This is a genomic window from Lysobacter antibioticus HS124 (genome assembly GCF_000336385.2).
Taxonomy (GTDB): Bacteria; Pseudomonadota; Gammaproteobacteria; order Xanthomonadales; family Xanthomonadaceae; genus Lysobacter; species Lysobacter firmicutimachus.
In genome coordinates this window covers 1-40,952 of sequence record NZ_HG424505.1, presented here as the reverse complement: position 1 = coordinate 40,952, position 40,952 = coordinate 1, and the positions used below count along the sequence as shown (strand labels likewise).

Below are 40,952 nucleotides of genomic sequence, written 5' to 3'. Positions count from 1 at the left end.
CCCGGCCGGCACGACCGGGCGGCGCCGGCCGCACGGCTGCGCCGCGCGGCGGCGACCGGCGCAGCGGCGAAGGGCGTGCCGCCTACGGTCGCGGCCCCGGCGCGGGCGCTGCGGGCGACCGCGCAGAACGGCCGCGTCGCAGCGCACCGGCGCGCGAGGCTGCGGCGCAGCGCGAGGGCGCGCGAACTTTCGCGCCGCGCTCCGGCCCTGGCCGGCCTGCCGGTCCGCGCCGCGACCGCGACGCGGCCTCCGGTTCCCCCACCGCCGGCTTCACGTCGGGGGCCTTCAAGTCGGCCGGCTCCAAATCGGCGGGCTTCAAATCGGCGGGCTTCAAATCAGTGGGCTCCAAATCGGCCGGCTCCCAATCCGCCGGCGCGCGGCCGAGCGGGCACAGGCCGGCCCAGGCCAAGCCCGCCGCGGCCGAGTTGCTGACCACCGCCGGCGGCAGCGGCGCGCAGACCCGCGCGATCGCCGCGCGCGTGCTCGATGCGGTGCTGCACCGCGGTCGCTCGCTCAAGGCCGAGCTGGCGGCGAGCCTGCCGGCGCTGCGCGACCCGCGCGACCGCGCCCTGGTCGAGGCGATCTGCTTCGCCGTGCTGCGCCAGCCCTTGCGTTACGAGCGCACCCTCGAGGCCTGGATGCCGCGGCCGCCATCGGCGCGCGACGGCGAACTGCGTGCGCTGCTCTATGTCGGCCTGGCCCAGCTCGATCCGCTGCGCCTGCCCGAGCACGCCGCCGTGGCGTCGACGGTCGAGGCCGCGCGCGCGCTCGGCCATCCGCATCAGGCCGGGCTGGTCAACGCGCTGTTGCGCCGCGCCCAGCGCGACGGCCTGCCGGCGCTGGACCCGACCCACTCGCATTGGCCCAGCTGGCTGCGCGGACGCCTGCGCCGCGACTGGCCGGAACATTACGCCGCGATCCTCGCCGCCAGCGCCTTGCCGCCGCCGATGTGGCTGCGGGTCAATGCCTTGCGCGAACCTGTGCAGGCATATCGCGCCCGGCTCGCCGAGGCCGGCATCGAGGCCCTGGCCGGCCCCGGCGCGGCGCTGCGCCTGGAGCAGGCGATGCCGGTCGCCGCGTTGCCCGGTTTCGACGAGGGCCTGGTTTCGGTCCAGGACCTGTCGGCGCAGCAGGTCGCCGACGCGTTGGCGCCCGCGCCCGGCGCGCGCGTGCTCGACGCCTGCGCCGCGCCCGGCGGCAAGAGCGCGCACCTGCTCGAACGCGACCCGCAACTGCGCTTGACCGCGCTCGACATCGACGCCGCGCGGCTGCGCCGGGTCGAGGACACTTTGCGCCGACTCGGCCTGTCCGAGCGCGCCGTGCTGCGCGCCGCCGATGCCGCCGAGCCGGCGGCCTGGTGGGACGGCCGGGCCTTCGACGCGATCGTGCTGGACGCGCCGTGCTCGGCCACCGGCATTGTGCGCCGCCAGCCCGACGTGGTCCTGCATCGGCGCGAAACCGATCTGGCCGCGTTGGTGGGGCTGCAGGCGCGCCTGCTGGATGCGCTGTGGACCACGCTGGCGCCCGGCGGCACCCTGCTGTACGCGACCTGCTCGATCCTGCAGGACGAGAACGAGCATCAGGTGCGAGCGTTCCTCGAGCGCACCGCCGATGCGCGGGTCGAGCCGCTGGACGCGCGCTACGGCCACGATCGCGAGGTCGGCCGCCAGCGCTTGCCCGGCGAGGACGGCGGCGACGGCTTCTTCTACGCCCGCCTGCGCCGCGCGCCGGCCGGCTGACGACACGATTCCGACGTTCCGGTAACGAATTCCTCAGCCGGGGACTGGATAATGCCGCCCGGTCGACGCCGGCTGCGGCAGGGCGTCGCGTCCCTCCGCCCCTCCACCCGGCCTGAACGGCCTCGTATCATTCCGCGCATGCTCAAGACTCTCCGCTCCCAGCAAGCCTGGCTGTTCTGGATCGTCGCCTGGCTTGTCCTCGGGGCCGGCCTGGGCCTGCGCGACCCCTGGCCCGCCGACGAGCCGCGTTTCGCGCTGGTCGCCAAGCAGATGGTCGAGAGCGGCCAGTGGCTGTTCCCGCACCGCGGCACCGAGCTGTATTCGGACAAGCCGCCGTTGTTCATGTGGACCGAGGCGGTCTCGTTCCTGATCACCCAGAACTGGCGCATCGCCTTCCTGCTGCCCTCGCTGTTGGCGGCGATGGGCACGCTGTGGTGCGTGGTCGATCTCGGCCGCCGGCTGTGGACGCGCCAGGTCGGCTATTACGCCGGCTGGGCTCTGTTGTTGACCCTGCATTTCGCCTACCAGGCCAAGAAAGCCCAGATCGACCCCTCGGTGGTGTTCTGGATCACCTTCGCCAACTACGGCTTGCTGCGCCATCTGCTGACCGGGCCGAACTGGCGCTGGTGGGCGCTGGGCTGGTTTGCCGCCGGCATCGGCACGATCACCAAGGGCGTGGGCGCGATCGCCTTGCTGATGCTGGCGCCGGTGGCGCTGGCGGCGCTGCTGCGGCCGCTGCACGCGCGCGGCGGCGGGCGGTGGCTGGCCTGGACCGCGATGCCGGTGCGCGCCGGCATCGGCGACCCGCGCTTCTGGCTCGGCCCGCTGGCCTTCGTGGCGGCGGTGTCGCTGTGGATCGTGCCGATGGTGACCGCCGCGCTGTCCAACGACGATCCCAGCTACCGCGCCTATCTCAACGACATCCTGTTCCGTCAGACCGCGGGCCGCTATTCCAACTCCTGGGACCACCACCAGCCGGTCTGGTACCACCTGGGGGTGATGCTGTCGATGTGGCTGCCGCCGATGCTGGCGTTGCCGTGGGCGCTGCCGGCCTGGCGCCGACGCCTGCGCCGGATCGACCCGCGCTACCTGCTGCCGCTGGCCTGGTGGGCGCTGGTGATCGTGTTCTTTTCGATTCCGCACGGTAAGCGCGACGTCTACATCCTGCCGGCGCTGCCGATGGCCTGTCTGATGTTCGCGCCGCTGCTGCCCGGCATCGTGCGCAAGCTGTGGCCGCGCCGCATCGCCCTGGGCTTCGCCGCGGTGCTGACCTTCGCCTTGCTCGGCGTCGGCCTGTCGATGTGGTTCGGCGATCCCAAGTTCGAAGCCAAGCTGATCGCCGACCGCGGCTTCACCGACGGCGGCCGCCAGCTGGAGGCGGCGATCCTGGCGATCGGCGCCTGGGGCCTGGCGTCGCTGCTGTGGTTCGGCCGGCGCCGGCCGATCCACGCCATGGCCTCGACCCTGTGCGGTCTGTGGGTGCTGTACGGCCTGCTGGTCACGCCGGTGCTCAACGACTCTTCTTCGGCGCGCGGGGTCATGACCCGCGTTGCCGAACGCATCGGTCCGGACGCCGAGCTCGGCCTGGTCGCGTGGAAGGAACAGAACCTGCTGCAGAGCCGCTCCCAGACCACCACCTTCGGCTTCGTCATGGGCTGGGCCAAGCAGCTCGAGCACGGCCTGGCCTGGCAGAAACAGGCGCCGGCGCGGCGCTGGCTGCTGGTGCAGGAGCCGGCGCTGCCGGACTGCGTCGACCGCAGCAAGATCGAACTCGGCGGCCGCGCCAACCGGCGCGTGTGGTGGCTGGTGCCCTACGCCGCGCGCGCGAACTGCCCGGCGGCGCCGACCCTGCGGCCGCACGAAGACGACCCGGACTGATCGGTGTCGTCCAGTCCGTCCGCCGTCTCTGCCTCGGCCCGCTCCGCCCCGGTCCGCTCCGCCGGCGAATCGCCGCGCCAGCGCTGGGCCCGGCATGCGCTGGAAGCCGGCCTGCTGTGCCTGCCGGCGCTGCTGGTCGCCACGCCCTGGGGGTTGTCGCCGTTCACCGCCTTCGCCTTGCTGGCGCTGGCGCTGGCGCCCGAACGCCTGGCCCGCGGCTGGCGCGAACTCGGCGGTTCGCTGCGGCTGCTGTGGTGGCTGGTGCTGGGCGTGGTCGCGGTCGCGGTGGTGTCCAAGTTCCAGTTCGACGTGCGCTGGCGCGAGATCGACAATCGCCTGCGCCTGCTGACCCTGCCGTTCTTCGCTCTGATGGTGTTCGCCTACCGGCCCTCGCGGCGTTGGTTGTGGCGCGGCGCCCTGCTCGGTCTGGCCGGCGGTTTCCTGATCGCGCTGATCCAGGTCCTGGGCGGCGCCGACCGCGCCGCCGGCTGGACCGCGAACGCGATCGTATTCGCCGATGCGCTGATCGGCGTGGTCGTGATCGCGGTGTACTGCCGTCCTTCCGGCGAGTTGCTGTGGACCACCGTCGCCTGCGCGCTCGGCGTCGGCGCGATCGCGCTCAGCGGCAGCCGCGGAGTCTGGCCGGGCCTGGCGCTGGTGCTGCTGGTGGGCCTGTTGGTCAGCGGCGGCCGCGCGCGCAAGCTCAGCTGGGCGATGCTGGCGGCGCTGGTGTTGGCGGCCGCTGCGGCGGTATGGGTCGCGCCCTTGGCCGAGCAGACCCGCATGCACGAGTTGCGCACCGACGTCGACCGGCTGCGCGAAGGCGATGCCGAGTCCTCGTTGGGCGCGCGCCTGACCTTGCTGCGACTGGCCGGCGAAACCTTCGCCGAGCATCCGCTCAGCGGCATCGGCGTGGGCCGCTTCGAGAACGTGGTGCTGGCGACCCCGCAATGCCAACCGCCGGCGCCGCGGATCGGTTTCTGCAAGCTCGGCCACGCCCACAGCGATCTGGCCGAGTGGGCGGCGACCATGGGCGCGCCCGGCCTGCTGGCGGTGTTGGCGGTCTATCTCGTTCCGCTGGCGTTGTTCGCGCGCCGCCTGCGCGAGCGCGCCACCGGCCGCGCGCGCAGCGCGGCCCTGGCCGGGGTGGTGCTGATCCTGGTCTATCTGGCCTGCGGCCTGACCCAGTCGATGTTCGCCCACCAGCTGATCGCCTCGTTCTACGCGATCGCGGTCGGCGTGCTGTACGGCTTCGCCCTGCGCGAAGCGGGCGAGGAAGACTGCGACGCGCTGCGCTGAAGCGCGCGGGCTTCGGCGGCGCCTACCGCATCGCGGGCTTCATTCCCGCAGCATGGGCTTTTGCAGGAGCGGCGCGAGCCGCGACCGCGTTATGCCGTCCTAGCGCCGTATCCTGCGCCGGCCTCAGTCGCGCCGCGGCGTAGTCACCGGCTGCCCGTTCTGCAGCAGCCACAGCATCACCGTCTTCTGGCGCACGTAGTTGGCGCGCACATAGGCGTAGACCAGGCCGTGCCAGCCGTCGAGGAAGCCGCCGCGCAGCAGGTAGCCGCGCCAGAAGCGCCAGGCCGGCGCCAGCACCAGCTTGGCCAGGGTCGCGCGCTTGCCGCGCGCATGGTCGTGCTCGGCCATCATCCGCGCATAGCGCTCGGTCTTGGCCAGTTGCTGCTCCAGCGAACGGTACGGGTAGTGGATCAGATCGCCGCGCAAGGTCGCGACGGCGCCGTCGACGCTGGCGGCCTCGTGCACCTCGCGTTTGCCGCGCCAACCGCCGCGGCGGCGGTCGAACAAGCGCAGCACCCGATCGGGGTAGGCGTTGCCGTGGCGCAGGAACCTGCCGAAGTAGTCCGACAGCCGGGCGAAGCGATAGCCGGCCGCATCGGCGAAGCCGCGCGCGCGCGCCGCCTCGATCGCCGCGCGCAGCTCCCCGCTCACCCGTTCGTCCGCATCCAGGCACAGCACCCAATCGTGCGCAGCCTGCTCGATCGCGAACTGCTTCTGGCTGCGGAAGCCGTCGAAGGCGCGCTGCAGCACGCGCGCGCCGGCCGCCTGGGCGATCGCCACGGTGGCGTCGCGCGAATGCGAATCGACCACCAGCACCTCGTCGCAGAACGACAACGAGGCGATGCAGTCGCCGATCCGGTCGGCCTCGTCGAAGGCGATGATGCAGGCCGACAGGCGCGGGCGGGCAGCGGCGGGCGAGGGCGTGTCGATGGCGGCGGTCCGGGGCGGTGATGGGGCACGGCGGTTTGGCGGCCAGGATACTCCGGCGGCCGGAAGCGGGGAGAGGAGCGAGCGCGGGCGCGCCGGAAGCGGGTCGTCGGCCCGGACTTTCGCGGGTGTTCGGTTCCTCTAAACTCGCTGCAGGCTTCCCAGCGCTGCATCCATGTCCGATTACCTGCTTTTCGCCACCGAACGCTACGCCCTGCCGATCCTGCAGCCGCTGGCGGAGGCGTTGCACGCGCAGGGCCATGTCGCCCACGCCTGGTTCGCCGACGGCGCGGCGGAATCGGCCTTGCCGGCGCCGGTGCGGCGGCTCGCGCCGGGGCGCGACGGCCTGCGCGCCGCGGTCGCGCTGAAGCCGCGCGCGGTGTTCAGCGCCGCCAACTGGGTGCCGCCGTTCATCGCCGGGGCCAAGGTGCAGTTGTTCCATGGCTTCAACGTCGAAAAGCGCGACGACGCGCGCGGCCATTTCCGCGTGCGCGGCCTGTTCGACCTGTACTGCACCCAGGGCCCGGCGACCACCGCCCCGTTCCGCGCCCTGGCCGAGCAGGCCGGGCACTTCGCCGTGGTCGAGACCGGCTGGCCCAAGCTCGACCCCTTGTTCCGCGACGACGACGGCAGCGCCGCGCAATTGCGAGCCCGCGCCGGCGGCCGGCCGGTGGTGCTGTTCGCCTCGACCTTCACCGAGCGCCTCAGCGCCGCGCCGCATCTGCTGGACGCGATCGCCGCGCAGGTCGCCGCCGGCGAGCGCTACTGGCTGCTGACCTTGCACCCCAAGTGCGCGCCGGAGCTGTTCCAGCGCTATCGCGCGCTGCAGGGGCCGAACGCGCATTTCGTCGAGACCGAGCAGCTGATCGCGGCCCAGCGCGCCGCCGACGTGCTGCTCGCCGACACCACCTCGGTGGTGTCGGAGTTCGTGGTCCAGCGCAAGCCGGTGGTGACTTTCCGCAATCGCGCGCCCAAGCCGCACATGCTGGATTTCGCCGACCCGGCGCAGCTGCCCGCGCAGCTGGCGCGCGCGTTCGCGCCGGATGCGGCCTTGCAGCAGGCGATCGACGCCTACGCCGAGCAGATCCATCCCTACCGCGACGGCCGCTCTTCGCAGCGCGTCATCGCGGCCACCGACGACCTGCTCGCCGGCCGTCTCGGCCGCTTGCGCAAGCGGCCGTTCACGTCCTTGCTGCGCGGCCTGCAGATCCGGCGCGAGCTGGGGTATTGGGGGCCGACCGGCTGAAGGCCACGGGGCGGCAGGGCCGGTCGACGGAAGCCCGATCTGAAGGGCAATGCGCAGACGCCAGGCCCTCGCGCTCTTTGCTGGTCCCGATTCCCGCGCGCCGGCTCGCGGCGTTCGCTATCTCCCGCGCTTTTCCAGCAGCCACAACCGGATCGTCTTCTGCCGCGCCGTGTACGCGGTGACGTAGGCGTAGATCAGTCCCGGCCAGCCGTCGAGGAAGCCGCCGCGCAGCAGATAGCCGCGCCAGAACCGCCAGGCCGGAGAAAGCACTAGCCGCGCCAGCGAAGCGCGTCGGCCGCGGGCGTGGTCGTGCTCGGCCATCATCTGCGCGTAGCGCCGGCCCTTGGCCAACTGGTGTTCGAACGAACGGAACGGGCGGTGCAGCAGGTCGCCGCGCAGGGTCGCCACCGCGCCGTCGACGCTGGCGCTTTCGTGCACCTCGCGGTCGCCGCGCCAGCCGCCGCGACGGCGGTCGAACAGGCGCAGCTTGCGGTCCGGGTAGGCGTTGCCGTGGCGCAGGTAGCGGCCGAAGTACTCCGAGCGGCGGGCGAAGCGGTAGCCGGCCGCCGCGGCGAAACCGGCGTCGCGGGCGCGCTCGATCGCTTCGCGCAGAGTCGCGTCGATGCGTTCGTCGGCATCGACGCACAACACCCAGTCGTGCGCAGCCTGTTCGATCGCGAACTGCTTCTGGCTGCGGAAGCCGTCGAACGGCCGGTGCAGCACGCGCGCGCCGAAGCCGCGCGCGATGTCCGCGGTGGCGTCGCGCGAGCCCGAGTCGACCACCAGGATCTCGTCGCAGAACGCCAGCGACGCCAGGCAGTCGGCGATGCGGTCGGCCTCGTCGCAGGCGATCACCGTCGCCGACAACGCGGGACGGCGCGGAGAACTGGCATGGTCCGGTAACGGCATCGTCGTATTCGCAGGTCAAGGTGGGCGCGCCGCAACCGCGGGACGCGCAAACCATGATGGCGCGGACGCGTTGCGGCTTGATTGCTCCTTCGCCACTGCCGCGCCCCTATGACTCAACCGCCCGTCGCCAGCGTCGTGTTCACCACCTACAACCAGCCGGCCTGGCTGGAGAAGGTGCTGCTGGGTTTCGCCGCGCAGAGCCGGCGCGACTTCGAGATCCTGATCGCCGACGACGGCAGCGGCGAGGACACCCGTGCCTGCATCGAGCGCCTGCGGCCGCGGTTGCCGATGCCGCTGCGGCACCTGTGGCAGCCCGACCAGGGCTTCCGCAAATGCCAGGCGCTGAACATGGCGATCCGGGCCAGCGCCGCCGACTATCTGATCTTCACCGACGGCGACTGCATTCCGCGCGCCGATTTCGTCGCCACCCATCTGCGCCTGCGCCGGCCGGGCCGTTTCCTGTCCGGCGGCTATCACAAGCTGCCGATGGAGACGAGCCGGCGCATCGGCCCCGACGACATCGCCAGCGGCCGCTGCTTCGACGCGCGCTGGCTGCGCGCGCACGGCATGCCGGCCACGCGGCGCGATCTCAAACTGACGGCGCCGCCGCGGCTGGCCTGGTTGCTGGACCAGGTCAGCCCGGCGCGGGCGAGTTGGAACGGACACGGCGCATCGGGCTGGAAGCGCGACATCCTCGCCGTCAACGGCTTCGACGAGCGCATGCGCTACGGCGGCCAGGACCGCGAGTTCGGCGAGCGTCTGCACAACGCCGGCATCCGCGGCATCCGCATCCGCCATCGCGCGATCGTGGTGCACCTGGACCACCCGCGCGGCTACGCCAGCGCCGAGAGCATCGCCTTCAATCGCCGCCTGCGCGCGCAGACCCGGCGCCGACGCCTGACCTGGACCGAGCACGGCTTGCAGCAACAGCCGCAGCCCGACGGCGCGGCGGTCGCCGGCCTCGGCCCGGCCTGGCCGCAGCCGGCGGGCTGAGTGGCGTTTCTCCGCGGCGCTTCGGCCGCGCGCGCTCACCAGCGCAGCGGCCGCCGCGCCAGCACCGCGGCCAATGCGGCGTACAGCCGTCGCGCCTCGTCCTCGGGCAGGAAGCGGATCCGCAGCGGCGGCCCCAGCGCACCGCCGCCGGCGGTGTCCAGCCACAACGTCGCGGTGCCGCAACGGCGGTCGAGCGGCGAACGGGTGATCTGCAAGGCCTGCAGCTTGTCGAGTTCGGCGAAGCGCCAGTAGCGTCGCCACCAGCCTTCGCGTACCGCGACCAACTGCGAATCCAGCGCGTAGCCGATCCGGCGCGCGCGGCGCTGGGCCTTGAACGCGGCCCACGGCAACCAGGCCAGCGCCAGCGCGCTCAAGGCGCCGATCTGCCAATACAACGCGAACGCCGCCAGCGCGACCCAGGGCACGTCGGGCAGGAACAGTCGCCACCAGGCCGCGTCCGGTAGCGGGCGCCATTGCAGTTGCTCCAGCCGAGCGCCGGGCAACAGGCGTTCGATCAGCGCATCGCAGGCCGGTGCCGATGCGATCGGCGCCAGCTCCTTCAGCGCGCGTCCGTCGTCTTGGTCGCCGGCGCCGACCGTGTCCACCGCCAGCCGGCGACGGGCGAGCAGGCGGTGCAGCAGGCCTTCCTCCAGGGTCCAGGCCTGGATGCGCCGGCGCGGCACCGTGGTGCGCCAGCGCCCGAGCAGGCCGCGCTCGGCGGTCAGGCGGCGGCCGTGTTCGCTGAGTTCGAAGCCGTAGTAGCGCAGCACCGCCAGCGCCATCGACAGCAGCTTGAGCGCGACCGCCAGGGCCAAGGCCAGCACCAGGGCCACGCCGACGTAGCCGAGCGCGTCGAGGTGGTAGGACTCGACCCGGCCGAACAACCAGCGCGCGGCTTCGCGCATCAGCCGGCCGGGCACTTTCGCGCTGAAGTCGGGCATGGCCTGGCTCAGTGCGGCGAAGCCGGCGCCGATCAGGACCAGGCCGCCGTCCGAGACCAGCCCCAGGCGCAGGACTTCGGCCGGCGGCAGGCGCAGCAGCACTTCGGCCGGCGCCTCGGCCTGGCCCGGCGCGGGCGCGTCGCCGCGGCGACGCACCAGCGCCTCCAGGGCCAATGCGTCGGCCAGCTTGAGCACCCGCATCTGCGCCTCGGGCTCTTTGCTGCCGGCCGACTCCAGGCGCACCTCGGCGACCCCGAACAGGCGGTGCAGCACGGTCTGGTGCACGGCCACGTTCTGGATCCGTACGAACGGGATCTCGCGCAGGCTGCGGTTGAACAGGCCGCTGCGCACGACCAGGTGGTTGGCGCCGATGCCGTAGCGATAGGTCAGGTAGCGCCAGATCGACACCGCCACCAGCACGCCGACGCCGATCAGCGACCACAACTCGTTGCGGTCGCCGCGGCCGAACACCAGCAGCGCGATCAGCGGCACCACGAACTGCTTGAGCTGCTGGATCAGCACGAACAGCCACGACATCGGATGCAGGCGCCGGTCGAGCGCGGCCTCGCCCTGGGGCGCGGCGGGCGGCGGCGCGGTCGCGGGCTCGGCGGCGACGCCGGCGGACGGCTCGGCGGGCTGGGAAGCGCTCATCAGGCCTCGTCGTCGTGGTCGAGTTGGCGGCCCAGGCGTTCGCGCAGGCGTTCGGCGTCGGCGGCATCGAGATGATCGATCGACACCGCGCTGTGCCGGGTGCCGGCGGTGTGCACGACCAGGGTGGCCAGGTCGCGCAGGCGCTGCAGCGGGCCGTGCTTGAGGTCGAGGTGCTGGACCCGGGTCAGCGGCACCAGCGTCTCGCGCTGCCAGGCGACGCCGCGGCGCACCGCGAAGCCGTGCGCGTCCAGCCGCCACAAGGTGTTGCGGTAACGGCGCAGGCCGATCCAGGTGCCGATGCCGGCGCCGAGCAGGGCGCCGGTGAGCGCGCTGGCGGTACCGACCAGCAGGCCGCGGGTCAGCACGCCGAGCACCACTCCGGCGATCGCGAACAGCGCCGCCAGCGACAGGCTGACATCGATCGTGCACAGCAACTGGGCGCGCGGCGGCAGCCGTTGCCAACCCTCGTCGGCGGCCGGTGCGGGGGCCGGCGGGGCAAGGGAATCGGCGCTGTCGGGCGCGTCGGTCATCGTCGTTCGGGGGCTGCGGTGAAGCGCCGAGTGTAGCCGCGGCGGCGGCCGCGCAGTGCGCGCTGCGGCGCGCTCAGCGCAACCGGTACGGGTTGTCGTCGCCGTTGCCGGACGGCCGCAGGGTGTAGCGCTTGTACGTCCACTGGTACTGGGCCGGATCGCGCCGGGCGATGCGCTCGACGGCGGCGTTGAGCGCGACGCAGGCGCGCTGCGGATCGGGGTCGGCGATGCCGGCCGGCGCGGCTTCGACGCGCAGCGCGAACGCCGGTTGCTGCGGGTGCGAGGGCAGGCGTTCGCAGTAACAGAACAGCACCGTCGCGCCGGTGCGTTCGGCGAGCCGGCCGAGCAGGGTCATGGTCAGCGCCGGTACGCCGAAGAACGGCGCGAACTCGCCGTCGCCGGCCTTGGGCTGCTGGTCGGGCAGGATCCCGACCACGCCGCCGGCGCTGAGCCGTTTCCACAGTTGGCGCACCGCCGCGCCCTCGGCGCGGACCTGGGTCACCCGGCCGGTGTCGCTGTCGGCGCGGACCAGGTTGAGGAAGGCTTCGCCGACCGCCGATTCCGGCGGCCGGTACAGGATCGCCAGCGGCGTGCGCGAGGCCAGCCATTGGTTGAGCAGTTCCCAGTTGCCGTAGTGCGGCGCGGCCACGATCAGGCCGCGGCCGGCGGCCAGGGCGGCGTCGAACAGCTCGACGCCGTGCTGCTCGCGCAGCAGGGCGAGGTTCTCGGCATGCGGCCGGGTCCACAGGCGCAGAGTCTCGATCGCCTGGCGCGCGGTGGTGCGGACGATGGCCTGCTGCAGGCGTTCGCGCTCTTCGGCGGCCAGGCCGGGGTAGGCCAGCTCCAGGTTGACCCGGGCGACCCGGGCCTCGCGCGCGGCCCGGCGCTGCCACAGCCGGGCCACCGCGTCGCCCAGGCGCATCTGCCAGGACCACGGCAGGCGGCCCAGCGCGCTGGCGAGAAGATAGAGCAGACGGGCGACGAAGCGGGTCATCGGCCCAGTTTAGTGAAAGGGCTGCAGGGGGTTAAGCGCGCTGCAGCCCCTGCCTCCCTTTTAGACTTGCCGGTCCGAAGCCTCGTGGTGCCCGTTCGCATGTTGAGCTTGATCCAGCGCGTCGCTCAGGCCTCGGTCGTGGTCGACGGCGAAACCGTCGGCGCGATCGGGCCCGGGCTGCTGGCCCTGGTCGGGGTAGAGCCCGGCGACGGCGAGGTCCAGATCGCGCGCATGGCCGAGCGCCTGCTCGGCTACCGGGTGTTCGCCGACGAGGCCGGACGGATGAACCGTGGCCTGGCCGATACCGGCGGCGGCCTGCTGCTGGTCAGCCAGTTCACCCTGGCCGCCGACACCCGCAGCGGCATGCGTCCGGGCTTCAGCACCGCCGCCGCCCCGGCCCTGGCTGAACCGCTATTCAACCGGCTGGTCGAAACCTGCCGGCAACGTCACGCCGGAGGGGTGGAAACCGGTCGCTTCGGCGCCCATATGGTCGTCAGCCTGGTCAACGACGGCCCGGTCACTTTCCTGCTTCGGTCTTAGCCCCGTCCCGCCTGGTCCCGGCCCTCCGGCCGACCCTGCCGGATCTGCTATACTGGAGCGTTCCCCTATCCCAGCGGTGGCGCAGCCCATGGCCAACGAACGTCAGCCCCCTCCGTCCGATATCAAGCTCCTGATTTCCAAGGGCTTGGAGCAGGGCTACCTGACCTATGCCGAGGTCAACGATCACCTGCCCGACGATCTGGTCGACGCCGAGCAGATCGAAGACATCATCGGCATGATCAACGGCATGGGCATCGAGGTGCACGAAGTCGCGCCCGATGCCGAAACGCTGTTGCTCGCCGACGGCAATACCGGTAACCGTGAAGTCGACGACACCGCGGCCGAAGAAGCCGCCGCGGCGCTGACCGCGCTCGACGGCGAAGGCGGCCGTACCACCGACCCGGTGCGCATGTACATGCGCGAAATGGGTACGGTCGAGCTGTTGACCCGCGAAGGCGAAATCGCCATCGCCAAGCGCATCGAGGAGGGCCTGAACCAGGTCCAGGCCTCGCTGGCGCTGTTCCCGGGCACGGTCCAGCTGATCCTCGACGATTACGAGCAGCACAAGGCCGGCAAGAAGCGTCTGGCCGAGATCGTGGTCGGCTTCAACGACCACCTCGATGAAGAACCCGAGCCGCCGGCGGCGGCGCTGCCGGTCGACGACGACGCGGCCACCGAAGACGACGAGGACGAAGTCGAGGCGGCCGACGATGCCGACGCCGAAGAGACCACGTCCGGTCCGGACCCGGTCGAGGTCGCCGCGCGGATGGAGGCCATCGCCGACCTGCACGGCAAGTTCCTCAAGGCCCAGGTCAAGAACGGCGCGGGCCACAAGACCGTGACCAAGCTGCGCGAGGACATCGCCGCGGTGTTCGTCACCCTCAAGCTGCCGCTGGCCCTGACCGACACCCTGATGCGCAACCTGCGCGACGTGGTCGGCGCGATCAAGGACCACGAGCGCAAGATCCTCGACCTGGCCACGCGCGTGGCCAAGATGCCGCGCAAGGACTTCATCCGCGCCTGGGAAGGCAACCAGACCAATCTGGAATGGGTCGACGAGCTGCTCAAGCGCAAGCAGAAGTGGTCGTCGGGCCTGCGCGACGTCAAGGACCAGATCATCGCCGAGCAGCAGGCCACCATCGAGCTGGAGCAGGCCTCGCTGCTGACCCTGGCCGACATCAAGGAAATCAGCCGCCAGGTCGCCTACGGCGAAGCCAAGGCGCGCAAGGCCAAGAAGGAGATGGTCGAGGCCAACCTGCGCCTGGTGATCTCCATCGCCAAGAAGTACACCAACCGCGGCCTGCAGTTCCTCGACCTGATCCAGGAAGGCAACATCGGCCTGATGAAGGCGGTGGACAAGTTCGAGTTCCGCCGCGGCTTCAAGTTCTCGACCTACGCCACCTGGTGGATCCGCCAGGCCATCACCCGTTCGATCGCCGATCAGGCCCGCACCATCCGCATCCCGGTGCACATGATCGAGACGATCAACAAGCTCAACCGCATCAGCCGCCAGATGCTGCAGCAGTACGGCCGCGAAGCGACTCCGGAAGAGCTGGCGAAGGAAATGGACATGCCGGAGGACAAGATCCGGAAGGTCATGAAGATCGCCAAGGAACCGATCTCGATGGAGACCCCGATCGGCGACGACGAGGACTCGCATCTGGGCGACTTCATCGAGGACACCAACGTGGAGTCCCCGGTGGAAGCGACCACCAACATCAACCTCTCCGAGACGGTCCGCGACGTGCTCGCCGGCCTGACCCCGAGGGAGGCCAAGGTGTTGCGCATGCGTTTCGGCATCGACATGAACACCGACCACACCCTGGAAGAGGTCGGCAAGCAGTTCGACGTGACCCGCGAGCGCATCCGCCAGATCGAAGCCAAGGCGCTGCGCAAGCTGCGTCACCCGAGCCGCTCGGAACAGCTGCGCAGCTTCCTCGACATCGACTGAGTCGGTCGGGCCGCGCACGCAATACGAAACAGGCCCCGCTCGCGGGGCCTGTTTCGTTTCCGGCGCCGAGCCGTCGCGCGCGCCTGCCGCGTTGCGCTCGGCCCCGCTCCCGTGCCGGGCTGAACGCCCCCGCCGGCTTGCCGGCCGGGCGCGTTGGCCGCGATCGCGCCGGCGGCGCCGCATTCCCGTGCGGCCGCGGACACGCGCGCGAACTCGCTGCGGCCGCCGTCCGCGGCGCGCGCAGGCTCAGCCGTAGAAAAACTGCTCGTGCACGATCTTGCCGTCGCGCACCTTGTACACCGCGACCTCGGCCATCGGCATGCGGCCCATGCTCTTGTAGGTGGCGTCGATGCTCATCGCCAGGCTGAACCAGTCGCCGCCGACCGCCGGATCGCTGCACCAGCTGTCGTGGATCTCGATCACGTCGTCCATGAACCGGCGTCCCTTCTCGCGGATCGCGGCCAGGCCTTCCACGTTGCCGAGCGGCCCGGCCTGATTGCCCGGCGCTTCGATGCTGACGGCGTCGTCGGCATAGAGTTCGTCCTGGATCTGCTCGTGCTTGCCCGCGCGGCACAGCTCGACGTAGCGGTTGGCGATCTGCTGGGTATCCATGGCGCGATCCTCGGAGGCGGGCGCCCAGGATAGGCCCGGCGGTCTGGGCGAGCGGCCCTCGGTGCGGGCGCAGGCGCCGCCCTCCCGACGAGCGGCGGATGAACGCGGCGCCCGCTTACCGGGGCAGGAGCGGCGCAAGCCGCGACAACCGCAGCGGTTCGATACCGCGTTGCCTTCCGAAGCCCGGCGCTGTGAGCGCTGGCGGCTGTCGGGCGCCCGCGCCGGTGCCCTTGCGTGCAGCGCTTTGGTTGCCGCGGCTTGCGCCGCTCCTACAGGGGGGCGGCGTAGTTTCGATGGGGGGGCGAACGCTTATGGTTTTCTGCGCATCCCTTGGTCGCGGCTCACGCCGCTCCCAGAGAAAGCCGGTGCGCCGCGAGCTCGGCGCCGCGGCGGACCTCAGCGTTGCCGCAGCCAGCGCAGCACTTCATAGCAGGCGCCCATGGTGTGGTAATCGGTCTTGCCCGCCGGGCTCTTCTCGTCGCTGTACTTGCGGTTCTCGCGATCGAGAATCCGGTACCAGGCGCCGTAGCGATGATCGACCATGTGCTGCCAGGCGTAGGCCCACAGCTTGTCGTACCACGCCCAGTACTGCGCCTCGCCGGTGCGGATCGCCAGCAGCGCCGCGGTCGCCAGCGACTCGGCCTGGACCCAGAAATACTTGTCGTCGTCGCAGACCGTGCCGTCGGGGGCGAATCCGTAACACAGCCCGCCGTGCTCGGGGTCCCAGGAGCGCGCGACCGCGACGTCGAACAGGTGGCGCGCGGTAGGCACCAGCCAGTCCACGGTTTCGCCGCGTGCGGTGAGGTGGCGGTCGAGGATCAGCAGCAGCTTGGCCCACTCGGTCTGGTGGCCGGGCTGGAACCCCCAGGGGCGGAACAGGTGCTTGGGGTCGTCGCGGTGATAATCCCAGTCGATGTTCCAGTCGCGGTCGTAGTGCTCCCACACCAGCCCGTCGGCCTGGGCCGCCTGACGCTGGGTCATGTTCTGCGCCAGCGTTAGCGCGCGCTGCAGATAGCGCGCTTCGCCCGAGGCTTCGAACGCGGCCAGCATCGCTTCGCACATGTGCATGTTGGCGTTCTGGCCGCGATAGCCGGTGAAGTTCCACTGCGCGTCGGCCTCGTCGCGGTACAGGCCGTGGTTCGGCTCCCAGAAGCGCGCTTCCAGCAGTTCCCAGGTTTCGTCCATCCACGCCGCGGCCTCGGCGATGCCGGCCTTGCGCGCGGTGGAGTAGGCCAGCAGTACGAAGGCCACGCCGTAGCAGTGGTTCATGCGGTCTTCGGCGCGGCCGTCGCGGATCGTCCACGCGTAACCGCCGCTGGCGGCGTCGCGATGCGCCTCGCGCAGATAGCGCAGGCCGTGGCGTGCGCGCTCGCGGTAGTCGTCGCGGCCGAATTCGATCGCCGCCATCGCGTAGTTGAAGACGAAGCGCGTGCTGCTGACCAGGTGCCGGTGCGAGGCGTCGTAGACCGAGCCGTCGTCGCGGAAGTAATGGAAGAAGCCGCCGTTCGGATCCAGCGCGACCGGATCGTAGAAGGCCATGGTGTCGGCGACGTGCGCGAGCAGGGTCTCGGGCCGGCGGAAGTCGGGCAGCGGATGCGCGGGAAGATTCATCGGGGAATACCGGATCGGAAGCGGAGCGGCGGTCAGGATTGTTCGCGGATGAGGCGCTCGACCTCGGCGGTGTCGGGCATGGCCGCGAACGCGCCGTGGCGGGTGGTGGCCAGTGCGCCGGCGGCGGCGGCATAGCGCAGCGCGGCGACCAAGGCGGCCTCGTCGGCGATGAAGTCGGCGAAGCCGGCGGCGTCCACGCCCAGGCTCGACAAGCGCTGCAGCAGGCCGCCGACGAAGGCGTCGCCGGCGCCGGTGGTGTCGGCCGGGGCGACGCGGAAGGTCGCGACTTCGCCCTGGCGGGTGCGGGTATGCCAACGGATCGGCGTGGCGCCGTCGGTGATCAGCACGCAGCGTGCATGGCCGTGCCACAGTCGCTGCAGCGCCGCTTCCTCGCCGCCGAGATGGCGCGCAAGGAACTGGAACTCGCTGCCGCACAGCTTGATCAGGTCGGCCTCCAGCAAGGCCGCGATCAGCCGCGGCGCCGGATCGACATCGTGCGGCCACAGCGACGGCCGCAGGTTCATGTCCATGCTGACCAGGGCGCCGGCCAGGCGCGCGCGGCGCATGCCGGCCAGGGTCGTCGCGGCGATGCCTTCCTCGGTCAGGCTGTTGGAGCAGACATGGAAGATGCCGGCATCGGCGAAGCCGTCGGCGCGGAAGTCGGCGTCGCGGAACAGCAGGTCGGCGGCCGGCGGGCGATAGAAGCTGAAGCTGCGCTCGCCAAAGCCGTCCAGCGACACGAACGCCAACGCGGTCTTGGCCTCGCCGGTGCGGACCACGTCGCGGGTGTCCACGCCGTAGTGCTGCAACTGGGCGGCGATGAAGTCGCCGAACATGTCCTGGCCGAGCATGCCGACGAAGCGCGCCGGCGCGCCGAGCCGGGCCGCGGCGACGGCGACGTTGGCCGGCGCGCCGCCGGCGTACTCGACGAAATGGCGCGGCTCGCCCGGCGCCTCGGCCGGGCGGGCGAGGAAATCGATCAAGGCTTCGCCGAAACAGACGATGGCGGAATTGCGCGACTGCGCGGGCTGCGCTGCAGCAGACATCAATGCATCACTCCCGAAGCCTGGGCGCTGGCGTGCTGGCCCTGGCCGGCGCGGATGCGCGAGCCGGCGAAGCCGTACCAGACGATGAAGGCGTAACAGATCAAAGGAATTACGAACGATTGCTGGATGCCGATCCGGTCGGACAGCACGCCCTGCAGCCAGGGCACCACCGCGCCGCCGACGATGCCCATGATCAGCAGGCTGGAGGCCTTGCTGGTCATCGGTCCCAGCCGTTCGATGGCGATGGTGAAGATGGTCGGGAACATGATCGAGTTGAACAGGCCGATCGACAGCACCGTCCACATCGCCAGCGTGCCCTTGCCGCTCATGGTCAGCGCCAGCAGCGCCATCGCCGCGATCGCGAACAGGGCCAGCAGGCGGCGCGCGTCGAAGCGCTGCAACAGCATCGCGCCGACGAAGCGGCCGACCATCGCGCCGCCCCAGTAATACGCCAGGTACTCGCTGGCCTTGGCGTGGTCGATGTTGCCGATCTCCGGTGCGGAGATGTAGTTGATCAGGAAGCTGCCGATCGAGACCTCGGCGCCGACGTAGACGAAGATCGCGATCACTCCGTACAACAGGTGCTTCTGGCTCAGCACCTCGGCGAAGCTGTGGTGCACCGGGTCGGCGCTCTCGGTGGCTTCGGTCAGCGGCGGGATGCGCATGGTGTAGACGAACACCGCCAGCAGCAGCAGGCAGCCGGCGATGATCATGTACGGCATCTGCACCGACGCCGCTTCGTGGGCGCGGTACGCGGCCTGCTCGGTCGCCGACATCGCCGCCAGCTCGGCGGTGCCGAGCACCGCGCCGGACAGGATCAGCGGGCCGATCACGTACGGGAACACGGTCGTGCCCAGCGAATTCAGCGCTTGGGCCAGGTTCAAGCGGCTCGGCGCGCCGGCGGGGTCGCCGAGCAGGCTGATGTAGGGATTGGCCGAGACCTGCAGCAGGGTGATGCCGCTGGCGAGCACGAACAGCGCGCCCAGGAAAAGCGGATACGACGGAATGCGCGCGGCGGGGAAGAACATCGCCGCGCCGATCGCGGCCACGATCAGGCCGATCACGATGCTGTTCTTGTAGCCGAACTTGGCCACCACCCGGCTGGCCGGCAGCGACATCAGGAAATACGCGCCGAAGAAGGTCGACTGGATCAGCATCGACTGGGCGTAGTTCATCTGGAACACGGCCTTCAGATGCGGGATCAGCACATCGTTGAGGCTGGTCAGGCCGCCCCAGGTGAAGAAGATCGTGGTCACCACCGCCAGCGCGGCGGTGTAGGACATGTCGCGACGGCTCATGCGGAAGCTCCGTTGTGCGGCAGATGCACCTCGCTGCTGCTGCGCGCCTGCAGCCGCACCGGGGCGATGGTGTGGGCGCGCGGCATGTCCGGGTCGCGCAGGCGTTTGAGGATCAGCTCGGCGGCCTGGCGGCCGCGCGCGCGCGGGTCGACCGCGACCGTGGTCAGGGTCGGCGAGGCGACCGAGGCTTCGGGAATGTCGTCGAATCCGACCACGGCGAAATCGCCGCCGGGGCGGCGGCCGCGCGCGACCAGGCCGGCCATCAGGCCCAGCGCGACGGCGTCGTTGTAGCAGACGGCCGCAGTCGGCGCGGGATCGCGCACGAACAGCGCGCCGGTCTGCTGCGCCGCTTCCAGCCGGGTCGGCGCGCACTCCACCAGCCACTGCGGTTCCGGCTCCAGCCCGGCTTCGACCATCGCCTCGCGATAGCCCTGGCGGCGTTGCCGGCACGAGGACGAATCGCGATGGCCGCCGAAGAAGGCGATGCGGCGGTGGCCGCGATCGATCAGGTGGCGCGTGGCCAGGCGCGCGCCGTGGATGTTGTCGAGGGCGAGGAAATCCCACGGCGTGCCGTCGAGTTCGCGGTTGAACACCAGCACCGGCGTGCGTTCGCCGATCTGGTTGCGCACCCGCGCGCCGTCGCTGCCTTCGGCCGGCGACAGAATGATCCCGGCCGGGTCGTGCTCCATCAGCGAGGTCAGCACCGCCTGCTGGCGTTCGACCGATTCGTTGGTGCTGCCGAGCAGGGTGACGAAGCCGGCGGTGGCCAGCCATTCGTCGACGCCGGCGGCGAATTCGGCGAAGAACGGGTTGGACAGGTCGTTGATGACCAGGGCCACGCCGGTCGACACCTTGCGCCGCAGGTTGGCGGCGCCGCGGTGATATACATAGCCTTGGCGCTTGAGCTCGGCTTCGACCCGGGCGCGGGTGTCGGCATGCACCAGCGGGCTGCCGCGCAGCACCAGCGACACCGTCGCGCGCGACAGGCCGCAGGCGCGCGCGATGTCGGCCAGGGTGACCCGGCCGCGGGGGGCGGGCGCGTCGTTCATCGTGAACACCTCGCTGAGAGGGGGGATCGAACGGGAATCATGGCTCCGGGCGGCTTTTGGATCGTTCTAAATGCCGCCATCCTGCGGTCTAAGCCCCGCCGCTGCATTCTGCAATGCAGCATGAACGCGGTCGGGACGCATGCTAGCTTGCCTCGATTTAGAACGATCTAAAAGGGCTCCGGGCCCGTTTTGCCGACCCGGACGCGTTCCTGCCGCCCAGTTCCGATACGGAGTGCCCCGGATGACCCGGCCGATCCCGTCGCCGCCCGCCCCGCAGTCCCGATCCGCCGCGCGTCCCTGGCGCGCCGGGTTCGCCGCCGTGCTGGTCTGGGGCGCCTGCCTCGCCGGCCCGGCCCGGGCCGCCCCGGCCGGCGATGCCGGCGAGCGCGCCTACCGCGCGGTCGATCCCTTCATCGGTACCGGCGGCGAGGGCCACACCTATCCCGGCGCCACGGTTCCGTTCGGCATGATCCAGCTCAGCCCGGACACCGAAATCAAGCCCCGCAAGGAAGCCTACGGCTGGGCCGCCGGCTACCGCTACGGCGACCCAACCATCGTCGGCTTCTCCCACACCCATTTCTCGGGCACCGGTCACTCCGACCTCGGCGATGTGCTGCTGATGCCGATCGCCGGCGAGGTCAAGCTCGAACGCGGCCAGGCCCAGGCCCCGCGCAGCGGCTACCGCTCGGCCTTCCGCCACGACGACGAGCGCGCCGAGCCCGGCTACTACGCGGTCACCCTCGACGACTACAAGATCCGCGCCGAACTCACCGCCGGCGACCGCGTCGGCGTGCACCGCTACCGCTATCCGGCGGGGCAGGACGCCCACCTGCTGATCGACCTGCGCACCAGCCTGTACGACTACCCCGGCAAAGTGCTGTGGTCGCGGCTGCGCCTGCGCGCCGACGGCACCGTCACCGGCTTCCGCGAAACCCGCGGCTGGGCGCCGGGCCGGCAGCTGTATTTCGCCATGCGCTTCTCGCGCCCGCTCAGCGGCCACGCCTTCCACGACACCGAAGCCGACATCGTCTACAAGGGCTTCCCGCCGCCGGGCGAAAAAGACCCGCGCCGCCGCGCCCAGATCGAAGGCCGGCAGCTGGTCGCCAGCCTGGATTTCGCCGACGCCGCCGGGCAAGAACTGATCGTCAAAGTCGCGATCTCGCCGGTCAGCGAAGACAGCGCCATCGCCAACCTCGACGCCGAAATGCCCGGCTTCGATTTCGACCGCGTGCGCGCGCAGGCGCGCCAGCGCTGGAGCGAGGCCTTGTCGGCGGTCGAACTCGATGCGCCCGAACCGCAGCGCAAGAGCTTCTACACCGCGCTCTACCACAGCCTGCTCGGCCCGACGCTGTTCATGGACAGCGACGGCCGCTACCGCGGACCGGACAACGCCGTGCACCAGGCCCAGGGATGGACGAACTATTCGACGTTTTCCCTGTGGGACACCTATCGCGCGCTGCACCCGCTGCTGACCCTGGTCCAGCCCGAGCGCCGCAACGCCGACTTCGTCAACTCGTTGCTCGCCGCGCATCGCCACAGCCCTTACGGCGTGCTGCCGGTGTGGGCCTTCCACGGTCAGGAGACCTGGTGCATGGTCGGCTACCACGCCGTGCCGGTCATCGCCGATGCCTACATGAAGGGCATCCGTGGCTTCGATGCCGGGCAAGCGCTGCAGGCGATGGTGGCCAGCGCCGACTACGGCCCCTACGACGGCATCGCCCAGTACCGGCAGCTCGGTTACGTGCCGATCGACGAAGAAGGCGAAGCCGCGTCCAAGACCTTGGAGTACGCCTACGACGACTGGACCATCGCGCGCATGGCCGCTGCGATGGGGCGCGAAGACGTCGCCGCGCGCTTCGAGCAACGGGCCGGCAACTGGAAGCATGCTTTCGACGCGTCGACCGGCTTCATGCGCGCGCGCAAGCGCGACGGTGCCTTCCGCGAGCCCTTCGACCCCAGCGCCAGCGGCTACGGCACCGACTACACCGAAGGCAACGCCTGGCAATACTCGTGGTACGTGCCGCAGGACGTCGCCGGCCTCGCCGCCGCGCACGGCGGCGAGCAAAAGCTGATCGAACGCCTCGACCAAGTCTTCGACGCCAAGGTCGACCCGAAGATCTTCGCCCACATGGAGGACATCACCGGCCTGATCGGCTGGTACGCCCACGGCAACGAACCCAGTCACCACGTCGCCTACCTGTACGCCTATGCCGGCCAACCCTGGCGCAGCCAGGAGCGTTTACGCCAGATCATGGCCAGCCAATACGCCCCGCGCCCCGACGGCCTGGCCGGCAACGACGACCTCGGCCAGATGTCGGCCTGGTACGTATTCACCGCGCTGGGCTTCTATCCGGTCGCCCCGGGCAGCAACGAATATGTCATCGGCCGCCCCTTCTTGCCCAAGGCCACGCTCAACCTGCCCAACGGCAAGCGCTTCGCCATCGTCGCCGAAGGCCTGAGCGAAGCCCGCCCCTACATCGCCGGCGCGACCCTCAACGGCAAGCCGCTGGACCGCGCCTACCTGCGCCACGACGAAATCCTCGCCGGCGGCGAACTGCGCTTCGTCATGCAGGCCGAACCGAACAAACAATGGGCGACCGACCCGGCGCAGCGGCCGTATTCGATGAGCGCGAAGCGCTGAGCGGGCCGTCGCCGGGGAAACGTCGACGCAGACGGCGGCGCGCACGCTTGCCTGCGAGCCGCGTCACCCCGCGCTCGGCCGCGCTACCGCCGGAGCGCCGCTGCCCGGAACCTGTCGACGGCACACTTATCGCCGCGCGATCGCGGCCAGACGCATCGCGCGCATCCACCGCGAAGCCCCGGATGCCGCCCGCCGCCGGCTTACGCCCCACTCGCCCAGCCATTAGAATGCCCGCTCGCACGGGCCTATAGCTCAACGGTTAGAGCAGGGGACTCATAATCCACTCCCGAAGCGTTTCCGCACGTCGCCTTGAGTGGTAAATAGTCGCAAAAACAAGCTGTTTTCTCGGCATCTGCATTTCCCTTGCTTTCACCCGATCACCGTGAAATGGCTGCAATTTCCGGCACGATTACACAGGAATTACACCAACTAACGGGCTGATGGGTGGCGCCGCTCATCCTCGGCCCACAAGGCGACCTCGGACTTTTTCCACTTCTTCTCGTTGCCGATGATCAGCGGCTTCGGAAAGCTGGAGCGGCATGCTACGCGCTCCAGGAATCCGCGCCGGTTTGGCTCGCCCTTCTTGGTGGTTAGGCCTAGGAACACCGCGCACGCGTCAGCAGACAGCCAGCAATCGCCAGTCAGCAGGGCGGCCAATGTGGCGATGGACGCATCGGTCATTCGCAATCTCGCTCTTCGCGTTTGAGCCGGCTCGTTCGTAGCGGTCGATTGCCGGCCCGGTTCTCATCGCGCCAGGCGATCACCTCGCCCGCCTTCCAGGTCGCCGGCTTCCGGGTCAGGCGGACCGGGAACGACGGCTTGCACGCGATCGTAGCCAGGAAGTGCTCCGGGGTGATGCCCCAGAGCTCACCGCACTCGGAGGCGGTGAGCGCCAGCTCCTGCCACGGAATCTTGTCTGATATCGCCATGGCGCCACGCTATGGCGGGCTCGTCGCAAGAGCGGAGACTTGGCCGCAGCATGCCCCCCAACCCGTTATTCCTGGAACCACAGGGAGGGATCGACATGGCTGGAAAACCGTATTTTCAGATTTACCGGGAAGGGCTGAAGGTCGGGGAGCAGGCGTCTCTACTCAATGCGCTGGGAGGACATGCATCACCGACCCATGGGCAATGGCGCTGGCGGCTTGTCGGAGGAAACGGGGAGCCGATGGCATATGGTGAGGCTTACACCACAAAGGCGGCGATGCTCGCAACACTCGATATCATCTCGGGCTTAGGGCCGACCAACTACTTTGAAATCGATGGAAGGTGAAAGCAGGACTACCTGCTACTAAAATCACGCTGATTGGCGTGATTTAAAGGTGGGCCTGGCTCACATTTGACTGCCGGGATTCCGCTAGTTCCTGAATCGACGGGGGTCCGCAGGCTGGACACCCTTTCGCTCAGTTTTGAGCGGAAGTCGTGGGCTCCAGAAATTGGAGGTCATCGGATGCCGTCAAGGCGCTGGACACCATCGCCGCCGGGTGGGGTAGCGATACGCGACACCCTCGGCTCTCTTGGTGCGATTTGAGATCGCAGCAAGGCAACGCTTGAGGCGCGGGCTTACATGCGGGACTCCCCCGGATGTAGATTCCTCGGATCTGAGGAATCTCCCCCAATGGGGGATTTCCCCGTATTTGGGTTTTCCCCCGATCCGGTGAAAACTTAGACCTTTAGCGCCCCGTCCTCGCCATTGCACGGCGTGCGGCACGCCCTATCTCCAGTTCGGACTGCTGCATGGTCTGCCTGCCAGGCAGGCCGTTGAAGTGCTGGCTGTTGTGGAAGTTGACCACGCCCGGCGGACCTCCTTGCGCAGCTTGGCGGGTCACGTTGGCAGGCAGCACCGTGCCCGCTGATCGCGGCACGAACAGCTCCGGTCCACGCTCACCGACCAGGAATGCGGAGTCCGGCCAGACGCTGCCGCCGCCAGCCCGGGCGCCACCGAAAAGCCAACCGAAGTTGTTGCCGAAAGAACCGGCGAATCCGGTCGAAGGGACAGTGCTGCCGCCGCCGAAGATGCTGGATAGCCAGCCGCCGCCACCGCTGCTCATCCCAGTGAACGAGCCGAATATCTTGCTGAGCCAGCCGCCGCCCGAGTTCGACCCGCCCCCGAAGAGCCGGCCGATCCAATCCCCGCCGGCCGTCCCAGCACCAGTGGTGCCGGCACCTCCGAACAACTGATCTATGAGCCCCTTGGCGGCCCAGCGGGTGAGCATGTCCGTCAGGTTGTCGAGCATGTCCTTCCAGTTGTCGAGGCCGCCGCGCGGGAGGTCGACCAGGAAGTCGTAACCGGCCTGGCGCAGGGCGTCCATCCCCTCGACCAGCTTCGGATTGGCCGCAGCCGCCGCCTGCTCCTGCATGGCCGCAGCCGCCTTCTTGTAGCCCTCGGCCTCGAGTCCCTTGAGTCTGGCAATCTCGGCAGAAGAGGCGCCAGCGAGCTTGCCGAGCCGCTCGATGTCCAGCATCCGCTCGATGTGGGAAAGCTCGGCCTCCTTCAGGGGGCCTTCCAACTGGGCGGTCAACTTGGCCCACTCGCCGGCCGATTCCATCTGCTTCTCGACCCCCCCCTCGAGCGACGCCTGCATCTTGGCTTGGATCTTGACCAGGTCGGCGGCGAAGTCTCGCAAGGGATCGACAGCCTCGGCCGCGGTCCGCCGTTTGGTCCCGATGCTGGCGCTGGTGCCGCGCGCGGTGCTGCGCGACGGGTTCGGGTTGAAGTTCAGGGCCGCGGCCTCGTAGGCGGCGGAGAATCGATCCCCGGTCGCGACGATAGGCGCGTTGGCCTGCTCCTTGGCGTACTTGAGGCGCAGGTCGTCGAGTTGCCGACGCAGGTCGGTCTGGCTGCCGGCGCCGCTCACCTTCTCCCGCATGGCGATGTGCTCGCGGAGGCGGATGATCTGGTCAGCGGTGTCACCCAGCGATTCCCCGGTCAGAGTCTCTTTGATCTGGGTCAGGAACCCAGCTACCTCGCGTCCGCCGACGATCGCCGCGTTGCCCAGCCGCAAGAGGCCGGACGCCATGGTGTCGATCCCCTGCTTTGTCGAGGGGTCGTTGAAGGTCTTGATCAGGCTCTCCACGGCGTCACGGGCGCCGACCAGGCCGCCGCTCCCTGCGTCCCCCTCGAGGAGGTTGTCGAAGCTGTTCTGCAGCGCCTGCAGCGAGCCACCAAGCGTATCCCGGGCGGCCTCGGCCGCGCTCCCCATCTGGCCCTCCAGCTCCCGCAGAATCACCTGCTGCGCCTTGGCCACGTCCCCGACGTCAACGAAGCTCTTGATCAGCTTCTTCTGTTCGTCAGTGAACTGGACGCCAGCCTTGGCCAGTGCGGTCACCCCCTTGATGGGGTCGTTCAGGGCCTTGCCTACCTGGAGGGCAGCGGAGTTGAGATCAGTTCCCATCGCCGTGGCGAGGTCCAGGACGGCACCGGTCGCGGCTTCGAAGTTCGCCCCGCGGATGTCCTTGAACGTCAGCAGCATCGCCTGGACGCCGCCGATCGCCTCGTCGTCGAAGACCGTGAGCTTGGACATCGAGTCAGCCATCCGATTCAGCGATTCGATTGACTGCTGCGCGGCGCCGCCCGTGTCCTTGATCCGGGCCGCCAGCTGCGCCTGGACCTTCTCTGCCTCCACGGTGTTCTGGAAATACTTGTTCAGCCCGACTACGGCAGCACCAGCCATGACCGCTAGGCCGGCGCCGATCGCCCGTCCGGCAGCCTGGAAGCTGGCATCGATCTCCTTGGCGCGCTTCTGTGCGGACTTCGAAGCCCTCCCAAGATCGGTCTCGAATGACCCGGTCTTCGCCAGAAGGTCAACGGTGATTTGGCCGATGCTCATGCCTCAGTGACTCCTGGCGGAACTCTGGTTTTGTGGACGTAAGAAAATGGCTGGGCGCACGTGTCGCGACAGAAGGCGACTGGACTTTTCCTCCACCCCTCCAGAAACCCTTTCGAAACCGTTCCCAAAGGGCCTTGCAAGGGGCTTCCTTCGCACGGGCTGAGCAATGCGTCCGCAATGCGAACGCATCGGCAGCCTCACGCGCGCGATGTCGGCGGATACACCTGGCTCGATCAGTACTGGCTTGGTCAGGTGTGACGCAGGGTGACGCGTCAGTGACGCGTGCTCGCTCACGGAGCGCTCAGTGAGTCTGGCGACCTTCCCACTGCCATGTGTGGAGCCTGACCAAAACCCAATTGGTTTCGATTCGGTTTCTGTTGGCAGCTCTGGCCCGGTGGCTCCTGGAGCAATAGGCACAGGCTTGAGGCTAAGCCACAGCAGATGCGCTGGCGCTTGGTAGATATCTAGATAGGTGTGCACATAGCGACCAATTGAGACGCCAAAAATGGCCTGACTGCTCCGCATAGCGGCTAGGTTGGTCGCTATGCGGAGCAATTCAGGTTTCAGTTGCTCCGCATAGCGACCAAATTGCTCCGCATAGCGACTAATCATTTCGATTTCCACAGGTCTAGCGCGGTCACCGTTGGTGGCTCCTGATGCTTCTCGCTCGCGTCGATTGGATACCAGGTCAGCGCGTATAGGCTGCATTTGTTCTTGCCGCCCTTTCGCGTCTCGATCATCCAGCCGCGCTCCAGAAGCTCCTGTTTGGCATCAGCAACCGTTCCCTGGCTTCGCCATCCACGATCGCGCAGCAGCGACCAGGGAACGCTCAGGTCGCCGTTACGGCCTGGCCGATACTGCCGTGCAACCTCCAGCAGCAGCTTCAGTGCGTTGCCGCTGAGCTGGCCGAACTCGTCCGAGTCGGTAATCCGGTGGTAGATCTGGACGAAGGGCGGCCCCTTGCCACGGCCCTTGTGAAAGGGCCGCTTCTGTTCCGCTATCTTCTTGCCGGCGCCGTCGGCCATCAGTCTTCCTTGGGCGCCTCTTCGCGCTCCAGAGCGTTCCTGAGCGCGTGCAGGTGCCTTTCCAGCCGTGCGAGCTTGGCGATCAAGTGGGCGCATCCGTCACGGGTCGGGAAGCGCGCCAGATGCTCTGCAGCTGCCGCGGCACCGTCTCCAAGGTCAACCAGCGCCTTGCACAGCTCGCCGCTTGTTGGGCCGCAGGACTCGAAATGGAAGGGGTCCGGGTATCGGTTCATGCCCTGATACCCCTTCGGCGCTTGAGGGCCTTAGTGATATAGCCCTCCAGATTCACCATGTCGCGCGCGGTGGACAGCATCAGGGGGCGCCAAACTCGCAGCATGCCTTGCATGCCTGTGAGCTCTTCGATCGGCATCAGGTCTAGCGCACGCGGATTCGCCTTAGACTGGGCAGTGATAGCGCTCACCTTCTCGCTCAGCCGGCGAAGTCCTGCCAGATTGCGGGTATCGTCTTCGGTCATTGTTTTTCCTCAGTGGGGACCTGATAAGAGTCGCCATCGATCACCTCACAGAGTTCAGAGGCGATGGACGCCCACAGCCCTAGAAGATGACCGAGATCGGAGTGGGTTAGCGCCAGCAGGTTGTCGGCTTCGGCGGTGCAGAACTGCACGCGCAAGCGATTTGCGAGATCGGAGGCTTGATTGATCTGGGATGGGCTCATTCGGCGAGCCCCCCGTTAAACAGAGAGTCGAGCTTGTCCAGCAGGTCGGCTGCCAACCAGCAGGCCGCCGGGATCGTGGCGTCGTGGAGTGATCCGCCGGGGTCCTGGCTTCCGCAGTTGATGAGATTAAGCAGGCCCCTCAGCTGTTCCGAGCACTTGTCGTACTCGTCCCGGGCTTCCTGGGAGATAGGTCGCAGGGTCGACGTGGTAGCCATGTCAGCGGCACCCCGCGTCGCACAGCGCTGTGTGGCACAGGCGAACGATCGTGCTTGCCAGCAACCGTGGACGCTCGTGGGCGGGATCCATCGGCAGGCGTTCGAATAGCTCTTGCAGGGATTCGCCAATTGCTTCGATCTGGAACAACGACACTTCCAGCTCTGCCTTGTCGCTGAACGCTGTCGCGTAGGATTTTTCCGACCCCGCGGCCGGCGTTTCGCCGATGGTCTCGGATTTGTTTCGGTGTAGAGTGGATCGGGTCATCTCGTTCTCCTTCGCAGAACGGTTGATCAAGGCGGGCCGGGTGTGTCCAGCACTCGGCCCGCCGCCTTTTTCAGGCAGCGCTACGGCTGTCGGTGGTTTCGATGAACTTACTGGCCACGTATTCGTCCAGGTCCTTGGGGCGATAGAAGACCCGCGTTCCCAGGCGCAAGTAGCGCGGACCACGTCCGTCGCTGCGCATCTTGTCGAGCGTCGACTTGGCTATACCCAGATAGCGCGCAGCGGCCCTTACGTTCAGCCGGTCGGCAGCGCTCATGGCCGCCGTGTCACAAATTCCCATTTTGCTGGCCTCCAAGGTAGCCCCGTGCTACCAATGGCCACCTTGTAGCACGGGGCTACATTTGATGCAAGCCCCGTGCTACGTGGTATCTTTTCGTATGGCCAGAAACGACCCGCAAACCAATATCCGGCTCCCAGCTGAGCTCAAGGATCGACTCATGGAGTCGGCCAAGGATTCAGGAAGGACCTTTGGCGCAGAGGTTGTCCACCGCCTTGAGCAAAGCTTTCAGGCGAAGCGAAGCATCTTCAGTGGATTCAGCGTCAGTGGACGCGCCGCTGAAACGAAGATGCTCGAGCGCGCCGACCTCATCTCTGAAACACGTGTTTTGCTCGCACAGAAGAAGGCGCTTAAGGCAGAGATTGACCGCCTAAAATCGCCAAGGAAGATCGAAGAAATTGAGCACAAAGCTGCACTTGAGGCGCGTGTGGCGCAGCTAGAAGCCCAGGCAACTGAGGCCGTCGCCCGAATCGGGGTGCTGAATGTGGAAATCGAAGCCTTGATTAACGACGTATTCTTTCCGAAGGCCGAATGACAGCCTTTGCCAAGCTCACGCGGCCCGCGATGCGCGCTCTGAGACCTGGCGCATCGATCAACGAGCACGGAATCGTATACACCCGCCTCCCCAACGGGGACGGCCGCTGGTCGGTCAACGTGATGGTCGCCCGCGCGCGGCACCACCAGGTCGTCGGCCTCGAGTCCGAGGGGTACACCAGGACGCAGGCTGAGGAAGTCGTCGCCAAGCTCAAGGCCCAGAAGCGCGCGGCAGGCCATGGGGTGGTCGGCAGCAAGCAAGGGGCGCCGCGCAGCGTCAAGGCCGCGGCCGAGGACTACTTGGCTTACCTGGAGAAGCACAACGGCAAGGACATCGCCACGAAGCGGATGCGCTTCAAGGAGCACCTGACCCCGCATTTGGGCGCCCGGAGCGTTGCGCGGCTCTCCAGCGACGACTGGCTGGCTTACGTGACCACCAGGAAGGGAGAAGGCGCCGGTCCAGGCACGATCAATAGGGAGCGATCGGCGCTGCTGCACATGCTCAACACGATGCGCCGGCGCCGACTGCTGGCGGTGGTGCCAGAGCTACAGCGCCAGCATGAGCCCAAGGGGAAACTCGTCTACCTGACCCCAGAGGAGGCCGCGGCGTTGCTGCAGGCGGCCGCTGAAGACCAGTCCGAGCACGCGCACCCGTTCGTGATGATCGCCCTGTACTCCGGCGCGCGACATGAAGCCGTTCTTGGGCTGCGCGTCCGCGACGTCGACCCGACCAGGCGAATCCTGTGGATCGACAAGGACAAGGCCGGTGAGCGCGAGCAGCCAATCCCGGAAGTGCTGGCCAAGTACCTGACCAAGCTCATCGCTGGCCGTGAGCCGGATGAGTTCCTGTTCCCCTCGGCGCGCGCCGCGTCCGGGCGGGTCTACCAGATCAACTCGATCTTCGCCCGCTGCGTGAAGCGCGCAAAGCTGCGCAAGCACGTCACCCCCCACACCATGCGGCATACCATGGCGACCAACGCTGCGCACGCCGGCCTGGACGCGGCAACCATCCAGCAAATGGGGGGATGGAAGACGAGAGCGATGGCCGAGCGATATACTCATGCGGCTTCGATGCAGGTCGCGATGGCCGCCCTGCAGACGCGCTTGAAAACCCGCAGAATTACACCGAAATTACACACGCGGTCTCGGGGAAAGCGCTGAAACCCTTCACGGGCCTATAGCTCAACGGTTAGAGCAGGGGACTCATAATCCCTTGGTTCCAGGTTCGAATCCTGGTGGGCCCACCACCCCCCCAATCGCCCTCATTGACCCTCATTCGCCCCCAACGACCCTCATTAGCCCTCACGACGTGGGGCCGCTGCGAGTGGTGTTGGTCAGCGTAAGCCACCAACTCAATAGCCCTCATTAGCCCCCAGCGGCCCCATGGCCAGGGGTCTGGCACGACCAGTGTCTGCTTCCGACCCAAAGCAGACATCCGCCTGAGTGCGCGCTCCACACCTGCTGGGTCCGGTTGTACATCGGCTTGTTAGCCGGGCCTAGTCGGCCTAAGATCGAGTCGTATTAAGGGGATAGCTCATCAGACGGTGCGCTGTGGATAAGTCGTATAACCGGACCCAGGGATCCGGCTATTAGGTAGTTAGGCCGCATACGGACTTTTCTCTCATGTTTTGGCAAGAACTCATCTTGCGCACAGTCGTCGCCTGTCTTGCCCTTACATGTTCTCTCTTCGGTTACACGCAGGTTCTCCTGTGGATTGGGCAGAAATTCAACAGGCGCGGGAAAGTCTTCCTCGGTACGCTCGCCTACCTCATCGTTGCCATTCTTCTTGGCGGCTCCCTTGTCTTCCTAGTCACGGCAACTAACGAGCCCGCTCAACGACAGGCTGTGCCATACATCCTCGCAGTTTTGGCGGGTTGGACTCTTGCCATGGCACCCGGGTTCCTATATCTCTGCTCACAAATGCCGCTACTTCGTCGGTATGGCATGTTTCTTTCCCGGTCGCGCTCGTAATGCTGCGGCCTAACGGTTCATTCAAGCCGAACCCGCTTCGCGGGCCGGCTTAACTCAGAGGTTAGCGCCCTATGAACCCAGACGACTACCTCCGCAGAGCAGACGGCTACATCGATGAGCTAAGAGGAATTCTGTCCCGGTTTGTAAAAGGGCGTGATTCTCTCCTGGCGGCAGATGACGACGAGCCTCGAATTCAACAGATCACGCTAGAACTACGTGATCTCTTTCACGACGCGATGGGACAGAATGACTACAGCAAGATGGTCATTGACGCCTACAACCATGGCGTAGCCAACCTCTACGACTCGCCATCCTACTCATCGGTCGAAAGAATTATTAGCATCGCCTCTGCTGCGAGGAATCGAGTGGAGAACAACCCAGAGCTATTAGGCAATGCCCAGCCTGGCGCCGCAACGCCCGTGCCTGCACCGCTAGCGGTTCCTGACAAAGTCACTCTGAGGTGGCTCTTCAACCATGTTCCATACTCATTCTGGTTTTGGCTTGGCGGCTTAATGTTGGGAGCTTTTGCTCTTGGCGCAGCTGCTGTTTACAAGCTACAGCTCGTACAGCAGTGGCTCGGCGTCAGCTGCACCCACTAAGGCGCTAACAATTCATTCAAGCCGACGTCTCTTCGCGGCGCGGCTTAATTCAGGCGTTATGCCCCATTCTTCCGATCGCCTCAAACTGTTGATTCAATCAAACGCCGAGGAGGTCGCGCGGCTGCACTCGCGCGTGCATGAGGCATTCGCGCAGCGGGATCGCAGCTCTGACAAGCGCCAAGAGTGGGAGCGTGCCTGCGAGACCTTCCACTCCAGATACAACGAGCCGGCCTTTCCGGGTGGCTTTGACGGAGCGCTAGATCGCATCGCGGCTGGCGACCCTGAGTCTATGGAGGCCGCCATCTGCTTCCTTGAACTTCGCCCATACTTTTTCCGCTCTTGAGTCCATACTCCGCAAGGCCAAGCGTGCGCCGCTCTCCCAGGAGCAGGCCGCGAGGTCGCAGCACGTCCTTCACGCCTTGGCTGCATTTCGCGCGAGGAAGGCCGCCGCAAATCGGGCATAACAATTCATTCAATGGGAAGCCGCTTCGCGGCCCCCTTAATTCAGGTGTTGGGCGATGTCCGCTTCTGGCCGAAAGCGGACGCTAACCCCCAATAGCCCTCATTGACCCCCAATTGCCCCCGTTCGCCCGTCAAGAGGGTTTGAACCCAGTTCCCGTGGCTCCACCACTCCTTTCGGGCGTGCGTTTATCTCCCCCGCCGAGGGGCGAGAACAGCCCCTTATTTTCGAGGGTTTCCGTAAAAGCCGTGGTTTCGGAGAACCGGCAAAAAGCGGCGTTTGGCGAAGGTTTCGCCACTTCTCCCTCTCTCTTCTCCCTGCCTGTGGTCTCGGAACTAAAGGCCCATTTTTCAGAGTCTTGTAGATCAATGGGTTGGCTCTGGACTTTTTTGTGAGTTTTCCGGCCGTCAACAGGTCAACCAGAACACTCAACGTGAAAACCACGGCGCAAATTTGGTCGCAATAAGTGGGCGTTGGCCATTGGTCGGAGGTTTGCATCCCGCTGAGCGCGCCAAACTCCCAGCCTCAACCTTTTCTGCGCCTCGTCGCAACGAAGAAAAAGGTCTCATTTCCTAGGTTTTTGGCGTTTTCCATTGGACGATGAGTTATCCACAGAGAGCTTATTTGGCGTTTTTCTTCGCCTCTCTCCGGACCGTTTTCTCCAATGCCTTTGGTCGGCCGACCATTGCTCGCCGTTGAAAATCAGACGCTTACGAAGGGGGCGATCTTTGGAGCCCAAGGCGACATCGAGCCGCTTGATCCGACTAATGAGCCGACTCGGGATATATGGAAGTTTGCTAGGCAAGCTCTGATATCAGTCCTATCTCAGCTCGAGCTTGCCGTTTCGGACATCACCGCTAGTAGCGCTTATTGATGGGCAAGTCGTGGCTGCGATGTACGAGAAGACCAGTACGGACTGAGTTGCAAACAGCTATGCTGCCCCGCCACCTGGGTTGTTCGCAGCAGCGATAGCTGCCTTTCTCTTCAAGAGACGCTCGACGACGTTGCCTTCGAGTTCACGATAGTTGTCTAGAAGCTCGGGAACCTTTTGTTCCGCTGTCGCGGGAATAAAAGGTGTGACCCTGCCGCTAGAGTCCTTACGTGAATCGAAGTGAGAGAACAGGCTAGCGAATCGGTTTGGCGATACACCTTCAAAGTGTAGAAATGCAACCCGTTTTTCTCGGCCGTCTGCTTGATCTGGAGGTGACTCCGCATTGTGATCTATCGCATCACTATGAAGTTCGTCCGTAAGGCTCTTGCCGTACGGCTCTATGAAGTAAACCGCGCAAATTCCTGCTGCAACGATATGCCTGGCGCAGTTATGGCATGGATACGTTGTGGTAAATAGGACGCAATCCTGTATGCCGTTCCCGCCATTGCGGGCGGCGGTTATGAGAGCGTCCATCTCCGCGTGTACTGCTCGTGAGAATTCGATCAGATCGCGTAAGTATGTGCTGGAGCGGATGGAGTCAGCGAGTGAGTCGGCGAGGTCGCGATTGACACCCTTTGTCCGCATAAGCGCAGCTATCTCGTCGCATAGCTCGACTACGAGTGGGACAGTTCCTCCCCGCGCGCGACGAGGCGCGCAAAGCGTTCAAGACCCAGGTCGACAGCGACTAGGCAGCATCTGATGGGCGGTTTAACGCCAGTTTTGAGGATATGTACCCCATCAAACCGCTTTTTCGGGTCCAAGGCTAATTCACTGATTCGAAAGGGTGCGCGAGATGGGGCGTAGGACTAAAAACCAACGCCCTGAGAGAGAATGGTGGGGTTGATCTGCCCCGTTTCGGTCGAAACCGCGTTGTTCTTGGTCCAACGCCAAAGCGCGAAAACCGCCAAAAGAACGCGTTTTCGACGGCGGCTGCTCTCCGAATAGAGAGGTTCGAACAGGGGATTTTGGCGCATTTGAAGAGATGCGAATCCGAGACCAAGGGGGCGTGTTGCGGATGGCCGCTTCCTCAGCGCGGTTCGATGCCCCGGGCGCCTTAGAGAACTCTCGCGGAGGACTTCGGGCGGTTGCGACACGAGTTCTGGCGAGGCAAATCGGCTTGGGTCTTCGTCTTCGACCAACGCCGACAGAATGGTGGGCCGAACGAAGGTGCTCGGTGAGGTTGAGTGAGTGAACGATAGATAGATCTTCATCAAGATCTTTCTGGTCATATGCGTACCTGCATGCGCCCGGATAGCTGTAAGCAAGCCCTGCGGTGCCTACTGGAAGTGGTGATTGCGGGCAATCGACCGTCCATCTTGGTTGCGTTGACAATGACACCCTACACACCATATGGACTAGGTTCGCTGGCGCTCAGCCCCCTCCCCGACAGCGAGAGCCCGCTCCATTGCACCAAAAGCGACACTTCGATTGCCTGGTCGTCACCCGGGATGTGAGAGGTGAGCTCAAAGGCATCGCGTTGTCGAAGCCACAGTCCTTGCGGCAGTCGCTGCGGATGGCATACACCCACTTGGAACGTCATTGCCTACCGAGGGCATCGGCCGAATTGCGCGCGCGTTCGATTTCGTGCGCCTGCTAGAACAGGAGTAACTGACAGGGTCATGAGTCATCCTTCAAGACTTCGTCGCAACCCTGCACGAGCACCTAGCATCTAGGAGATTTCTTAGTTGTGCTGGATTGCACAACTGAGGTAGTTTTTGTGACATCAGGCACGACAGCTTCGTGACATGTGCGCCATCACTTGGCGGGGTGCAATCGGGGAGGGCACGGTTCCAATATATCTCTTTGCCCGAGCATCGGACGACGTCAAAGGCAGTTGGTCCGAATAAGGTCGAATCGCGGAGATATCCGCGTCGGCAGCAACTATTCCGAGTGGGTCTGCGACAGGCGGCATTGAGCCCTGTTGGGCATGTATTTGCCTGAATTCTCCTCGGTGAACTCGGTGATCGACTGACTTGGCTCGTCGCGCAGGCGCCGCGGCTGAGTTCTGTTTACTTGATGAAACACCACGTTTGTGGAACAGGCTGCCTTCACTTAGTGCCGGGACGAAGCCGGAAGCCGATGAGCAACCACTGCAGCGTATGAGCGCACGAGGCGTTAGTCGCCTCCGATCCATCCCGCACCGACTCAATTGGTACCTGAGCCAGGTGGCCGACTTGTCGATCTGCCGAATCAAAGAGGATAGGTTATGAACCACGTATTCCGCATCATTTGGTCCCGCGCGCAGAATGCATGGGTCGTCGTGTCCGAGCTCGCGTCCGGCCGAGCGAAGAGCGGCCGCGAAAGGCGCACCACGAAACGCGAGTTGATGTTCGGCTGCGACTTGTTCGCAGACTTTTCGCCGGGCTCGTCGTGGCCGTTAACCCTGAGCGTGATCGTGGCGTTGGCGACGTTGTCGCCGCAGGCCTGGGCGGCGGATCGGTACTGGGACCAGAACCGCACCGCACTCGGGTTCGGCGGCACCGGCACCTGGGACACCACCGGCACTTTTTGGAGCCCCAACAACGACGGCGTGAGCGGTCCCTACAGCGCGTGGAACAACGCAGCCTTGGACGACGCTTTCTTCGGCGGCACCGCCGGCACCGTCACCCTGGGCGGGCCGATCACCGTCCACAACATGACGTTCCAGACCAGCGGTTACACGGTCACCGGCAACACCCTGACCCTGGGCGGGGTCGATCCGACCATCTCGGTGACCGGGACGACCACCATCGCCTCCCAAATCAACGGCATCGGGCGGGTGAACAAGACCGGCACGGGCACGTTAACCCTGACCGGCAACAACAGCTTCGGCGGCGGTTTGACCGTCAACGGGGGCACGGCCGTCCTGTCCGGCAACAACAGTTTCACCAGCGCGCCAATCGTGACCGCCGGCGCGCTCAATCTGCAAGGCACCAACACCTTCACCGGCACCATCAACGTCACCGGCTCGCTTACCGCCAGCGGCGCCGCCAGTCTCGGCGCGGCGACCAACAACATCAACATCACCGGGGCGCTGAACGTCGGCGCGACCGGGGGCACTCTGGCCGGCCGCACGGTGACGCTCACCGCAGGCACCACGAACATTACCGGCGCGGGCGTCGGCAGCGCTTTCTATACCGGCACCGGCAGTCTGTTCGTCGGAGATGCCAATACATTGAACAACGACGCCAACAACTACACCGGCACGACCGGGGCCAGTCGCGGTCTGAGCTTTACCTCGGTGCGCAACCTGGGGGAGGCGAGCGCCCTGGGCGCGCCCACTACGGTGGCCACCGGCACCATTTCCCTGACGAACCCGAACGGTTCGAGCATCACCCACTCCTACATCGGCGACGGCGATACGTCGAACCGCAACTGGTCCATCTTCGTCAACGACAACCGTTCGGCGGGACTCGCCAACGCCGGCACCGGCACCCTGACTCTGACCGGCAACATCACCTCGTCGAACGGCACGGCCGGGTTCAGCGCGCAGACGGCCGACTTGGAGCTGTTGGGCGTCATCTCCGGCACCCGGGTCGCGCTCGCGGCGAACGCCGGCCGGATCATCACCCTCGGCACCGCCAACACGAACGCCGGCGTCAACATCACCGGCGCCGGAACGGTCAGGGCCAGCGCGATCGGCAATACCGGCGTTGCCAGTTCGCTGGGCACCGGCACCACCAGCATCGGCAGCAACGGCACGTTGAGCTATACCGGCGCCGCCGCCAGCAGCGACCGTACCTGGACCATCAGCCAAGGCACCCTCGCCAACAACGGTAGCGGCGCCTTGACCCTGACCGGGCCGACGACCATCGGCGGCACCGCGACGCTGGGCGGTTCCTACGCCGGCTCGGCCAATGTCTTGGCCGGAGTCGTGTCCGGTGGCGGCAATGTGCGCAGCGGCGGTGCCGGCACCTGGGTGCTCACCGGCGCCAATACCTACACCGGCAGCACCATCGTCGACAGCGGCGTGCTGCGCGCGGGCTCGGCCGGGGCCTTCGGCGCCTCGAGCAGCTTCGTCGTCAACGGCGGCACGCTCGACATGAACGGGTTCGACAAGACGCTGCCCAACATCACCGGTAGCGGCGGGACGGTGGCATTGGGCAGCGCCATCCTGACCCTGCAGGGCGCGAGCGGAGGCACCGGCACCTACGCCGGCAGCATCACCGGCAGCGGCGGCCTGACCAAGCTGGGCGCCAGCACCCAAACCCTGACCGGCGCCAGCACCTACACCGGCGACACCACCATCGCCGGCGGCACGCTCAACCTGGACTTCAGCCCCGCCGGCGGCCCGAGCAGCGCCATCATCGGCAGCGATTCCACCCTCAACCTGGGCGGCGGCCGGCTCAACATCATCGGCGCCAACGGCGAAAGCAACACCCAGACCTTCGACGGCCTGAACATCACCGGCAGCAACAACACCATCGACGCCAAGTCCGGCACTGGCGGCAGCCTCACCGTCAACCTGGGCGCCATCACCCGCACCGGTGGGCTGATCAACTTCAACCTGCCCACCAGCGGCAACATCACCACCACCAATACCGTCCTGGGCGGCTGGGCCACGGTCAACGGCACCGACTATGCCAAGGTGGTCGGCGGCAATATCGCCGCCTTCGTCGACGCCGACTACACCGACAAGGACAACGCCGCCAATTGGCTGGCCAACGAATACATCACCGACGTGAACGGATTCTTCGGCGCGGTGAGCGGCAGCGTCCAGCTAGCCGGCCTGCGCTACACCGCGCCGACCTCGACCACCGTGACGGTGAACCCCGGCGAGACCCTGGGCGTGGACGGCACCATCATCGTGGCGCCCACGGTGGTGAATACCAATCAGCTGATCACCGGCGGGATGATGACCGGCCCGGTCGGCGGCGCATTGGGCGTGCAGCAGAACAGCACCGGCAACTACACCATCGCCTCGCAGATCGTCGACAACGGCGGCAGCATCGGCTTCATCAAGGCCGGCACCGGCCTGGTCACCCTGGCCGGCACCAACAACACTTACACCGGCGCCACCCAGGTGGTGCAGGGCACGCTGGCCGTCGCCGACATCGGCAACGGCGGCGCAGCCAGCGGCATCGGCGCCTCGTCGGCCGATCCGGCCAACCTGCGCTTGGAAGGCGCCACCTTGCGCTACACGGGCCCAGGCGATGCCAGCGATCGAGGTTTTACCTTCACCAGATCCGGCGCCATCATCGGCTCGAGCGTCGAAGTCACCAATGCCGGCGCCAATCTGATCTTCGGCGGGCTGGTCACCAGCCCCGACGCCGCCAACTTCACCAAGAGCGGCGCCGGCACTCTGACCCTGTCCAACGACAGCAACGACTTCACCGGCATCACCACCGTCAGCGGCGGCCTGCTGTCGGTCGATACCCTGGCTAACGGCGGCGCGGCCAGCGGCATCGGCGCTGCCGGCGGTGCATCCGCCAACCTCGTACTCGCCGGCGGCGGCCTGCAGTACACCGGCGGCACGGTCGGCACCAACCGCGGTTTCACTGTGGGCGCCGGCAACGGCACCGTCGATGTCAGCAACGCCGCGACCACCCTGACCGTCAGCGGCGCGGCGGTCGGCGCCGGCCGGCTGGCCAAGAACGGAGACGGCACCCTGGTGCTGTCCGGCACCAACACCTACGCCGGCGGCAACACGGTCAACCGCGGCATCCTGCGCGCCGGCTCGACCCAGGCGTTCGGCGCCGCCAACGGGCCGATGACCCTGGCCAACACCGCCGGCGTGCTGCTCGACCTGGAGGGGTTCAACAACGGCATCGGCCCGCTGAGCGGCGGCGGCGCCAACGGCGGCCATATCACCCTCGACGCCGGCACCCTGACCATCAACGGCGACGGCGGCAACTACTCCGGCGCCATCAGCGGCACCGGCGGCATCGTCCGCGCCGGCGGCGGCACCCAGACCTTCAACGGTTGCAACAACACCTACACCGGCCCCACCAGCCTGCAGCTGGCCAACCTGACCGTGAACTGCCTGGCCAACGGCGGGGTCGCCAGCGGCATCGGCGCCTCGACCAGCGCGCCCACCAACCTGGTCTTCAACGGCGGCGTTCTGAACTATACCGGCGCCACCGTCACCATCGATCGCGGCTTCCAGTTGGCCGGCGGTACCGGCAATACCATCAGCGTGACCAATGCGGCCACCACCCTGCAAATGACCGGCCAGATCATCGGCGGCGGCGGCTTCAACAAGGGCGGCGCGGGCACCCTGGTGCTGTCCGGGGCCAACACCTCCACCGGCAACACCGCGGTTTCGGGGGGAATACTGCGCGCGGGCACCACCAATGCCTTCGGCCCGCAGGGGATCATGACCCTGAACAATACCGCCGGGGTGCTGCTGGATTTGGCCGGCTTCGACACTGTGGTGACCTCGCTCAACGGCGGCGGCGGCACCGGCGGCAACATCACCCTGGGCGACGCCGTGCTGACCCTCAGCAACGGCGGCGCCAGTTACGCCGGCGCCATCAGCGGCACCGGCAGCCTGGTCAAGAACGGCGGCGGCGATCAGGCGCTGACCGGCTGCAACAGCAGCTATACCGGCCCCACGGCGATCAACGCGGGCACTTTGACGGTCAATTGCCTGAACAACGGCGGCGTCGCCAGCTCGATCGGCGCCTCCAGCTCCGCGCCCGCCAGCCTGACCCTCAACGGCACGCTGCGCTATGTCGGCGACGGCGACACCACCGATCGCCAATTCACCCTCGGCACCGCCGGCGGCACCCTGGACGCATCGGGCACCGGCATCATCGAGTTCACCAGCACCGCCGCCGCGACCCTGGCCGGAGCCAATACCGCACGCACCCTGACCCTGGCCGGTACCAACACCGGCAGCAACAGCTATGCCGGCCAACTGGTCGACAACGGCGCCGGCGCCACCTCGCTGACCAAAGCCGGTACCGGCACCTGGCGCTTGGCCAACGACAGCAGCACTTACACCGGCGCCACCACGCTCAACGGCGGCGTGCTGATCGTCGACCGTCTCGCCGACGGCGGCCAGGCCAGCAGCGTCGGCGCCTCCTCCAGTGCGGCAGGCAACCTGGTGATGGGCAATAGTTCGACGCTGCGCTATGTCGGCGATGGCGACACCTCCAACCGCTTGTTCACTTTGAACGCGGGCGTCAGCTTCATCGAGTCCTCCGGCACCGGAGCACTGGAATTCACCAATACCGGTGCAGTCACTCTTTCCGGCACGAACGTCGCTCGCACCTTCGCCTTGGGCGGCACCAACACCGGCAACAACACCTTCGCTGGCGCGATCGGCAACAACGGTACCGGCGCCACCACCCTGGCCAAGAACGACAGCGGCACC

34 protein-coding genes, 1 tRNA gene and 1 pseudogene are annotated in these 40,952 nt (G+C 67.2%); 15 read left to right on the top strand and 21 right to left on the bottom strand.

The window, feature by feature from the left end; genetic code table 11:
• The first annotated feature begins 425 nt into the window (after positions 1-425).
• From rsmB to TX83_RS11980, 3 genes are all read left to right on the top strand, one after another.
• On the top strand, positions 426-1,739 hold the full coding sequence (gene rsmB, locus TX83_RS11990) for a 16S rRNA (cytosine(967)-C(5))-methyltransferase RsmB (protein WP_064748184.1): 1,314 nt from the start codon (positions 426-428) through the stop codon (positions 1,737-1,739).
• 138 nt (positions 1,740-1,877) lie between these two features.
• The gene (locus tag TX83_RS11985; protein ID WP_064748181.1) at positions 1,878-3,617 is read left to right on the top strand and encodes an ArnT family glycosyltransferase; all 1,740 of its coding nucleotides are present in this window, start codon (positions 1,878-1,880) and stop codon (positions 3,615-3,617) included.
• Positions 3,618-3,620: 3 nt separating this feature from the next.
• Complete coding sequence (locus TX83_RS11980) at positions 3,621-4,916, top strand: O-antigen ligase family protein (RefSeq protein WP_064748180.1); 1,296 nt, start codon at positions 3,621-3,623, stop codon at positions 4,914-4,916.
• Between the two features lie 123 nt (positions 4,917-5,039).
• Here the strand turns inward: TX83_RS11980 and TX83_RS11975 are convergent, their stop codons facing one another.
• Positions 5,040-5,846, bottom strand: a complete 807-nt coding sequence (locus tag TX83_RS11975) for a glycosyltransferase family 2 protein (protein WP_064748179.1) — start codon at positions 5,844-5,846, stop codon at positions 5,040-5,042.
• Positions 5,847-6,018: 172 nt separating this feature from the next.
• On the opposite strand from TX83_RS11975, the gene TX83_RS11965 reads away from it, so the two are divergent.
• Entirely contained in the window at positions 6,019-7,089 is a 1,071-nt protein-coding gene (locus TX83_RS11965) for a CDP-glycerol glycerophosphotransferase family protein (protein WP_064748177.1), read from the top strand.
• A 117-nt stretch (positions 7,090-7,206) separates the two neighbouring features.
• Here the strand turns inward: TX83_RS11965 and TX83_RS11960 are convergent, their stop codons facing one another.
• Positions 7,207-7,998 carry a glycosyltransferase family 2 protein gene (locus TX83_RS11960; protein ID WP_064748176.1) on the bottom strand — a complete coding sequence of 264 codons (792 nt, stop codon included), beginning with the start codon at positions 7,996-7,998 and terminating at the stop codon, positions 7,207-7,209.
• A 108-nt stretch (positions 7,999-8,106) separates the two neighbouring features.
• Between TX83_RS11960 and TX83_RS11955 the strand changes: the two genes are divergently transcribed.
• Positions 8,107-8,991, top strand: a complete 885-nt coding sequence (locus tag TX83_RS11955) for a glycosyltransferase family 2 protein (protein WP_075575132.1) — start codon at positions 8,107-8,109, stop codon at positions 8,989-8,991.
• A gap of 35 nt (positions 8,992-9,026) precedes the next feature.
• Here TX83_RS11955 and TX83_RS11950 read toward each other — a convergent pair whose 3' ends face one another.
• The 3 genes from TX83_RS11950 to TX83_RS11940 all read right to left on the bottom strand — a co-directional run bounded on the left by TX83_RS11950 (position 9,027) and on the right by TX83_RS11940 (position 12,107).
• Positions 9,027-10,469 (bottom strand): PH domain-containing protein, encoded by a 1,443-nt coding sequence (locus TX83_RS11950; RefSeq protein ID WP_064748183.1) that lies wholly within the window; start codon positions 10,467-10,469, stop codon positions 9,027-9,029.
• A 113-nt stretch (positions 10,470-10,582) separates the two neighbouring features.
• Positions 10,583-11,113 carry a PH domain-containing protein gene (locus tag TX83_RS11945; RefSeq protein ID WP_064748175.1) on the bottom strand — a complete coding sequence of 177 codons (531 nt, stop codon included), beginning with the start codon at positions 11,111-11,113 and terminating at the stop codon, positions 10,583-10,585.
• A gap of 73 nt (positions 11,114-11,186) precedes the next feature.
• A complete protein-coding gene (locus TX83_RS11940; RefSeq protein WP_064748174.1) occupies positions 11,187-12,107 on the bottom strand; it encodes a lauroyl acyltransferase in 921 nt (306 codons plus the stop codon).
• A 99-nt stretch (positions 12,108-12,206) separates the two neighbouring features.
• On the opposite strand from TX83_RS11940, the gene dtd reads away from it, so the two are divergent.
• Entirely contained in the window at positions 12,207-12,647 is a 441-nt protein-coding gene (gene dtd, locus TX83_RS11935; RefSeq protein WP_064748173.1) for a D-aminoacyl-tRNA deacylase, read from the top strand.
• Positions 12,648-12,735: 88 nt separating this feature from the next.
• Entirely contained in the window at positions 12,736-14,598 is a 1,863-nt protein-coding gene (gene rpoD / locus TX83_RS11930; protein ID WP_064748172.1) for an RNA polymerase sigma factor RpoD, read from the top strand.
• A gap of 246 nt (positions 14,599-14,844) precedes the next feature.
• On the opposite strand, the gene TX83_RS11925 is transcribed toward rpoD, so the two are convergent.
• The 5 genes from TX83_RS11925 to TX83_RS11905 form a co-directional block, all read right to left on the bottom strand.
• Positions 14,845-15,210: a nuclear transport factor 2 family protein gene (locus tag TX83_RS11925; RefSeq protein ID WP_064748171.1), complete on the bottom strand. Its 366-nt coding sequence runs from the start codon at positions 15,208-15,210 to the stop codon at positions 14,845-14,847.
• A 396-nt stretch (positions 15,211-15,606) separates the two neighbouring features.
• On the bottom strand, positions 15,607-16,821 hold the full coding sequence (locus tag TX83_RS11920) for an AGE family epimerase/isomerase (protein WP_064748170.1): 1,215 nt from the start codon (positions 16,819-16,821) through the stop codon (positions 15,607-15,609).
• A gap of 32 nt (positions 16,822-16,853) precedes the next feature.
• Positions 16,854-17,867 (bottom strand): carbohydrate kinase family protein, encoded by a 1,014-nt coding sequence (locus tag TX83_RS11915; protein WP_064748169.1) that lies wholly within the window; start codon positions 17,865-17,867, stop codon positions 16,854-16,856.
• Positions 17,867-19,165 carry an L-fucose:H+ symporter permease gene (gene fucP / locus TX83_RS11910; RefSeq protein WP_064748168.1) on the bottom strand — a complete coding sequence of 433 codons (1,299 nt, stop codon included), beginning with the start codon at positions 19,163-19,165 and terminating at the stop codon, positions 17,867-17,869. The genes TX83_RS11915 and fucP overlap by 1 nt, the downstream gene beginning before the upstream one ends.
• The gene (locus tag TX83_RS11905; protein WP_064748167.1) at positions 19,162-20,214 is read right to left on the bottom strand and encodes a LacI family DNA-binding transcriptional regulator; all 1,053 of its coding nucleotides are present in this window, start codon (positions 20,212-20,214) and stop codon (positions 19,162-19,164) included. Before TX83_RS11905 ends, fucP begins: the two co-directional genes overlap by 4 nt.
• 241 nt (positions 20,215-20,455) lie before the next feature.
• Here TX83_RS11905 and TX83_RS11900 point away from each other — a divergent pair, with 241 nt between their 5' ends.
• Complete coding sequence (locus TX83_RS11900) at positions 20,456-22,855, top strand: GH92 family glycosyl hydrolase (RefSeq protein ID WP_079248198.1); 2,400 nt, start codon at positions 20,456-20,458, stop codon at positions 22,853-22,855.
• 429 nt (positions 22,856-23,284) lie between these two features.
• Here the strand turns inward: TX83_RS11900 and TX83_RS11895 are convergent, their stop codons facing one another.
• Complete coding sequence (locus TX83_RS11895; protein WP_064748166.1) at positions 23,285-23,536, bottom strand: hypothetical protein; 252 nt, start codon at positions 23,534-23,536, stop codon at positions 23,285-23,287.
• Entirely contained in the window at positions 23,533-23,784 is a 252-nt protein-coding gene (locus TX83_RS11890) for a hypothetical protein (protein WP_064748165.1), read from the bottom strand. The genes TX83_RS11895 and TX83_RS11890 overlap by 4 nt, the downstream gene beginning before the upstream one ends.
• A gap of 95 nt (positions 23,785-23,879) precedes the next feature.
• Between TX83_RS11890 and TX83_RS11885 the strand changes: the two genes are divergently transcribed.
• Positions 23,880-24,128 carry a YegP family protein gene (locus TX83_RS11885; protein WP_075575131.1) on the top strand — a complete coding sequence of 83 codons (249 nt, stop codon included), beginning with the start codon at positions 23,880-23,882 and terminating at the stop codon, positions 24,126-24,128.
• A 400-nt stretch (positions 24,129-24,528) separates the two neighbouring features.
• On the opposite strand, the gene TX83_RS11880 is transcribed toward TX83_RS11885, so the two are convergent.
• From TX83_RS11880 to TX83_RS11855, 7 genes are all read right to left on the bottom strand, one after another.
• The gene (locus TX83_RS11880; protein ID WP_064748164.1) at positions 24,529-26,685 is read right to left on the bottom strand and encodes a phage tail length tape measure family protein; all 2,157 of its coding nucleotides are present in this window, start codon (positions 26,683-26,685) and stop codon (positions 24,529-24,531) included.
• Positions 26,686-27,293: 608 nt separating this feature from the next.
• A complete protein-coding gene (locus TX83_RS11875; RefSeq protein ID WP_064748163.1) occupies positions 27,294-27,710 on the bottom strand; it encodes a hypothetical protein in 417 nt (138 codons plus the stop codon).
• A complete protein-coding gene (locus TX83_RS11870; RefSeq protein ID WP_064748162.1) occupies positions 27,710-27,943 on the bottom strand; it encodes a hypothetical protein in 234 nt (77 codons plus the stop codon). Before TX83_RS11870 ends, TX83_RS11875 begins: the two co-directional genes overlap by 1 nt.
• Complete coding sequence (locus tag TX83_RS22805; protein WP_141233489.1) at positions 27,940-28,185, bottom strand: hypothetical protein; 246 nt, start codon at positions 28,183-28,185, stop codon at positions 27,940-27,942. The genes TX83_RS11870 and TX83_RS22805 overlap by 4 nt, the downstream gene beginning before the upstream one ends.
• Positions 28,182-28,385, bottom strand: a complete 204-nt coding sequence (locus TX83_RS22800) for a hypothetical protein (RefSeq protein WP_141233488.1) — start codon at positions 28,383-28,385, stop codon at positions 28,182-28,184. The genes TX83_RS22805 and TX83_RS22800 overlap by 4 nt, the downstream gene beginning before the upstream one ends.
• A gap of 216 nt (positions 28,386-28,601) precedes the next feature.
• Positions 28,602-28,865: a hypothetical protein gene (locus TX83_RS11860; protein ID WP_064748160.1), complete on the bottom strand. Its 264-nt coding sequence runs from the start codon at positions 28,863-28,865 to the stop codon at positions 28,602-28,604.
• Positions 28,866-28,935: 70 nt separating this feature from the next.
• Positions 28,936-29,139, bottom strand: a complete 204-nt coding sequence (locus tag TX83_RS11855; protein WP_075575133.1) for a helix-turn-helix transcriptional regulator — start codon at positions 29,137-29,139, stop codon at positions 28,936-28,938.
• Here TX83_RS11855 and TX83_RS11850 point away from each other — a divergent pair.
• From TX83_RS11850 to TX83_RS22795, 4 genes are all read left to right on the top strand, one after another.
• The gene (locus tag TX83_RS11850) at positions 29,138-29,695 is read left to right on the top strand and encodes an Arc family DNA-binding protein (RefSeq protein ID WP_315851265.1); all 558 of its coding nucleotides are present in this window, start codon (positions 29,138-29,140) and stop codon (positions 29,693-29,695) included. The two genes, TX83_RS11855 and TX83_RS11850, sit on opposite strands and share 2 nt — an antisense overlap.
• Entirely contained in the window at positions 29,692-30,855 is a 1,164-nt protein-coding gene (locus tag TX83_RS11845) for a tyrosine-type recombinase/integrase (protein WP_064748157.1), read from the top strand. The genes TX83_RS11850 and TX83_RS11845 overlap by 4 nt, the downstream gene beginning before the upstream one ends.
• Before the next feature lie 10 nt (positions 30,856-30,865).
• A tRNA-Ile gene (locus TX83_RS11840) sits at positions 30,866-30,941 on the top strand.
• Positions 30,942-31,736: 795 nt separating this feature from the next.
• Entirely contained in the window at positions 31,737-32,264 is a 528-nt protein-coding gene (locus TX83_RS22795) for a hypothetical protein (RefSeq protein ID WP_141233487.1), read from the top strand.
• A 1,391-nt stretch (positions 32,265-33,655) separates the two neighbouring features.
• On the opposite strand, the gene TX83_RS24230 is transcribed toward TX83_RS22795, so the two are convergent.
• Positions 33,656-34,240 carry a deaminase gene (locus TX83_RS24230; RefSeq protein WP_079248196.1) on the bottom strand — a complete coding sequence of 195 codons (585 nt, stop codon included), beginning with the start codon at positions 34,238-34,240 and terminating at the stop codon, positions 33,656-33,658.
• Positions 34,241-34,461: 221 nt separating this feature from the next.
• Positions 34,462-34,866: a hypothetical protein gene (locus tag TX83_RS22790; protein ID WP_141233486.1), complete on the bottom strand. Its 405-nt coding sequence runs from the start codon at positions 34,864-34,866 to the stop codon at positions 34,462-34,464.
• Between the two features lie 995 nt (positions 34,867-35,861).
• Here TX83_RS22790 and TX83_RS24225 point away from each other — a divergent pair.
• Both TX83_RS24225 and TX83_RS11825 read left to right on the top strand, forming a co-directional pair.
• Positions 35,862-35,960: pseudogene (locus TX83_RS24225) on the top strand (ESPR domain-containing protein); the annotation flags it as partial.
• A 36-nt stretch (positions 35,961-35,996) separates the two neighbouring features.
• A partial coding sequence (locus tag TX83_RS11825) for a beta strand repeat-containing protein (RefSeq protein ID WP_261370115.1) occupies positions 35,997-40,952 on the top strand: 4,956 nt, incomplete at its 3' end.

Excerpts from the sequence above, each read along its gene's own strand:
- TX83_RS11850 (WP_315851265.1), top strand. The coding sequence starts at position 29,138 with ATGGCCGCCGTGTCACAAATTCCCATTTTGCTGGCCTCCAAGGTAGCC.
- TX83_RS11950 (WP_064748183.1), bottom strand. The coding sequence starts at position 10,469 with ATGTCGTGGCTGTTCGTGCTGATCCAGCAGCTCAAGCAGTTCGTGGTG.
- TX83_RS11985 (WP_064748181.1), top strand. The coding sequence starts at position 1,878 with ATGCTCAAGACTCTCCGCTCCCAGCAAGCCTGGCTGTTCTGGATCGTC.
- TX83_RS11885 (WP_075575131.1), top strand. The coding sequence starts at position 23,880 with ATGGCTGGAAAACCGTATTTTCAGATTTACCGGGAAGGGCTGAAGGTC.
- TX83_RS11855 (WP_075575133.1), bottom strand. The coding sequence starts at position 29,139 with ATGAGCGCTGCCGACCGGCTGAACGTAAGGGCCGCTGCGCGCTATCTG.
- TX83_RS11895 (WP_064748166.1), bottom strand. The coding sequence starts at position 23,536 with ATGACCGATGCGTCCATCGCCACATTGGCCGCCCTGCTGACTGGCGAT.
- TX83_RS11905 (WP_064748167.1), bottom strand. The coding sequence starts at position 20,214 with ATGAACGACGCGCCCGCCCCCCGCGGCCGGGTCACCCTGGCCGACATC.
- TX83_RS22800 (WP_141233488.1), bottom strand. The coding sequence starts at position 28,385 with ATGAGCCCATCCCAGATCAATCAAGCCTCCGATCTCGCAAATCGCTTG.
- TX83_RS11845 (WP_064748157.1), top strand. The coding sequence starts at position 29,692 with ATGACAGCCTTTGCCAAGCTCACGCGGCCCGCGATGCGCGCTCTGAGA.
- TX83_RS24230 (WP_079248196.1), bottom strand. The coding sequence starts at position 34,240 with ATGCGGACAAAGGGTGTCAATCGCGACCTCGCCGACTCACTCGCTGAC.
- TX83_RS11965 (WP_064748177.1), top strand. The coding sequence starts at position 6,019 with ATGTCCGATTACCTGCTTTTCGCCACCGAACGCTACGCCCTGCCGATC.
- TX83_RS11945 (WP_064748175.1), bottom strand. The coding sequence starts at position 11,113 with ATGACCGACGCGCCCGACAGCGCCGATTCCCTTGCCCCGCCGGCCCCC.
- TX83_RS22790 (WP_141233486.1), bottom strand. The coding sequence starts at position 34,866 with ATGAAGATCTATCTATCGTTCACTCACTCAACCTCACCGAGCACCTTC.
- fucP (WP_064748168.1), bottom strand. The coding sequence starts at position 19,165 with ATGAGCCGTCGCGACATGTCCTACACCGCCGCGCTGGCGGTGGTGACC.
- TX83_RS11960 (WP_064748176.1), bottom strand. The coding sequence starts at position 7,998 with ATGCCGTTACCGGACCATGCCAGTTCTCCGCGCCGTCCCGCGTTGTCG.
- TX83_RS11900 (WP_079248198.1), top strand. The coding sequence starts at position 20,456 with ATGACCCGGCCGATCCCGTCGCCGCCCGCCCCGCAGTCCCGATCCGCC.
- rpoD (WP_064748172.1), top strand. The coding sequence starts at position 12,736 with ATGGCCAACGAACGTCAGCCCCCTCCGTCCGATATCAAGCTCCTGATT.
- TX83_RS11875 (WP_064748163.1), bottom strand. The coding sequence starts at position 27,710 with ATGGCCGACGGCGCCGGCAAGAAGATAGCGGAACAGAAGCGGCCCTTT.
- TX83_RS22795 (WP_141233487.1), top strand. The coding sequence starts at position 31,737 with ATGAACCCAGACGACTACCTCCGCAGAGCAGACGGCTACATCGATGAG.
- TX83_RS11860 (WP_064748160.1), bottom strand. The coding sequence starts at position 28,865 with ATGACCCGATCCACTCTACACCGAAACAAATCCGAGACCATCGGCGAA.
- TX83_RS11915 (WP_064748169.1), bottom strand. The coding sequence starts at position 17,867 with ATGTCTGCTGCAGCGCAGCCCGCGCAGTCGCGCAATTCCGCCATCGTC.
- TX83_RS22805 (WP_141233489.1), bottom strand. The coding sequence starts at position 28,185 with ATGACCGAAGACGATACCCGCAATCTGGCAGGACTTCGCCGGCTGAGC.
- TX83_RS11890 (WP_064748165.1), bottom strand. The coding sequence starts at position 23,784 with ATGGCGATATCAGACAAGATTCCGTGGCAGGAGCTGGCGCTCACCGCC.
- TX83_RS11925 (WP_064748171.1), bottom strand. The coding sequence starts at position 15,210 with ATGGATACCCAGCAGATCGCCAACCGCTACGTCGAGCTGTGCCGCGCG.
- TX83_RS11870 (WP_064748162.1), bottom strand. The coding sequence starts at position 27,943 with ATGAACCGATACCCGGACCCCTTCCATTTCGAGTCCTGCGGCCCAACA.
- TX83_RS11880 (WP_064748164.1), bottom strand. The coding sequence starts at position 26,685 with ATGAGCATCGGCCAAATCACCGTTGACCTTCTGGCGAAGACCGGGTCA.
- TX83_RS11940 (WP_064748174.1), bottom strand. The coding sequence starts at position 12,107 with ATGACCCGCTTCGTCGCCCGTCTGCTCTATCTTCTCGCCAGCGCGCTG.
- TX83_RS11955 (WP_075575132.1), top strand. The coding sequence starts at position 8,107 with ATGACTCAACCGCCCGTCGCCAGCGTCGTGTTCACCACCTACAACCAG.
- TX83_RS11920 (WP_064748170.1), bottom strand. The coding sequence starts at position 16,821 with ATGAATCTTCCCGCGCATCCGCTGCCCGACTTCCGCCGGCCCGAGACC.
- dtd (WP_064748173.1), top strand. The coding sequence starts at position 12,207 with ATGTTGAGCTTGATCCAGCGCGTCGCTCAGGCCTCGGTCGTGGTCGAC.